Annotated in this window: 44 protein-coding genes (1 of these 44 running past the window's edge); 24 read left to right on the top strand and 20 right to left on the bottom strand. The window is 50.9% G+C overall.

The window, feature by feature from the left end; translation table 11 throughout:
- The 3 genes from A8O25_RS03325 to A8O25_RS03315 form a co-directional block, all read left to right on the top strand.
- On the top strand, positions 1–1213 hold the 3' portion of the coding sequence (locus A8O25_RS03325) for a RagB/SusD family nutrient uptake outer membrane protein (RefSeq protein WP_066830843.1). It extends 215 nt beyond the left edge of the window; the window shows 1213 of its 1428 coding nt (coding positions 216–1428); its start codon lies beyond the left edge, outside the window; the stop codon is at positions 1211–1213.
- Positions 1214–1771: 558 nt separating this feature from the next.
- On the top strand, positions 1772–4015 hold the full coding sequence (locus A8O25_RS03320) for a glycoside hydrolase family 3 C-terminal domain-containing protein (protein ID WP_241498920.1): 2244 nt from the start codon (positions 1772–1774) through the stop codon (positions 4013–4015).
- A 58-nt stretch (positions 4016–4073) separates the two neighbouring features.
- Entirely contained in the window at positions 4074–4361 is a 288-nt protein-coding gene (locus A8O25_RS03315; protein ID WP_066830841.1) for a hypothetical protein, read from the top strand.
- A 229-nt stretch (positions 4362–4590) separates the two neighbouring features.
- On the opposite strand, the gene ctlX is transcribed toward A8O25_RS03315, so the two are convergent.
- From ctlX to A8O25_RS03300, 3 genes are all read right to left on the bottom strand, one after another.
- Complete coding sequence (gene ctlX, locus A8O25_RS03310; protein ID WP_066830839.1) at positions 4591–5541, bottom strand: citrulline utilization hydrolase CtlX; 951 nt, start codon at positions 5539–5541, stop codon at positions 4591–4593.
- A 209-nt stretch (positions 5542–5750) separates the two neighbouring features.
- Positions 5751–6017, bottom strand: a complete 267-nt coding sequence (locus A8O25_RS03305; protein ID WP_066830837.1) for a hypothetical protein — start codon at positions 6015–6017, stop codon at positions 5751–5753.
- Positions 6018–6138: 121 nt separating this feature from the next.
- On the bottom strand, positions 6139–6423 hold the full coding sequence (locus tag A8O25_RS03300; RefSeq protein WP_066830835.1) for a hypothetical protein: 285 nt from the start codon (positions 6421–6423) through the stop codon (positions 6139–6141).
- Between the two features lie 220 nt (positions 6424–6643).
- On the opposite strand from A8O25_RS03300, the gene A8O25_RS03295 reads away from it, so the two are divergent.
- The 5 genes from A8O25_RS03295 to A8O25_RS03275 all read left to right on the top strand — a co-directional run bounded on the left by A8O25_RS03295 (position 6644) and on the right by A8O25_RS03275 (position 12513).
- Positions 6644–7417, top strand: a complete 774-nt coding sequence (locus A8O25_RS03295; protein ID WP_066830833.1) for a 5'-nucleotidase C-terminal domain-containing protein — start codon at positions 6644–6646, stop codon at positions 7415–7417.
- Positions 7418–7498: 81 nt separating this feature from the next.
- The gene (locus A8O25_RS03290; protein ID WP_066830831.1) at positions 7499–8434 is read left to right on the top strand and encodes a bifunctional metallophosphatase/5'-nucleotidase; all 936 of its coding nucleotides are present in this window, start codon (positions 7499–7501) and stop codon (positions 8432–8434) included.
- Positions 8435–8530: 96 nt separating this feature from the next.
- Entirely contained in the window at positions 8531–9955 is a 1425-nt protein-coding gene (gene dnaA, locus A8O25_RS03285) for a chromosomal replication initiator protein DnaA (protein WP_066830829.1), read from the top strand.
- A gap of 22 nt (positions 9956–9977) precedes the next feature.
- A complete protein-coding gene (locus tag A8O25_RS03280; RefSeq protein ID WP_066830827.1) occupies positions 9978–10427 on the top strand; it encodes an RrF2 family transcriptional regulator in 450 nt (149 codons plus the stop codon).
- A 1447-nt stretch (positions 10428–11874) separates the two neighbouring features.
- Entirely contained in the window at positions 11875–12513 is a 639-nt protein-coding gene (locus A8O25_RS03275; RefSeq protein ID WP_066830825.1) for a peroxiredoxin, read from the top strand.
- 95 nt (positions 12514–12608) lie between these two features.
- On the opposite strand, the gene A8O25_RS03270 is transcribed toward A8O25_RS03275, so the two are convergent.
- Both A8O25_RS03270 and A8O25_RS03265 read right to left on the bottom strand, forming a co-directional pair.
- Complete coding sequence (locus A8O25_RS03270) at positions 12609–13103, bottom strand: hypothetical protein (protein WP_066830823.1); 495 nt, start codon at positions 13101–13103, stop codon at positions 12609–12611.
- Between the two features lie 57 nt (positions 13104–13160).
- Positions 13161–13598, bottom strand: coding sequence for an OsmC family protein (locus A8O25_RS03265; RefSeq protein WP_066831033.1), 438 nt, complete (start codon positions 13596–13598; stop codon positions 13161–13163).
- 754 nt (positions 13599–14352) lie between these two features.
- Here A8O25_RS03265 and A8O25_RS03260 point away from each other — a divergent pair.
- The 6 genes from A8O25_RS03260 (at position 14353) to A8O25_RS03235 (ending at position 21611) form a co-directional block, all read left to right on the top strand.
- Positions 14353–15849: a GH3 auxin-responsive promoter family protein gene (locus tag A8O25_RS03260; protein WP_066830821.1), complete on the top strand. Its 1497-nt coding sequence runs from the start codon at positions 14353–14355 to the stop codon at positions 15847–15849.
- Positions 15850–15961: 112 nt separating this feature from the next.
- The gene (locus A8O25_RS03255; RefSeq protein WP_066830819.1) at positions 15962–17245 is read left to right on the top strand and encodes a hemolysin family protein; all 1284 of its coding nucleotides are present in this window, start codon (positions 15962–15964) and stop codon (positions 17243–17245) included.
- A gap of 310 nt (positions 17246–17555) precedes the next feature.
- Positions 17556–18710, top strand: a complete 1155-nt coding sequence (locus A8O25_RS03250; protein ID WP_066830817.1) for a 1-deoxy-D-xylulose-5-phosphate reductoisomerase — start codon at positions 17556–17558, stop codon at positions 18708–18710.
- Positions 18711–18801: 91 nt separating this feature from the next.
- A complete protein-coding gene (gene rseP / locus A8O25_RS03245) occupies positions 18802–20115 on the top strand; it encodes an RIP metalloprotease RseP (RefSeq protein WP_066830815.1) in 1314 nt (437 codons plus the stop codon).
- Between the two features lie 96 nt (positions 20116–20211).
- Positions 20212–20724, top strand: coding sequence for a DUF6702 family protein (locus A8O25_RS03240; RefSeq protein ID WP_066830813.1), 513 nt, complete (start codon positions 20212–20214; stop codon positions 20722–20724).
- Positions 20725–20861: 137 nt separating this feature from the next.
- On the top strand, positions 20862–21611 hold the full coding sequence (locus tag A8O25_RS03235; protein WP_082893411.1) for a hypothetical protein: 750 nt from the start codon (positions 20862–20864) through the stop codon (positions 21609–21611).
- A 313-nt stretch (positions 21612–21924) separates the two neighbouring features.
- Here A8O25_RS03235 and A8O25_RS03230 read toward each other — a convergent pair whose 3' ends face one another.
- Complete coding sequence (locus A8O25_RS03230; protein ID WP_241498919.1) at positions 21925–23925, bottom strand: OmpA family protein; 2001 nt, start codon at positions 23923–23925, stop codon at positions 21925–21927.
- A gap of 194 nt (positions 23926–24119) precedes the next feature.
- Between A8O25_RS03230 and lon the strand changes: the two genes are divergently transcribed.
- The 6 genes from lon to A8O25_RS03200 all read left to right on the top strand — a co-directional run bounded on the left by lon (position 24120) and on the right by A8O25_RS03200 (position 32472).
- Positions 24120–26621 carry an endopeptidase La gene (lon, locus tag A8O25_RS03225; RefSeq protein ID WP_066830991.1) on the top strand — a complete coding sequence of 834 codons (2502 nt, stop codon included), beginning with the start codon at positions 24120–24122 and terminating at the stop codon, positions 26619–26621.
- Between the two features lie 32 nt (positions 26622–26653).
- Complete coding sequence (gene porQ, locus A8O25_RS03220; protein WP_066830811.1) at positions 26654–27709, top strand: type IX secretion system protein PorQ; 1056 nt, start codon at positions 26654–26656, stop codon at positions 27707–27709.
- A gap of 261 nt (positions 27710–27970) precedes the next feature.
- Positions 27971–29371 (top strand): ATP-dependent protease ATPase subunit HslU, encoded by a 1401-nt coding sequence (gene hslU, locus A8O25_RS03215; protein WP_066830809.1) that lies wholly within the window; start codon positions 27971–27973, stop codon positions 29369–29371.
- 665 nt (positions 29372–30036) lie between these two features.
- On the top strand, positions 30037–30618 hold the full coding sequence (locus A8O25_RS03210) for an LURP-one-related family protein (protein WP_066830808.1): 582 nt from the start codon (positions 30037–30039) through the stop codon (positions 30616–30618).
- Between the two features lie 215 nt (positions 30619–30833).
- A complete protein-coding gene (locus tag A8O25_RS03205; RefSeq protein ID WP_066830805.1) occupies positions 30834–31562 on the top strand; it encodes an SDR family NAD(P)-dependent oxidoreductase in 729 nt (242 codons plus the stop codon).
- Between the two features lie 118 nt (positions 31563–31680).
- Positions 31681–32472, top strand: coding sequence for a S1/P1 nuclease (locus A8O25_RS03200; RefSeq protein WP_066830990.1), 792 nt, complete (start codon positions 31681–31683; stop codon positions 32470–32472).
- A gap of 97 nt (positions 32473–32569) precedes the next feature.
- Here the strand turns inward: A8O25_RS03200 and A8O25_RS03195 are convergent, their stop codons facing one another.
- The gene (locus A8O25_RS03195; RefSeq protein ID WP_082893410.1) at positions 32570–33745 is read right to left on the bottom strand and encodes a hypothetical protein; all 1176 of its coding nucleotides are present in this window, start codon (positions 33743–33745) and stop codon (positions 32570–32572) included.
- Positions 33746–34668: 923 nt separating this feature from the next.
- Between A8O25_RS03195 and A8O25_RS03190 the strand changes: the two genes are divergently transcribed.
- The 3 genes from A8O25_RS03190 to A8O25_RS03180 are packed head-to-tail and all read left to right on the top strand — an operon-like array spanning position 34669 to position 40293.
- Positions 34669–37779 carry a SusC/RagA family TonB-linked outer membrane protein gene (locus tag A8O25_RS03190; RefSeq protein ID WP_066830803.1) on the top strand — a complete coding sequence of 1037 codons (3111 nt, stop codon included), beginning with the start codon at positions 34669–34671 and terminating at the stop codon, positions 37777–37779.
- Positions 37780–37808: 29 nt separating this feature from the next.
- Entirely contained in the window at positions 37809–39332 is a 1524-nt protein-coding gene (locus A8O25_RS03185; protein WP_066830801.1) for a SusD/RagB family nutrient-binding outer membrane lipoprotein, read from the top strand.
- Positions 39333–39357: 25 nt separating this feature from the next.
- The gene (locus tag A8O25_RS03180; RefSeq protein ID WP_066830799.1) at positions 39358–40293 is read left to right on the top strand and encodes a DUF1735 domain-containing protein; all 936 of its coding nucleotides are present in this window, start codon (positions 39358–39360) and stop codon (positions 40291–40293) included.
- A gap of 273 nt (positions 40294–40566) precedes the next feature.
- On the opposite strand, the gene prfB is transcribed toward A8O25_RS03180, so the two are convergent.
- The 13 genes from prfB to A8O25_RS03115 all read right to left on the bottom strand — a co-directional run bounded on the left by prfB (position 40567) and on the right by A8O25_RS03115 (position 55367).
- A protein-coding gene (prfB, locus tag A8O25_RS03175; RefSeq protein ID WP_153042568.1) for a peptide chain release factor 2 occupies positions 40567–41644 on the bottom strand; the annotation gives its coding sequence in 2 pieces (ribosomal slippage) (positions 40567–41583 and positions 41585–41644; 1077 coding nt in all).
- A 225-nt stretch (positions 41645–41869) separates the two neighbouring features.
- Complete coding sequence (locus tag A8O25_RS03170; protein WP_182511561.1) at positions 41870–42925, bottom strand: branched-chain amino acid aminotransferase; 1056 nt, start codon at positions 42923–42925, stop codon at positions 41870–41872.
- A gap of 75 nt (positions 42926–43000) precedes the next feature.
- A complete protein-coding gene (locus A8O25_RS03165) occupies positions 43001–43552 on the bottom strand; it encodes a cob(I)yrinic acid a,c-diamide adenosyltransferase (RefSeq protein ID WP_066830793.1) in 552 nt (183 codons plus the stop codon).
- Entirely contained in the window at positions 43549–44283 is a 735-nt protein-coding gene (locus tag A8O25_RS03160; RefSeq protein WP_066830986.1) for an ABC transporter ATP-binding protein, read from the bottom strand. Before A8O25_RS03160 ends, A8O25_RS03165 begins: the two co-directional genes overlap by 4 nt.
- Positions 44284–44294: 11 nt before the next feature.
- Positions 44295–47333 carry a tetratricopeptide repeat protein gene (locus A8O25_RS03155; protein WP_161947686.1) on the bottom strand — a complete coding sequence of 1013 codons (3039 nt, stop codon included), beginning with the start codon at positions 47331–47333 and terminating at the stop codon, positions 44295–44297.
- A gap of 5 nt (positions 47334–47338) precedes the next feature.
- Positions 47339–47626: an Asp-tRNA(Asn)/Glu-tRNA(Gln) amidotransferase subunit GatC gene (gene gatC, locus A8O25_RS03150; protein WP_066830789.1), complete on the bottom strand. Its 288-nt coding sequence runs from the start codon at positions 47624–47626 to the stop codon at positions 47339–47341.
- Positions 47568–48371 carry a lysophospholipid acyltransferase family protein gene (locus A8O25_RS03145; protein ID WP_066830984.1) on the bottom strand — a complete coding sequence of 268 codons (804 nt, stop codon included), beginning with the start codon at positions 48369–48371 and terminating at the stop codon, positions 47568–47570. Before A8O25_RS03145 ends, gatC begins: the two co-directional genes overlap by 59 nt.
- A gap of 132 nt (positions 48372–48503) precedes the next feature.
- On the bottom strand, positions 48504–49073 hold the full coding sequence (locus A8O25_RS03140) for an NUDIX domain-containing protein (protein ID WP_066830788.1): 570 nt from the start codon (positions 49071–49073) through the stop codon (positions 48504–48506).
- A gap of 111 nt (positions 49074–49184) precedes the next feature.
- On the bottom strand, positions 49185–49556 hold the full coding sequence (locus A8O25_RS03135; RefSeq protein WP_066830786.1) for a hypothetical protein: 372 nt from the start codon (positions 49554–49556) through the stop codon (positions 49185–49187).
- Between the two features lie 326 nt (positions 49557–49882).
- Positions 49883–50185, bottom strand: a complete 303-nt coding sequence (locus tag A8O25_RS03130) for a type II toxin-antitoxin system RelE/ParE family toxin (protein ID WP_066830784.1) — start codon at positions 50183–50185, stop codon at positions 49883–49885.
- Positions 50169–50387: a hypothetical protein gene (locus A8O25_RS03125; RefSeq protein WP_153042567.1), complete on the bottom strand. Its 219-nt coding sequence runs from the start codon at positions 50385–50387 to the stop codon at positions 50169–50171. The genes A8O25_RS03130 and A8O25_RS03125 overlap by 17 nt, the downstream gene beginning before the upstream one ends.
- Before the next feature lie 101 nt (positions 50388–50488).
- A complete protein-coding gene (gene bshA, locus A8O25_RS03120; RefSeq protein ID WP_066830781.1) occupies positions 50489–51625 on the bottom strand; it encodes an N-acetyl-alpha-D-glucosaminyl L-malate synthase BshA in 1137 nt (378 codons plus the stop codon).
- A gap of 790 nt (positions 51626–52415) precedes the next feature.
- A complete protein-coding gene (locus A8O25_RS03115) occupies positions 52416–55367 on the bottom strand; it encodes a serine hydrolase domain-containing protein (RefSeq protein WP_066830779.1) in 2952 nt (983 codons plus the stop codon).
- Between the two features lie 375 nt (positions 55368–55742).
- Between A8O25_RS03115 and mutL the strand changes: the two genes are divergently transcribed.
- Positions 55743–57629 (top strand): DNA mismatch repair endonuclease MutL, encoded by a 1887-nt coding sequence (mutL, locus tag A8O25_RS03110; RefSeq protein WP_066830777.1) that lies wholly within the window; start codon positions 55743–55745, stop codon positions 57627–57629.
- Positions 57630–57671: the final 42 nt, after the last annotated feature.

Here is a 57671-nt window from a genome sequence, read left to right as displayed (position 1 = left end):
GATTTCCATCTCCTCTTCTTCCATTACAGAGGTTGAGTTTGATGAACTGAATGTGACCCCTGCCAACACCATTTTGCAATCCATCTGGAGTACTTCTCTGTACACGGTAGCCCGCTGCAACATCATCATAAACAGGCTGCCTGAGGCAGACATTGACGCCCAAGTAAAAGACCGGCTAATGGGTGAGGCGAAATTCATGCGGGCGTATAGTTATTTCATCCTGGTGCAAACCTTTGGGAACGTACCCATAACCGATGCTGAATTTAGAAGCCCGGACCAGGTGGCGTCTGCAGATTTAAGTTTGAAGCCCAAAGAGGCGGTGTATGCGAAAATCATAGAAGACCTGACCGCGGCAGAAACGCTATTGCCCGCTACCCTTAATCCTAATAAAGGATATGCATCCAGAGGAACCGTAAAAACACTGTTAGGAAAAGTGTACCTGACCCAAAGGCAGTTTCAACTAGCCGAAACAAAACTTTGGGAGGTAATAGAGTCAAACCAGTATTCTTTGGTTACAAATTATACCAGCCTGTTTACCAACGGAAATGAGAATTTGGCAGAATCTATCTTCGAGCTGAAATTTATATCTGGCGCCAACCTGGGTAATAGCTATTCTATCCAGTTTACCCCTGCCACTACAGGTCTGCTAGCCAACGGACAGCAGGGCTCTGGCAGAATAACCCCTACCCTTAGCTTAGTAGAAGCATATGAAGATGGTGACCTTAGAAAGGAAGTCTCTGTAGGCGAATACATTACATCAAATCTTACGGGCGAAAGATTCTATAGCCGGCATGGTCTCAAATTTGTTGATTTCACCGCCGTGAACCCCAGAGATGGCAGCATTAATTTTACGGTGTTACGCTACGCTGATGTTTTATTAATGTACGCTGAGGCGTTGAATGAACAAGGCCAAACAGATGATGCACTTCTGTACCTGAACAGGGTTCGTGCGCGCGCTAGCCTTGACGGTTTAGAAGATCTTACACAGGAAGAAGCCAGAGCTGCCATTCAGCATGAAAGAAGGGTGGAGTTGGCGTATGAAGCACACCGGTGGTTTGATCTGGTGCGAACTGGAAAAGCCAGGGAAGTGATCAATGCCTTCTATCAGGCCAAAGGCTTGAACTTTTCAGTGGCTGACCATGAGTTGATTCTGCCAATTCCCAGAAGGGAGATAGAGATCAATCCTAAGCTAATCCAAAACCCCGGCTACTAGAGGCTAAGAGCATTCTGAAAAGTTGAAATTGTAGTGAAACGTATCAGCCCTAGCGTTTTCTATGGCAGTTATTGAGCCTCATAGCAGCGCTGCAGAGTGATAAAAGCGGGATGGTTGGTTCTGGATACGGCCATTACAGTACAAAGACAAGTTTTAAATATGCTCATAATTGGGAACTTTTAAGTGCCGTGAGCCCTAAATCAGATCCTGTTTCTGCGTCGTTTGCTTGCACACAGCAGAAACAGGATCTGAAGAATTCTGGTTTTTCCTCTGTCAGTGGTGGTTTAGAAGGAAGGCTTTACCACATACAATTGCAATCAAAAGTAGCTAGCCAGGCAAATGGCCGGTAGCCGGTACTTTGCTGGCTAGTTAGTGAAGTGCATGGGGCCAAGCATTCATGTGCGGCATATTCTCCAACTCAAATTACTATTGGCATACTATCAGATGAAAATCAGAAGATCCTATATTCTATCTTGCCTAGCGCTTCAATTTATGGTTTTCGGTCTGGTACAGGCTCAGTCAGCGTCAGTGCCAGCTGGAGGTGCACCAGCCTCTCCCTTGCCTCCACAACTTGGGCGCGACCCTATAGCGGAGGTGCTCAAGGCCATGACCCTTGAAGAGAAATCACTGATGGTGACAGGCGCAAAGCGGCGGGAGGTGGTGCCGGTGGCCACCCTGGGCCGAAAGCAAAAGAACATTACCGCAGTAGGTGGCTATACGTATCCGTTTGTCCGGTTAGGGATACCGGCCATTTATCTTTCAGATGGCCCGGCGGGGTTGCGTATTGCACCCCGGAGAGAGAATGATCCCAATACCTACTACTGCACCGCTTTTCCTGTTGCTACCCTGGTGGCTTCCAGCTGGGATGTACAGCTTGCCGAACAGGTAGGCCGGGGAATGGGGCATGAGGCGCTGGAGTATGGTGTAGATATTCTGCTCGGCCCGGCCTTGAACCTTCACCGTGACCCGCTGGGCGGACGGAGTTTTGAATATTATTCTGAAGACCCGCTGGTTTCAGGCAAAATGGCCGCTGCCGCCGTGCAGGGAATACAGTCACAGGGAGTAGGCGCCTGTCTTAAACACTTCGCGGCCAACAACCAGGAAACCAGCAGGCGCTTTATCAATACCGTTGTAAGTGAGCGTGCTTTGCGGGAGATCTACCTGAAAGGCTTTGAGATAGCGGTGCGCGAGGCAAAGCCTTGGACCGTAATGTCCTCTTATAACAAGATAAACGGGGTGTACACTTCAGAGAGTAAAGAACTGCTGGAGACAATACTGCGGGAGGAGTGGGGCTTTGATGGCTTTGTGTTAAGTGACTGGTACGGGGGCGAAGATGCGGTAAAGCAAATGAAAGCAGGCAATGATTTGCTCATGCCGGGGTTGGCAGTATGGTCCAACAAGATTGACAGTGCTGTCAGGCACAGGAGCTTGGAGGTTAGTTTGGTTGACCAGAACATCAGCAGAATTCTACAGGTAGCCCTTAAGACTCCTACCTTTAAGAATTACCCATATTCAGAAAAACCCAACCTTGTTGCAAATGCCCGGTTAGCACGGGAGGCAGCCGCCCAGTCAATGGTGCTGCTGAAGAATGATAGCAAAGCCCTTCCTTTGTCAGAGACTGACAAAAAAATAGCGGCGTTTGGAAATTACTCTTACAAGTTGATAGTAGGTGGCACGGGCAGTGGCATGGTCAATAACAAATATGGTGTTTCACTGGTGCAGGGTTTGGAGAATGCTGGCTACCAGTTAGACAAAGGGCTGAAAGAGCGGTATCAAGCATACCTGACCAGAGGAAGGCCCCAAAATCTGAAAGCTGACAGCCTCATTACGGCTTTACCTAAGTTGGATAGCATCTTAGGTGAAATGGCCATTGATGAATCCCTGATTCACCTAAAAGCCAAAGAGGCAGATCTGGCCGTAATTACCATCATGCGGGTTTTTGGGGAAGGCGGTGACCGAAAGCTGGCCAACGATTATTATCTAACTGCAGAGGAGAGAAGCTTGTTGAAAACCGTGTCTGACTCGTTTCATGCGCAGGGAAAGAAGGTGGTAGTGATTTTGAACATAGGAGGCGTGATAGAAGTAGCGAGCTGGCGCGGCATGGCAGACGCTATCCTGTTGGCGTGGCAGCCAGGGCAGGAGGGAGGAAATGCACTTGCAGATTTAATCTCCGGAAAAGTCAATCCATCTGGTAAATTGGCCACCACCTTCCCAAAAGATTACCAAGATAGCCCTTCCTCTAAGAATTTTCCGGGTACCCCTGCGGGTGAGCCTAAGCAGGTGGTGTATGAAGAAGGTGTCTATGTGGGGTATAGGTACTTTGATTCTTTCAAGGTTGATCCTGCTTATGAGTTCGGGTATGGTCTGTCATATACAACCTTTGGTTACAAGAACTTGAAACTTGGCTCTGGTACTTTTAAAGATAAAGTTACTGTTACCTTAGAGGTGACAAACACTGGTAACGTGGCGGGGAGAGAGGTAGTGCAAGTATATATAAGTGCTCCTGCCAAGACCATGGAGAAGCCGCTGAAAGAATTAAAAGGCTTTGCTAAAACCAGGCTGCTACAGCCGGGGGAAACCCAATCCTTGATGTTTACCTTAGATGCCCACGCGTTGGCCTCTTTTGATGTAAATACCTCTGCCTGGGTAGCTGACGCAGGACTTTACCAGGTCAAGGTAGGAGCCTCGTCCCAGAACATTAAACAAACCGCCTCCTTCACGCTGCCTAAAAGTATTATTGTCCAGAAAGTAAATAAAGTACTGAGCCCTCACGTACGCATTAAAGAATTCAGTAAGAATTGATTCAGCTGTGCGGTCTTTTTTCTCTTGAAAAGTCTCCCATGGGCATGCCACAACAGAGGTGAATCTCTCGCGTGAGGTCATCATGTTGCCAAGAAATGAGGGTTGCTTGCCCGGTGTAATAAAAGAAATTGACTGCTTTTTTTGGGGAGGAAGCTGCCTGCAGTTCTACTTTCTTTGTTGGGCCAAGTTGAACAGCACCCTGCACCAGCTAGATGCCCAAGCTGCAGGACTTAAAAAAAGGCCAATGAATGGCTCAAGCAGTGCAGATTGGTTTGGTGAAAATGGCTGTGAAGCAGAAATGATAGCAAGGCTTGTATTTGCTTCGGAAGTAACAGGGGAAATCTGAAGACTCCCCGCCCATGAATCTAAGTCGTTTAGGTTCCCAGCAGAATGGTGAATCAACCTTTAACCAGAAGCTATTCTATGTGTGCCTGATCAGGGCGTAGGGCTCTGCACCAATAAGGATTTTCTCTGTTTTTGACCTGTTTTCCTGAAAGTAGGCCAAAAACAGAACTTCAACCATTATAGGTGGGAGCTAGCATTAATTAAATCATAATCAGCGAAGAACAACCCGCTTACCTGAAAATCTCCGCCAGCATGCAACGGGCGCTTCCGCCGCCGTGTAGTTCAATCGTCCTTAAATCGGCCCGTACCATTTTGGTGCGGCTGTTCAGTTCCTCAAACTGGTCTTTGCGCAGGGCTTTGTAGGCCTTCTCAGACATAACCAACACCGGTTCACCCGCTTTGTTGCGCACCTGCAGCATGTTGCCCGCCATTTTCTTCACCTGCGCCAGGCTTAAATCAATGATTTCCTTGCCAGTGTCTACCAAGGCTTCCAGCAACTGGCCCTGCTCCTCCTCGTCAGGGATTGCCTCCAGGCACACCAGCGCGAAGTCTACGCCTATGGTCAGGATGACATTGGTGTGGTAGATGGGCAGGCCGGTGCTGTCAAACGCATGGAATGGAACAGGGCGGTAATCCAGAGCTTCACAGAAAGCGTTGAGGGGTTCCAGGTGGGTACGGGCAGAGAGGCAGGCGTAGGCAATGCGGTGCTTGCGGTCTAAGACCAGGCTGCCGGTCCCTTCCAGAAATTTGCCTTCGGCCTCAAAAGAGGTAAGGTCTATGACTTCCTTGAATGCCAGGCCGTGTGCTTCCTGCAGCTGGGCCAGCAGGTCAGGGTGGCGCTCCAGCCTTCGGGTGGGGGAGAAGAGGGGGTAAAGCACTACTTTCCCGCCTGTGTGGAACGAGATCCAGTTGTTGGGGAACACGGCGTCTGGGGTGGCGGGTGTCTCTAGATCATCCAGCACCACGGCGTCAATGCGGGCGGCCCACAGCTTGAGCAGGAACTGGTTGAACTCGTCCAGTGCCTTCTGCTGCACCTTGGCCTCAGTGCCCGCCGGAACCTCCTGTTGAAAGGCGTTGGTGGCGGCCGTCTCTGGGTTAGACCCAAAGTGGGCGGGGCGCACCAGCAGGACCTGTTGGGCTAACGGATAAGTGGGGTGGGCGGGAAGTTGCGGAAGTTCCATACAAGGTGGCCGGTTTGGTGGCGCCGCAAGATACAGAATTCAACAGGCAGTCGCTAAGAAGAGGCAGCAGGATCTGCCAGAAAGTGCAGGGGTGGCAAATTCCGGAACCCCTGAGGCCTGCAACAGGAAAGCGTTTCTGACCTGTTTTCAGAAAAACAGGCTAAAAACGCTTCTGCTTTTATTAGAAATGTTCCCCAAAGGGTGCTATGCTACCGGCCAGGCTCTGAGGCGGCCGGCGCCGCAAGGGCCGCTGACTGGGGCTTGGCTGCCTTGTTTCTTCTGAAAAGCCGAAAGCAGCGGGTCATCATACGTCTGAAATTCTTGGGGAAGGTGGCGCGGCACCAGCGCTTCAACTCCCGTATCTCCTGGGTTAACAGTAGCCTCAGGCATTTGCGCAGCTCCTTCTCAAACAACTTTACATCAAAACTAACTTTCAGGAGAATGAACTTGCTGTACTGCAGGTAAGAAGTGCTCATAATGTAAAGAACGGTTACAATGGTTGCTCAGGTTGGAAGGAATGGGAATAGAAGAGAATCCTTATCCCCAGAAGGGAAACAGATTAACGGAGGGCGGGGGAAAAGGGCAAGGTTACAGTGGCTACGTCAGGATTCGCCGGAAGAGCAGGTACAGGGAAGGCAGCACGGCACGGGGAGAGGAGAGGGAGGTTCCGCTGGCCGCCCACGCTGTAACCTGCAGGCGAAAAAGAATGGACAGAGAACTGGAAAGGGTAAACCGGTGCAGCAGACGGTGCCACACGTGTCTTGCCCGTGCGCGCCAGTGGCGCGGCGCCGGGCGGGTGGCCCGCACCCAGGACAGGCACCGGGCAAACCCCGGTACCCCAAACCACAGCTGACGGAAGATATGCCAAAGAATCTGTAGCATAGCGGGTGCTGAAAGGGTGACTACCAGGTGGCGGGCCAGCTACCTGATGGAGACAAGTTTATAGAAAAAGTAATTAATTGTCAAGCTTTTATCTTATTCTTTAAAGAAAAGACAGGCACTGTTTTTGAGCTGTTTTCAGAAAAACAGCTCAAAAACAGCATAGCCCCGGCTTTGGGTTTTTAACGGGCAGGGGCGTACCTTTGAGAAACCGTTTTTTTTCATGACTTCTATTCTCCCTTTCAATACCCGCCGGTGGGCAGTCTTAGCGGTAGCACTTTTGATGACCCTGGGGGCTTGCCAGCGCGGGCTCACCCCCACGGCCCAGCTCACCCGGCCCACCAACCTTCCGGTGAATACCCAGATTGCCCCAGACCCCACCGCTGAAAAGACCATTGCCCCGTACCAGACCCGCGTGAACCAGACCATGAACGAGGTGATTGGCCAGGCGCCGGTGGCGCTGGAGAAGGGGGTGTATGAGTCAGCGCTTGGTAATTTTGTGTCTGACCTGAGCCGTACCCAGACCATGGCGGTGTATGGCAAGCCCATTGACCTGGGCGGCATGACCAACGGCGGCTTGCGCAACCCTATTGACCAAGGGCCTATCACGGTGGGCGATGTCTTTGAGCTCATGCCGTTTGAGAACGAGATGCTGGTGCTCACCCTATCAGGGCAGACCGTGAAAGAAATGTTTGACTTTGCCGCCCGCACCAGAATCCTGGTCCTTGCCAACGCCTCTTACACTGTGCGCAACGGGCAGGTGAAGAGCATCTTCATTGGCGGGAAGCCCTTTGACCAAAACAAGACCTACACCCTGGCCATCTCAGATTACCTCGCCAACGGCGGAGACAACATGTCTTTTCTGAAGGATGCTTTGAAACGGGAGCAGACCGGCCTGCTGGCCCGTGACGCCATTATGAAGGAAATCAAACAACGCACCGCCCAGGGCAAACCCGTGGTGGCTGAGAAAGACGGACGGGTGAAAGTTTTAAATTAGTATCAGGTAGCAGGTATCAAGTAGCAAGACTCCAATAGGCTCTTGTCTTGATATTGATACGCGATACATGATACCAAAACCATGAAACGCAGAGAGTTTATAAAGAATACCATAGCCGGAACGGCTGGGCTGGCGGTGCTGGGCTTGCCAGGTTTGGCCAGTGCGGCCAGGTCCTCCATCAAACTGACCATTCTGCACACCAATGACATGCACTCCCGCATTGAGCCGTTCCCCAATGACGGCCGCAAGCACGGCGGGTTGGGCGGTATGGCCAGGCGTGCCACGCTGGTGAAGCAGATCAGGGCGCAGGAACCCAACGTACTGCTGCTAGACGCCGGTGATATCTGGCAGGGCACGCCGTATTTCAACTTTTTTGGGGGCGAGCTGGAGTACAAGCTCATGACCCAGATGGGCTATGATGCCGCCACGCTGGGCAACCATGACTTTGACAATGGGCTGGAAGGGCTGCAGAAGCAGCTTCCGCACGCGGGCTTCCCGTTTATTGTAGCCAACTATGACTTCTCCAATACTATTCTGAAAGGCAGATTTCAGCCGTACAAGGTATTTGTGAAAGACGGGGTGCGCGTAGGCGTGTTCGGGTTGGGAATCCAGTTGCAGGGGCTGGTGGCCGATAACAACATTGGCGGCACCAGGTACTTAGACCCTGTGGCTACCGCCGAAAAAATGGTGAGGACGCTTAAGCAGGACGAAAAGGTGGACCTGGTGATCTGCCTGTCCCACCTGGGATATAGCTATGAGTATGACAAGATAGATGACCGCAAGCTGGCCAAGCAGGTGAGCGGCATTGACCTGATCATTGGCGGCCACACCCATACCTTCCTTGATGAGCCCGTGAAGATTGCCCATTCCAGCGGGCACGTGACGCTGGTGAACCAAGTGGGTTGGTCAGGCATCAACCTGGGCCGCATTGACTTTACCTTTGACAGAAAAAGCAAAACAAAAACGGCCACCACGGCCTCTGTTCTGCCATTGAATGACAGTGTCAGAATTTCGTGAAGTTCAAGTTTTTTTCTCAAGACTTTTTTTCCATTTTTGTAACCCCCTGAAAAAATCGACACTCAAATTAAAGCGGGATTGGAAGAAGCGATGTTAATGGTAAAAGACTGTACAACCGTCTGGCATAACTGTTTACAGGTTATCAAAGACAATATTGGCGAGCAGAGCTACAAGACGTGGTTCGAGCCCATTACGCCCTTGTCTTTGGCCGGCAACGTATTGACAATTCAAGTGCCCAGCCAGTTCTTCTATGAGTGGCTGGAGGAACACTATGTGGGCCTGCTGAAAAAAGTCGTGTTTCAGGAACTGGGCAGCGAAGGCCGCCTGGAATACTCCATCATTGTAGACCAGGGCAACGACCACAGCAAACCCCAGACCGTTAACATCCCCACCAAGAAAGTACCGGCGGCCGTCGCCAATTCATACAGCCCGGAGCGCTCATTCCTGAAGAACCCGTTTGAGTCAAAAGCCATTGACCGGCACTTCTTCAACTCGCAGCTGAACCAGAGCTATACCTTTGAGAACTATATTGAAGGTGACTGCAATCGTCTGGCGCGTTCTGCGGGTTACGCCGTGGCGAATAAGCCGGGCACCACGTCTTTCAACCCGTTAATGGTGTACGGTGGCGTGGGCTTAGGCAAAACGCACCTGGTGCAGGCCATTGGCAACCACATCAAGAGCAACAATCCAGACAAGTTTGTGCTGTACGTGTCTTCTGAGAAGTTCGTGAACCAGTTCATTGAATCTTTGAAGACCAACAGCGTACAGGACTTCGCCAATTTCTACCTGCTGGTTGATATTCTCATCATTGATGACGTGCAGTTCCTGAGCGGCAAAGAGAAGACGCAGGAAATGTTCTTCCATATCTTCAACCACCTGCACCAGAGCGGTAAGCAGATTGTGATGACCTCAGACTGTCCGCCCCGTGACCTGAAAGGCTTGGAGGAGCGTCTGTTGTCCCGCTTCAAGTGGGGCCTCACGGCCGATTTGCAGAGCCCGGACTTTGAAACCCGCATGGCCATCATCCAGAAAAAGATGCAGAGCGACGGGATCCATATTCCGGACAACGTGATTGAATACCTGGCTTACAGCGTAGATACCAACGTGCGGGAACTGGAAGGGGTGTTGATTTCGTTGATAGCGCAGTCCTCCTTGAACCGCAAAGAGATTGACCTGGAACTGGCCAAAGCCGCACTCAAACACATCATTGAAGATGTAGAGACTGAGGTAAACCTGGATTTTATCCAGAAAACCGTGGCTGAGTACTTTCAGGTAAGCCTGGATTCGCTCAAAGCCAAGACCCGTAAGAAAGAGATTGTGACGGCGCGCCAGGTGGCTATGTACTTCGCGAAGGAATACACCAGCCACTCGCTCAAGTCCATTGGGTACCATTTTGGCGGCCGCGACCACTCTACGGTAATCCACTCGGTGCAGACCGTCTCTGACCTGATTGATACCGACAAGAAATTCAAGGCTTCTATTCAGGAGCTGCAGAAGAAGTTCAAGGTGAAGGCGGTTTAACAACGCGTTTTCTCTAAACCCTATGATTTCAAAAAAGGCCAAGTACGCCCTCAAAGCACTTCTTTATTTGGCGAAGCAGCATGACCGCGGTCTGGTGCTCATCTCTGAGATTGCCGCCGCTGAGCGCATTCCGCGTAAGTTTCTGGAGGCCATTCTGGTAGACCTGAAGGTGCAGCAGGTGGTGCAGAGTACCCGCGGCAAGAACGGCGGCTACACGCTGGTGAAAGACCCGGCGCAGATCTCAGTAGGCAACGTGATCCGGATGATTGACGGGCCGCTGGCGCCGGTGCACTGCGTGAGTCACCTTTATTATAAGAAGTGTGATGAATGCATAGACGAGGCTACCTGTGAGATCAGGCTGCTCATGAAGCGCGTGCGCGATGCCACCTGTGAAATTCTGGATACCACGTATCTGGCAGATTTCTCTAAAGTCACGGCGTTGATGATAGAGGAAGAAGCCAACCAAATTTGATAGTTTCTGTTTTCGCTGTTTGATGAAAAAACAGGCCGAAAACGCTTTTATACAATTCCTGTCAAGTTTTTCTTAGCTTGTTGAAGAATCTGACGCAAGTGCTTTAAGGGAATGCTTCGGTTGTTTTTCCGTTGGCTTTGGCGACGGTGACTGAGGTAGGGTTGGAATGCGTAGTCTGCTGTTCCCTTTGCTGGGCAGTTGGATGCAGTGCCTCCATGGAGCAAATGTTTCATTTTTGCCGCTGCTGCAGATGCTGGAATGGTTAACCGCTGTTTCCTTGGCTAGCTGCTGCTGATGCAATGCGTAGTCTGCTGTTTCCCTGGGCTGGAGCGCTGTTGACAGTGCCTCACTCACTGAGTTGTTTCATCATTTCCGGTAAGCGCTCACGGCCGCGGGGCCCCGTCCTGGCGGTGAGCACTGCTGTTAAAACTAGGCCCTCCGGCCTTGCCGCAGGTGCGGCACCGTATTAACAGAGGCGCTCACCCCCAGGACTGGTTTTGGTTCCTCTCCTGATCAGCCTTTACTTGTTTGTCTGCCTCTGCACGTCACCGCTGCTGATCCGCTAGCCTGAGCCGGGCCCGTGCTGCGCACATCAACGTTTGGGAATGAGTTTTAAGGGTAGCTGCGTTTCGGGCAGCTCCGTTTCTGGCCTACTTTCCGGAAAACAGGCCAGTCACTCAGTTTGGTTTGCTTCCTCTACTTCAAGTTCCCCACGCTATTCCCCTTTTCTCATGCAATTCTACATTACTCACGCAATTCTGATGCTGGTTCAAGCTTGCAGCTTGGACCAATCCATGTTGGGAAGTTTCTAACTTCCCTGAGGCAAAGCCTCAAACTATTTTATCTGATACTCCCCCTTTGAAGGGGGCGAAGGGGGATGTTTACACCTGCAGGTCCACGCATTGCATATGTAGGGGTGTATGGCATACGCCCGCACGCATGGCTGTTTTCCCCACTCGTAGAGACCAGGCACCGCCTTGCCTCTCACGCATTCCCGGTATTCCCCTCCCCGGAGGGGTAGGTTCCACGCATGGCTGAACGGTCCTCTGTGAATCTGGAGACTCAGCACAAGTGGTTACGAGCTACAAGCTCGCGCCAGCGCTCTCTAATAACAATCACCAATTAACCAGCAGCAATTCTCAAAAGACCTCGTAGCGTGCGCAGCACCTGCGAGCGTCTGCGCCAGTTACGTTCCCAGCCTACTTTCCTCAAATCAACATCAAAACAGCCTTTCCCGGACCATCTGTCACCTTCACTAAAAATCCATTCTTTTCTTGCCATCTCGTCAAATATTTCAGCTTTCAGTTGGAATTACAATAATTGGTGTCTTTCTTTGTCTACTTCTTCTATAGAGATTCTAAAACTCTGTTGCTGGCTATAAGTATATGGAGCCAGGCAGAGGGCAGACAAAAGACAGTTAACCATTCACCGCATAAAGAACAAAACGATGGCTTTAAGATTAGGCGACATTGCCCCAGATTTCACCGCAGAAACCTCACAAGGCACTATCCATTTCCATGAGTGGATTGGCGATGGCTGGGCGGTCCTGTTCTCGCACCCGCGCGACTATACCCCGGTTTGTACCACTGAGCTGGGCGCCGTTTCTAAAATCAAAGACGAGTTTGACCGCAGAGGCGTGAAAGTAGCCGCCTTGAGCGTTGACCCCATTGACTCGCACCACGGCTGGATTCAGGACATCAACGAAACCCAGAACACCACCGTGAACTTCCCCATCATTGCAGACCCGGAGCGCAAAGTCTCTGACCTGTATGACATGATTCACCCCAACGCCAGTGACACCTTCACCGTGCGCAGCGTGTTCATTATTGGGCCAGACAAAAAAGTGAAACTCATCTTCACGTACCCAGCCTCTACCGGCCGTAACTTCGCTGAGATTCTGCGCGTGATTGATTCCTTGCAACTGACTGCCAACCACAGTGTGGCCACCCCGGCTAACTGGGAAAACGGCCAGGACTGCGTGATTCTGCCGTCTGTGAAACAGGAAGAAGTAGAATCTAAATTCCCGAAAGGCCACGTGGTGATCAAGCCCTACCTGCGCATGACGCCCCAGCCAAACCTGGACTAAGCTGCCAATTTTGGTAAAAACAGAAAGGCCCTTCTGCCAAGAAGGGCCTTTCTGTTTTTGGCCTGTTTTCAGGAAAATACCCCCAAAACAGGAATCTATCTTCTGGCCGTAGAGCTGTCGGTTACCGGAATGGCATGGCGCTCAGCCACCACCAGCAGCTTCTCCCGCACAACGCGCTGCCCTTTGCGGGTGCTCACCAGTTTGAGGTTAACGTGGCAGCGGGAGCCGTCACGCATGGCAAAGCGGGCCTGGGTGTTGTTCAGGGAGATGTCTGTGACATCTTGCAGCGGAATAGCCACTTTGCTCTTAAAATGGCCCCGTTTCTCCACCACGTAAGCGGGCGTGATCTCAATGTAAGACTGTTGCCCAAACAGAGACGTGTTCTGCGCCAGAATGAACAGCAGGTAACAAAAGGCCAGCACCAGAAAGATGTAGTGGATAAAGTGACGGTCGTTGGTAGAGGAGCCGGGCTCCGTCATAATCAAAAACGTACCGTACGCCAACCACAGCAGCACCAGCGCCAACTGCACCCCGAAGGAGATTTTATGGTCACGCGACGGGCGCAACCCAACTCTAGCCAATGATTTCATGCATTCAATCTATTGGGCAAAGATAATGAAATTTTGATATCGGCCTCAGGCCGAAGATCAGGCACCTTTCAGGGTTGCCTGCAGCGTGATCTCGGGCACTGAGGCCAACGCTCTGGAAATTGGGCAGCCCTCTTTGGCTTTCTGGGCCTGTTGCTGGAAATCATCGTTGGAGATGCCGGACACGTCAGCCTCGCACGTCAGCGCGATCTTGGAGATGAACGGGCCGGTATCATCTTTGCCCAACGTGATTTTGGCCACGGTTTTCACCGAAGTGGCGGGCGTGCCCGCGCCTTCCAGCAACGCGCTCAGGAACATGGAGAAGCAGCCGGCGTGGGCCGCGCCAATGAGTTCCTCGGGGTTGGTGCCGCTGGCGCCTTCCTCAAACCGTGACCCGAACGAGAAACGCGCGTCCAGGGTGCCGCTTTGGGTGGAGAGAGAGCCTTTGCCGTCTTTGAGGCCGCCTTCCCAGACCGCCGTACCTGTGTTATTTGCCATAGTTTTAAAATTTGTTAGGTTGGTTTTGATGAAAGATAACGAGAACTCCTGAATTTCCACGCATTCTGTCCCCCTTTGAAGGCCCGGGATGAATACTCGTGCAGAGTCTCGCATTCCCGAGATTCATTTCCTCTTTTTCATTTTATACAAATCAGACGGTTCTTCAACGGCCTTCGTCATCCCCCTACCCCCTTCAAAGGGGGACGCAATGCGTGCAGCAAAGACCATGGAACGATTAGAATGACATTGCTGAATTCTCTCTTTTATTCCCACACTGCTCTGCTGCCCCTCCTGTTCGGGATTTGTAATCCCGAACCTGGGTAACTGCGGATTTGCAATCCGCGGCTTTTCTGATGGATGGCGCAGAGACGGGGATTACAAATCTCCGGTTATTTCCTTCCAGATTTTAAATCCGGAAGAGCGGTTCAAGAACATTTACCTTTTCTCATACGCTGAAAGTGAGTACCCATGCCTACCAAAACGCCGCAGTTGCCCGGTAGGTTGAATTCCCAACCCCTGAGTTCCTGTAAGCTGTACTGAAATTTAAGAGGTTTGGTTATTGCCGCCCAGGCGGAAATTGGTGCAGAAGTTTCAAGAAAGCCAGTTATGTTTTCGGCCTGTTTTCGACAAAACAGGCCGAAAACAGCGAGAGTGCGGCGTCATCTACTTTAGGAGAAGATTAGTATCTTTACCCACTTGGCTGTGTTTCTAAGGTCAGGAATTTGTATTTTAAGAACTTGATTTTTTTGCGTCTATGGGAGTAAAGTCATTGTTGAGTAAACCGTTTGCCGCGTGGGTGCATGCCCGGCAGAAAGGCTGGATGGAGCGTCCGGCCCAGGCTCAGCAACAGATTTTTCACCAGATCATGAAGAAGGCGGCCAACACGGCCTTTGGCAAAGACCATTACTTCAAAGACATTCAGAGCCATAAGGATTTTGTGCAGGCGGTGCCGGTGCGGGACTATGAAGGGCTGCGGCCGTATTTTGACCGCCTGAAAAAGGGCGAGAAAGACGTGCTGTGGCCGGGGCTTCCGCTGTATTTCGCCAAAACGTCAGGCACCACCTCGGGCACCAAATACATTCCCATCACCAAAGACTCTATCCCCAACCACATCAACAGCGCCCGCAACGCGCTCCTGAACTACATTCACGAGACGGGCAAGGCGCAGTTTCTGGACGGCAAACTCATTTTTTTGAGCGGAAGCCCGGTGCTGGAACAGGTGGCGGGCATTAATACCGGCCGGTTGTCGGGCATTGTGAACCACCACGTGCCGGGGTACCTGCGCACCAACCAGATGCCCAGCTACCAGACCAACTGCCTGGAAGACTGGGAAACCAAGCTGGACGCGATTATTGACGAGACGCTGGGCCAGCAGATGACCTTGATCTCAGGTATACCGCCGTGGGTGCAGATGTACTTTGACAAAATCATGGCCCGTACCGGGCAGCACATCAAAGACGTGTTCCCAGACTTCAACCTGTTTGTGTACGGCGGCGTGAACTTTGCGCCCTACCGGGCGAAGCTGCTGGAGAGCATTGGGCGGAAAATTGATTCTATTGAGACATTTCCGGCCTCAGAAGGCTTTTTCGCCTACCAGAACCAGCAAGAAGACCCTGGTTTGCTCCTCATGGCCGACAGCGGCATCTTCTACGAATTCATTCCCGCCGAGGAATACCACCAGCCCAACCCGCGCCGCCTCACGCTGGCCGAGGTGAAAACCGGCGTAAACTATGCGCTCATCATCAACAGCAACGCCGGTCTCTGGGGCTACTCCATTGGCGACACGGTCAAGTTCACGTCTTTGTTTCCGCACAAATTGGTGGTGAGCGGCCGCCTCAAGCATTTTATTTCCGCCTTTGGCGAACACGTCATTGCCGAAGAAGTGGAGGGCGCCCTGCAAGACGCCATGGCCGAGTTCAAGGAAGTGGCCGTGACCGAGTTCACCGTGGCGCCCTACGTGAGCCAGAATGCCGGTGCGTCTTACCATGAGTGGCTCATTGCCTTTGATACCCCGCCGCACGACCCGGAGCGGTTCGCCAAAGCCCTGAACTGGCACCTGCGCCGCCGCAACAGCTACTATGACGATCTTATCTCCGGGAACATTCTGGACAATCTGAAGATCACGCCGCTGCCGCCAGACGCTTTTCAGCGGTACATGAAGGGCCAGGGCAAGCTGGGCGGCCAAAACAAGGTGCCCCGGCTGAGCAATGACCGTCATCTGGCGGAGGGGCTGCTGGAGGTGGCGCGGTAATAGACCGTTTCTGGCCTGTTTTTCTGAAAACATGCTGAAAACGCCAATTGCTCGTTATGCCCAAAGTAATCCAAGATTTTCTTTTACCTGATTCGCGTTCTCTTACTTCCCCATGGAAATTCTCATTCTTGTTGTCCTCACCTTGTTAAACGGCTTCTTCGCGCTGTCAGAAATCTCCATCATTTCCGTGCGCAAAGACCGCATGAAGCGCAAGGCGCAGGAAGGCAGCAAAAGCGCCCAGACCGTGCTGGATCTGCTGGCCGAACCCGAAGATTTCCTGTCGGCGGTGCAGGTGGGCATTACCTTGATTGGCGTGGTGCTGGGGGCGTACGGGGGCGCGGCCCTCTCTGATGACATGCGGGGCGTGCTGGTGCAGGTGGAGTTTCTGGCCCCGTACGCAGACACGCTCTCCATTATCATTGTGGTGGGCCTGATTACGTATTTCTCCATTGTGATTGGCGAACTCATTCCCAAAACCCTGGCCATGGGCAACAGCGAGCGCATTGCGTTGTTTGTGGCGCCCATCATCAAGGCGTTTACCAAGGGCACGCTGCCGCTGGTCAAACTGCTGTCGGTGTCCACTAACCTGGTCATGAAGTTGCTGCGCGTGAAGGCGCCGGAGGAAGAGAAAATGTCTGAGGAAGAACTTCGGCAGATTATTAAGACGGCGGGCAAACAGGGCGTATTGGCCAAAGACGAAACCGATTTGCACCAGAACATTTTCCAGTATTCGGGGCAGCGGGCGCGTAACCTGAGAACCCACCGCCGCGAGGTGGAGTGGGTGAACCTGCAGGAACCGCTGGAGGAAATACACCGCAAAATCAAGGCGAGCGCGCATTCCAAGTTTCCGGTTTATGACGGCCTGCAAGACAAAATCATGGGCATTCTCACCGCCAAAGACTTTTACGAGAACCTGTTGACCCAGCGCCTGCCCGTGGCTGCCATTGTGAAAGAGCCTATTTACGTGCCTGAGACCATGTACGCCAGCGCGGTGCTCACGCTGTTCAAGGAGAAAAAGCAGTACCTGGGCATTGTGGTAGACGAGTTTGGCGCGGTAGAGGGCATTATCACGCTGCATGACATTCTGGAGGCCATTGTGGGCAACATCCCAGACATTGATGAGCTGGAGGAAACGCTGCTGGTGAAACGTGAAGACGGCTCTTACCTGGTGAGCGGCGGCCTGGAAGTGAAAGACCTGAACAGACAGCTCAAGCGCGAACTCATCAAGAAAAACCCCACCGAGTTTGAGACCCTGGCCGGTTTTATCATCTATTACCTCAACCGCATTCCCGCCACCGGCGAGAAATTCACCTATAACGGCTTCGAGCTGGAGATTGTAGACCTGGACGGCAGCAAGATGGACAAAGTGCTGTTGAAGGAAATTCCGGTGAAATAGCTTTTCCGTTTTCGGCCTGTTTTCAGGAAATTAGGGTGGAAACGTAGGCATAATCGGACGCTTCACCCTTACGTATTTTGTCATCCTGAAAGGAACTTGTGGGCGAACAGCAGTGCCCTTTACTACAATGCTATAACCGTTCGCCACCTAGATTCTTCCAGAATGACAAGTTAGAAGAATGAAAAGTGTGTTGGTGGCAGGTCATGAAGCCACTACCAGAACCACCCATGCAAATCAGAAAATAGAAAGAAACTCCCGTTTTTCCCCTAATTTCGCGAAAACAGGCCAGAAACGGCGTTAACCAGAGTACATGAAGAAACGAGTAGCCGTTCTTGGCTCAACGGGCTCTATTGGCACCCAGGCGCTGGAGGTGATTCAGGCGCAGCCGCAGGCATTTGAGGTGGAAGTGCTCACTGCCCACAGCAACGCAGATTTACTTATTGCGCAGGCCATGGCCTTTCAGCCCAACGTGGTAGTCATCACCAAGGAAGAGTTGTATGACCAGGTGCGCGATGCACTGGCGGCGCACCCCATCAAAGTTTACGCGGGCATGAGCGCCGTGAACAGCGTGGTGCAGATGGACACCGTAGACATTGTGCTCACCGCCATGGTGGGCTACGCCGGGCTGCAACCCACTATCAAAGCCATTGAAGCCCAGAAAACCATCGCCCTGGCGAACAAAGAGACGCTGGTGGTAGCAGGGCAGCTCATCACAGAACTGGCGCGGGAGAAAGGCGTGAACATTTACCCCGTTGACTCTGAGCACAGCGCCATTTTCCAGTGTCTGGCCGGCGAATTCCACAATCCCATTGAGAAGATTATCCTGACCGCTTCGGGTGGGCCGTTCCGGGGCAAAGATCGGGCCTTTCTACAGACCGTGACCAAAGCCCAGGCGCTCAAGCACCCTAATTGGGAGATGGGCGCGAAGATTACCATAGATTCGGCCAGCCTCATGAACAAGGGGCTGGAGGTGATTGAGGCCAAATGGCTGTTTGGGCTGCGCAATGACCAGATAGAAGTGGTGGTGCACCCGCAATCTATTGTGCATTCGCTCGTTCAGTTTGAAGACGGTTCTTTAAAGGCGCAGATGGGCCTGCCTGACATGAAGCTGCCCATTCAGTATGCGCTCAACTACCCCAACCGCCTGAAAGCAGATTTTCCCCGGTTCAACTTCCTGAACTACCCGCAGCTCACGTTTGAGCAGCCAGACCTGGAGACGTTCCGGAATCTGGGGCTGGCGTTTGCGGCCATGGAGAAAGGCGGCAACGCGCCGTGCGTGCTCAATGCCGCCAATGAGGTGGCGGTGGCGGCGTTCCTGCGCGACGAGGTGGGCTTTCTGGAGATGAGCGACCTCATTTCTGACTGTCTCGCTAAAGTTGCGTATATTGCCAGCCCTTCGTTAGATGACTACGTGGAGTCAGACAAAGAAGCCCGTCGTTTGGCGTTAGAGCACTTGCAGGCGTAAGTTTCTGCCGCTGCCAACGACTTACAAGTAAATTGACAGCAAAGCCAAACAAACCCCCGGGTGTTTGGTTTCTACCTTATAACCGTAGTAAATGGATGCATTAGTAATGGCCGGCCAGTTAATTCTGGGGCTGACCATCTTAGTTGGAATACATGAGTTAGGGCACATGCTCACCGCCAAATGGTTTGGCATGCGCGTTGAGAAATACGCCATCGGGTTTCCGCCCAAGCTGGTGAGCAAACAGGTAGGGGAGACCGAGTACATGATTGGCATGATTCCGCTGGGCGGATTTGTGAAAATCTCAGGCATGGTAGACGAGTCACTGGACACCGCCATGCTCTCACAGGAGCCGCAGCCGTGGGAGTTCAGGGCCAAGCCGGCCTGGCAGCGCCTCATTGTCATGATGGGCGGCATCATCTTCAACGTGATTACGGGTATCCTTATATTTGCCGCCTTAACCTACGTGTACGGTGAGAGCTACCTGCTGGCCAAAGACGTGCAGTACGGCATAGTGACCAATGAGATTGGCCAGAAGATGGGCCTCCGGGACGGTGACAAGATTGTGGCCATTAACGGCAACCCGCTGGTGGAGTTCAATGACGTGTACAGCCCAGACGTGCTGCTGGGGCAGAACGCCTCTTACACGGTTGAGCGCAACGGCCAGCAAGTTCAAATTAAAGTACCGGTAGACCTGATGGACAAACTGGCCGACGGCGACAGGGTAGGTTTTATTCTGCCAAGGGAGCCGTTTGCCGTTGAGGCGGTGAAAGCCAAAAGCAACGCGGCCAAAGCCGGCCTGCAAGCCGGAGACCGAATTGTGAAGGTGAACGGACAGCCGGTGCAGTTTTTCCATGAGTTCCAGCTGGCGCTTCAGAACCTGAAAGGCAAGACGGTTCCCATGCAGGTTGAGCGCAACGGGCAGCAGCTTACCCTTAACACCACCATTGATGAAGATGGGGTGATTGGGTTTCAGCCGGAGCTGCTTTTGCCGCGGGCTACGCGGGAGTACGGGTTGCTGCAATCTATACCGGTGGGCGCTGAGAAGGCATTTGGCGTGATCACCACCAACATCAAGGGGTTTGCCAAGATTTTCAGACGGGAGGTGTCTGCCTCTAAAGCGTTGAGCGGGCCTATTGGTATTGCGCAGATCTTTGGCGGCAACTTCTCCTGGGTTAATTTCTGGGCCATCACGGCCATGCTTTCCATGGTACTGGCTTTCATGAACTTTCTGCCCATTCCGGCCCTGGACGGCGGGCACGTGATGTTCCTGACCTATGAGATGATCTCGGGCCGAAAACCGTCAGACAAGTTTCTGGAAAATGCCCAGAAAGTGGGCATGGTGCTGCTGCTGGGCCTGATGGGCTTTGCCATTTTCAATGACTTCTTCAAGCTGCTGTTCAACTAGCCGGGTCGGTAGTGCCTGTTCAAGATTTTTATTTTACCACCTGGAGACGCACTAACCAAGCGTCTCTAGCTGTTTATAGGGGAGAAGGAGAGAACGATGAAAAAGAAGAGACGTGGCCTCCGGCCGATTTTGGCGCTGCTGGTGGCTTTCTTTCTGACGGGGCCGGCATGGGCGCATGAGTTTCACACCAGCATCACAGATGCCCGCTATAACGCTAAAAACGCCACCTTTGAGCTGTCAGTGCGGGTGTTTGCAGATGACCTGGAAGAGGCCCTGACCAGAAGGCAGAAAACCCCCGTTCGGTTAGACAAATCTGAGCGGGTGAACAAACTCATTGCTGAGTACCTGCAGGCGCACCTGGCTATCGCCCATGCCAAGGGGGCGCGGCCCGCACTCCGTTTCTTAGGCCTGCAGGAAGAGGCAGACGCGGTGTGGCTGTATGTGGAGATTCCGGCGGGCAAGGCCCCGGGGGGGCAGGTCTGGGTGCAGAACGCGCTGCTAACCGAGCTGTTTACTGACCAGACCAACATTGTGAACGTAGAAGTGGCGGGCAAGAAACGCTCTGCCCTGCTCAAGACAGGTGATACCCAGCAGAACATCACTTTCTAAACCCAACCCAACTTTTTCCCGTCCCAGCCGTTTTTGACCTGTTTTTCAGAAAACAGCCCGAAAACAGAATTGCCTCCGGCTCACCTGGCACTTTGGGTAACCGCAGGACCACTGTTGTAGTACAAACCAATTCCCCCATGTTGAAACGCTTTTCCCTCCTGAGTTCTCTGGCCCTGGTTTTTTTTGCCAGCGGCTGCTCTTCCCTGTACATGCCCAACGTGCCCAACACGCCCATGCTCACGGCCAAAGGTGAGCTGAGCACTGGGGCGCACATCACTTTCAGGGGCAATGCCAATTTTAATTCGGCGTACGCCGTTTCTGACCACATTGGGGTGCTGCTGAACGGTTCCATGATGAACAACAGCCGCAAAAAGGAAGACTTCAGGCACATGCTGCTGGAGGGCGGCGGCGGGTATTTTACCACCTTTGGGCCTGAGAACAACCGCGTGCTGGAAATTTATGCCGGCCTGGGCTACGGCAGCAGTGACCGCACCCACAAGAAAGAATCCCCAGAGGGCGTGGTGAGCTATGACCGGCAGGAGACCAATTTTAAAAAGCTCTTTCTGCAGGTCAATTACTCCTCTAAGAAAAAACGGTATTTGCGGCTCTTTGGTGAGAAGTACCCGTTAAATTACGGCACCGCCCTGCGGGTAAGCCATGTGAACATGCTGGGGTTTGTGCGGGACAATGTGAGCCAGCCGGCCGAAGACAATATTTTTCTGGAGCCCATCTTCTTTACCCGCATGGTATTGAGCCCCCACGTGCAGCTGCAGTACACCAGCGGCAGCAACTTCGGGCTAAAGAACCGGGACTTTATGACGGCCGGCAACTCTGTGTTGAGCGTTGGCGTGGTGATCAATGTGGGCGGCCTGAATTTGCGGAAGTAAACGGAGTGGTAATCTGGCTGTGGTTTTTAGGCTTTAGGTCGAATTGAGGCACGCATTCCGTCCCCCTTTGAAGGGGGTAGGGGGATGACGAAGGCCTTTGAAAAACCGTCTGTTCTAGCCAAATGAAATGAAAAAGTGATTCTCGGGAATGCGAAACTCTGCACGAGTAGATTAGCACAAGTAATCATCCCCCTACCCCTTCAAAGAGGGACGGAATGCGTCATCAAAGTTTAGAAGTTCCGTCAAAGGTGAAACCCGTTTTCGGCCTGTTTTTCGGAAAACAGCGAAAACGGGATTTACGTTGTGCAAGTCTTTACCAGTTGCCGGTGCCGTTTTCAGAGCCCGGGGCGGTGCTGGGTTTGATGAGCTTGAACTCTACCCGCCGGTTCACGGCCCGGTCTTCAAGGGTGCGCTCCTCTTTAATGGGTTCTGTACTTCCCTTGCCTACGGCATGTATTCGGCCTATGTTCAGTTTCCCTTTTTCTTCAATGTACTTCTTGATGGCAATGGCCCGCCACTGGCTTAGCTCCTGGTTAGCCGTAGGGTCGCCGCTGCTGTCTGTGTGGCCTTCTATGCTGAGTTTCACCTGCGGGTGGTCTACCATGAACAGCACAATGCGGTCAAGCGTGGCCTGCATGGCGTCTTTGATATCGGCTTTGCCTTCATCAAATTCCAGGTTTTTAAAGATCAACGGAATGCTGTAGTCAATGAGTGTGCTCATGATTTTCAACACCGTGTCATTTTTCAGGTCAATTTCTTTTTCAATGGAGAAAAAGTCGGGGCTCTGGATCAGCATCATGTAGCGGCTGTTGTCTATGAGGTCAAAGTCAAAAGACCCGTCTTCCCGCACATATTTTGATGCCACCTCAATGCCGTTATCCAGGTCAATGATGGAGATGATGCCCTTCAGGGGCTGGTTGGTCACTGAATCTGTAAGCACCCCAGACAGTTTGGTCACGGCCAGCGGGTGCGCCTCCATGGGCAGCGGGAACGAGTACAGGTCCAGGTTCTTCGGGTCTGTGGGCTCAGAGCGGGCGTAATACAGGTTGGTAGAGGCGGCGTTGATGGTGAAGTAGTACTCACTGCCTTTGCCGTTCACCAGCGGGCCCACGTTGCGCGGTTCCTGCCAGTTTCCCTTGACCCGGTAGGTCTTGTAGATGTCAAAGTCCCCAAAGTTGAGCAGTTGCCCCCGCGAGCTGAAGTACAGCACCTGGTACAGCGGGTGAAAGTAAGGGCTTACCTCGCTTTCCCGGGTATTCACCACCGGGCCCAGGTTCTGGGCGTTTGACCACTGCCCGTTCTTCAGTTTCACGGTGTAGTAGATGTCAGACATGCCAAAGCCGCCCAGCCGGTCAGAGGCGAAATAAAGCGTGTCCTCTCCGGGCGAAAGGGTGGGCTGGGAATCCCAGGCTTTGGTGTTCACCGTGGGGCCCAGGTTCTTGATCTGGCCCCAGCTGCCGTCAGAGAGCTTGGAGGCGGTATAGAGGTCACAGTTGCCAAAGCCGTCTGGGCTGTCACAGCGGGCGAAGAAAATGGTTTTCCCGTCGCGGCTCAGGCAGGCAGAGCCTTCGTTGTAAATGCTGTTGATGGGCTTTCCAAAAGACTGGGCCTCGTGCCAAAAGCCGTTTTCGTTCTTAGAGAAGTAGATGTCCTCATCTGTGCCAGTGGCTTTTACCCCTTTGCGGCGCGAGGTGAAGATAAAAATATCATCATCTGAATGCACGGCGGGGCCATAGTCCTCTACTTTGCAGTTGATGGCATCACCCATGTTGGTGTACACCCCGCGCGGCGGTTTAAAGGTGGCCACTGACTTGCGGTACTCCACCAGCTCATAATAGTAGTTGAGGGGAACATAGAAGTCTTTTTTCTTCTGCTCCAGCGAGTCATAATACAGCTGCACCTGCTTGATGTCTGTGCGGTGGTGTTTAAGCACCAGCCGGTAATAGGCAATGGCCCGTTCGCGCTGCCCCGTCCTTTCATAAAGCTGGCCCAAACGCCACAAGAGTTTTGTATCTTTGTAGAAATTCTCAATCCCGAAATTGCCCACGTACACCTGCAACAGCGGAAGCACTTTGTTCCACTGCTGTTTCTTTTCCAGTTTCTGTATTTGGGCTAACTTGGACTTGTGGTAGTAGTACGGCAACTCGTTGATGTGCTTAAACTCCAGAACCAGCTCAGCGTCTGGCAACTTTTTGCGCAGGGAGTCTGTGACAGGCCTTTGCTTGAGGCGCAGCGGGTTCTTGGTTTGCCCGTGAACAGAGCAAGCCAGGGCCAGCAGCAGCAGAAGGGGGAGTATGGAACGAGTAGGCATCATAACAAAGCAGCACGAGCAGGCAATACCCAGAAAGGGGAGTCAAATGTACTCCTTTCTCCCCTGAAATATAAACGAAACGGCCAAGTTTTGCACGCAAACATTGGCATAGCTCTTGTAAAATATATACATTAAAGGAAATCTACTGTACGGAGGGGAGGAATACTGCCATTATGGCACTCCCAGAGGCCTGTTTTATGAATTATACCCGAGAGAACCTACTGCACCAACTCATGCTGTCTGATTTGTCTGACGATAATAATGGCGAACTCATCACCATCATTGCCTCAGATTTAGACAATGACGAAGGCGCTGAAAAAAATACTCCAGACACATTGCCGCTTCTGCCCATCAGGAACACCGTTCTGTTCCCCGGGGTGGTGCTGCCCATAACCGTGAGCCGGAAAAAATCTGTGCGTCTGGTGCGCAAAGCGTACCGCGGCGACAAAACCGTGGGGGTGGTGGCCCAGAAGAACATGAACGCGGAAGAACCTACCTCTGAGGACCTGTTTGAGGTGGGCACCATGGCCAAAATCCTGAAAATGCTGGTGCTGCCAGACGGCAATACCACCATCATCATTCAGGGGCAGAGCCGCTTTAAGATAGAGGAAGTGACCCAGGAGGAGCCGTACATGGTAGCCAGGGTGTCACACCAGCCAGAAACGTTCCCTAAGAAGAACAGCAAGGAGGTGAAGGCGCTGGTGCAGTCGCTGCAAGAGGCGGCGGCCAAGATCCTGAAGCTGAACCCGGAGATACCCCAGGAGGCGCAGGTGGCGCTGGACAATATTGACAGCCCCAGCTTTTTGACCCACTTCTTGTCCAGTAACATCAACGTAGAAGTGCCGCAGAAGCAGAAACTGTTGGAGATCAATGACGGGGTGGAGCGGGGAACCACGCTGTTGCAGCTCATGATGCGGGAGATCCAGATGCTGGAGATCAAGCAGGAGATTCACAGCAAGGTGCATTTAGATATTGACGAGCAGCAGCGGGATTATTTCCTGCGCCAGCAGATCAAGGTCTTGCAAGACGAGCTGGGCATGGACGGGCCTGAGCAGGAGGTGGAGCGCATGCGCGCAAAAGCCGCCAAGAAAAAATGGCCTGAGGCTGTGGCCAAGCATTTCAACAAAGAACTGGACAAGCTGAGCCGCTTAAATCCGCAGGCGGCAGAGTATCCTATTTCCCTGAACTACTGCGAGTTCCTGCTGGACCTGCCGTGGAGCGAGCATACCAAAGACAACTTCAACCTGAAGCGCACCAAGAAAGTACTGGACACAGACCATTACGGCCTGGAGAAGGTGAAAGAGCGCATTCTGGAGTACCTGGCCGTGCTCAAGCTGAAGAATGACATGAAAGCGCCTATCCTTTGCCTCTATGGGCCTCCGGGGGTGGGTAAAACCTCTCTGGGCCGGTCTGTGGCGAAGTCTCTGGGTAGAAAATATGTGCGCATAGCCCTGGGCGGCGTGCGGGATGAGGCCGAGATCAGAGGGCATAGGAAAACCTACGTGGGCGCCATGCCGGGCCGCATCATCAGCCAGATCAAGAAAGTAGAGTCTTCTAACCCCGTTATGATTCTGGACGAGGTAGACAAGCTGAACTCTGATTTCCGTGGCGACCCGTCTTCTGCGCTGCTGGAGGTGCTGGACCCTGAGCAGAACCACACCTTTGTAGACAACTACCTGGAGGTGGAGTATGACCTGTCAAAAGTGTTGTTCATTGCCACGGCCAACTCTTTAGACACCATTCACCCGGCCCTGCGGGACCGCATGGAGATCATTGAAGTGACCGGTTATACCATTGAGGAAAAGGTGGAGATAGCCAAGCGCCACCTGATCCCTAAGCTAAAGACAGACCACGGCCTGGAAGCCAAAGACGTGACGCTGTCTGGTGCGGCCATTCAGAAAGTAATTGAAGACTATACCCGCGAATCTGGCGTTAGAAATCTGGAGCGCAAGCTGGGGGCGGTCATCCGGAACATTGCCAAATCAAAGGCCATGGAAGAGGAGTGGCCGGCCAAGCTGGAACCCAAAGATGTGGTGCGTATTCTGGGGCCTGAGATCTTTGACAAAGAACTTTACCAGGACAATGAAACCGCAGGCGTAGTGACCGGCCTGGCCTGGACCAGCGTGGGCGGCGACATCCTGTTCATAGAATCTCTGCTGAGCCGCGGCAAAGGCAAGCTGACCCTGTCTGGTCAGCTGGGTGATGTGATGAAAGAGTCTGCCATTACGGCCGTATCTTACCTGCGCGCCCACGCAGAGGACCTGGGCATTGACTACCGCCTGTTTGACCAGTATGACCTGCACATCCACTTCCCTGAGGGGGCGGTGCCCAAAGACGGGCCCAGTGCCGGTATTGCCATCTTCACCTCCATTGCCTCAGTGTTCACCCAGCGCAAGGTGCGGTCCCATCTGGCCATGACCGGTGAGATTACGCTGCGCGGAAAAGTACTGCCGGTGGGTGGCATCAAGGAGAAGATTCTGGCGGCCAAGCGGGCGGGCATCAAAGACGTGATCCTGTGCCAGAAGAACCGGAAAGACGTCAATGAAATCTCAGCGCACTATATTGAGGGGCTGAACATCCATTACGTAGACCGCGTGGATGAAGTGCTGGACTTTGCGCTGCTGCCAGAGAAAGTGGCTCGGCCCCTGGACCTGCGGGTGCGCGAAGAGAATACTTCGGCCCAGGCCGATGCCTCTTAAGTTTCTGTTTCCGGGCTACTTTTAGAAAAACAATGCAAAAACGCCTTTTCCTGCTGGGAGTCTTAGTACTGGTTGCCGCCCAGGTGGCTACTGCCCAGATGGGAGGGCGTTTTGCGTTCCGGTTTCTGGAGGTGCCCACCCATGCGCGGGTGGCAGCGTTGGGCGGCGTGAATGTCTCATCTGGTCTGGAAGAGGTGAACGCTGTAACGGCCAACCCGGCCTTGCTGCAAGGAAAGACTAACCACCAGCTGGGCTTCTCCTACCTCAATTACCTCTCAGATATAAGCCAGAACAACCTCCAGTATGCCTTTGAGAGCAAGCGGTGGGGGAGAAACGCCATTGGCGTGCAGTACCTGGACTACGGTGACTTTGTGCAGCGTGACGCCGCCGGGCAGGAGGAAGGAAGCTTTACCGTACGTGATTACGCGGTGTCTTTTTCCCACGCGGCTACCATTGAGCATTTTACCTTGGGCGCCACGGCCAAAGTAGCGGTTTCCAGCATAGCTGGAGACCAGGCGGTGGCCACACTGGTAGACATTGGCGGTACCTTCAACCACCCGGAGCAGGACTTTGTGGTGGGGCTGGCCGTAAAGAACCTGGGCCTCATGCTAAACACCTATGGCACCGGTGAGCGCGACGCCATGCCCCTAGACATACAACTGGGTGCCAGCTACAAGCCAGAGCACGCCCCCTTCCGGCTTTCTGTGACGGCCCACCAGCTGAACCGCTGGGACGTGGTGTACCTGGACCCCAACAAGAAAGGCACCATCAACGAGAACGGAGAGGAAGTGAAAGAGGAGAAGTCTTTTGGAGACCAGCTGGCGCGGCATTTTGTGACCGGGGCCGAGTTTATCCTGGGGCCGGGCTTTCAGCTGCGGGCGGGCTACAACCATCTGCGGCGGCAGGAGCTGGGGGTAGAGAACGTGGGCGGCATGGCCGGGTTTTCCTTTGGGGCCTCCATTAAAATTTACGCCTTCCGGTTTGATTACACGTATGCCAAGATGCATGTAGCCGGTGCGGCCAATTACCTTACCCTCACCACAGACCTCAACCGCTTTCTCAAGAAGGCCACGTTGCAGGATCTATAAAGCTGGGGGTGAGAACGTTGTGGGGTAGATACCTTCCTATTCCTGTTTTTGGCCTGTTTTCTGAAAAATAGGCCAAAAACGCGAAAGCCATAAATAGCGTTAGCCGTTGTTGGTATTTACCCCTAACAAGGGTTGTTTTATAGCCTAACCGGCTGTACCTGTACTGTAAAAGAAAAGAGAATAGACAGTTTCACGTAAACGGGCAGTGGGAGATGTACTCACTCATTTGCACCGTCATGACACCACACATAGTAAAACCGCATGTTAGATTCAAGCAAGTATTTAACCCCCGCTCAGATTGTAGCCGAACTTGACAAATACATTATTGGCCAGCATGATGCCAAACGCAACGTGGCCATTGCCTTGCGTAACCGCTGGCGCCGCATGCACGCCGCCCCTGAGATGCAGAAAGAAATTGTACCCAACAATATTTTAATGATTGGGGCCACCGGCGTGGGAAAAACTGAGATTGCCCGCCGTCTGGCCAGCATTGCTGATGCACCCTTCACCAAAGTGGAAGCCTCCAAGTTTACCGAGGTGGGCTACGTGGGCCGGGATGTGGAGAGCATGGTGCGGGACCTAGTGGAGCAGGCCGTGAACATGGTCAAGACCAGGAAAAAGGAGGAGGTAAAGCAGCAGGCCGCCCTACTGGTGGAAGAAGTGATCCTGGATGCCCTCATTCCGCCCATTAACCAGCCCGGCAACCGCTCAGGCGACAGTTTTGGGCTTTCGTCTTCCTCTGAGATGCCAGAGAGTGATCTGGAGCTGAACGAGCGCACGCGCGAGCGGTTCCGGGAGAAAATCAGGAACGGTGAACTGGAAGACCGCAAGATAGACATCAAGGTGTCCCAAAGCCCTTCTTCGGGCGTGGGCGTAGTGGGCCCGGGCATGGATGAGATGTCTATGATGAACATTCAGGAGATGATTGGCAACATGCTGCCCAAGAAGACCAAGAAGCGCAAAGTGACCATTGCCGAGGCGCGTAAAATCCTGTTGGAAGAGGAAGCCGCCAAGCTCATTGACATGGACGAGGTGAAAGACGAAGCCATTGCCAAAGCCGAAAACGCCGGGGTCATCTTCATTGACGAGATTGACAAAGTGGCCAGCGCCAGCGGCAAAGGCAGCGGCGGCCCAGACGTGAGCCGCGAGGGCGTGCAGCGCGACCTGCTCCCCATTGTGGAAGGCAGCACCGTGAACACCAAGTACGGCGTCATCAAGACTGACCATATCCTGTTCATCGCCGCCGGCGCGTTTCACGTGGCCAAGCCGTCTGATCTGATTCCGGAGTTGCAGGGGCGTTTCCCCATCAGGGTGGAATTGCAGAGCCTGAGCAAAGACGATTTCTACCAGATTCTCAAGTACCCCAAAAACGCGCTCACCAAGCAGTATGAAGAGTTGCTTCGCGCCGAAGACGTGGAGCTGAGTTTTTCAGACGAAGCCCTGCACAAGCTGGCCGAGATTTCGTTTGAGGTCAACGCTGAAGTGGAGAACATTGGGGCCCGCCGCCTGCACACCGTCATGAGCCGCCTGCTCAATGATATTCTGTTTGAGGTGCCAGACACCATTCCGGTAAACGCCAAGCTCATGATAACCCCAGAAATGGTAGAAGAACGTCTTAGAGACATGGTGAAGAACCGCGACCTGAGCCAATACATTCTTTAATTGGGAATTGAGAATCAGGAATCAAGAATTAGACATTATGAATTCTTGATTCTCAATTCCCAATTGTCATTCTGGAAGAATCTTGTGGGCCAACCTCTTCCTTTCTGTCATCCTGAAAGGAACCTGTGGGCAAACTATACAAGCGAGTGCAATGACCCTTTGGTCTAACTTCTTTTTCTATAAAAGAGATAGAAGAGAAGCCGTTTCCTTTACTTTTAGGGAGCGGCTTCTTCCGTTTTGGGCCTGTTTTTGTGAAAACAGGTCAGAAACGGTCTTGGTGAAGAGGATTGAAACTGAATGCGAAGCAAGTTACATATCACAGATGCTGCGCATCTCATAGGTACTAGTAACCCACCCCTGCCCCTCCAAGGAGGGGAACACCTTTATGTGTATCTTTCAGCTTTGCTGTTCAAAATTTTAACTATTCAGGATTTGTAATCCCGAATTTCAGTAACTGCGGATTTGCAATCCGCGGCGCGTGGAAGTCAAATAATTCGGGACGGGGATTGCAAATACCCGGAGTACTTGCTTCCGGATTGCAAATCTGGAAGAGCCGGCTTGAGAGAAGTTGGGGGGGAAGATATTTCCGCCGCAGGCGAAGAAGCTTTTCTGTTTTCGGGCTGTTTTCAGGAAATTAGCGTAGAAACAGCCAATAAGCCGCCTCCATGGTCATAGACATCAACCAGCAAAAACTGTCGGTACGGGACAAGTACAGGATCTACCTGAACGGGCAGGAAGCGTACTACGCCACCAGCAGCCTGTTTAAGTGGATGGCCGAGCTGCAGGTGTTCAAGGTGGGCTGTGATTTTCCGGCGGTGACCATACGGCAGCAGTGGGCGTGGGGCAAGGCCAGCTACGGCCTTAAATTTGAGGGCGGCACCGAGGCCGCATTTACCACCGTCTCGTTCTGGAAGAACCATTACCAGTGCTACGTGGGGGGCAGCCGGTATGAGGTTTTCGGGCACCGTGGCCGCAAATATTCGGTGTACAAAGACGGGCGGCAGCTAGCGTGGTGGGACAAGGCGGCGGTTTCCTGGTTCAACGGTGACAATTACCATCTGGTGGCAGATGACCGCGCAGACCATGAGTTGCTCCTGGCGTTCTGTCTCATTCTGGACCACCACACCAGCAACCGGAAAGGAGACAGCGGCATCACCCTTGACTTGGGGAATTTAGGCCCGCAGGCCAAAGCGTTTGACCCGGCCTGGCGGCCGAAGGAAGATTGGAAAGGAGAGGGGCAAGGCTAAGGGCGTGAAGCCATAGAGACAGTTTTCCGTAGATGTTATTGGTCAGCAGACCGTGATACTGCTGGCTACGTGAGGTGATATTTGCGTTTCCGGCCTATTTTGGCCAAAACAGCCCGAAAACAGAAACAGTGTATTTGACAGGAGGTTTTCAAGAAAGGTCATAAGAACCACCGGGCTGAGGTAAATTCTTAATTCTCAATTCCTAATAGATTGAAATGAACTACTACATTATTACCGGTACCAGCCGGGGCGTGGGTAAAGCCCTGGCAGAGTCTCTGCTGGAGCAGGAGACCAACTTTGTGATAGGGGTTTCCCGCAACTGCACCCTCACGCACCCGCGTTACCGGCACCAGCCCCTTGATTTTTCAGACATTGCCGGGGTGGAGCATAATCTGCACAAGGTGTTTCTTCCGTTTGAAGACGCCCAGCGGCTGGTGCTGGTGAACAACGCCGGGGTGGTAGGGGAGATTGGGTACATGGGGCAAAGCCAGAACGAGCACTTTGAATTCGTCTTTGACGTGAACGTGATTGTACCGGCCATGTTCATGAACCTGTTCCTGCAGAGTTACCAACACAAGACCAACTGCGAAAAGATGATCCTGAACATCAGCTCCGGAGCCGGTAAAAGCCCCAAAGACGGTTGGGCGGCCTACTGCGCCTCAAAGGCGGCGCTGGACATGCTCTCCCAAACCGCGCAGGTAGAGCAGGAGAAGCTAGGCACCGGCGTACGCATTTACTCGGTGGCGCCGGGCGTAATAGACACAGACATGCAGGAGCAGATCAGAGGGGCGCACCCAGGCCAGTTCAGCAGCCTGCAGTACTTTAAAGACCTGAAGGCAAACGGGCAGCTGGCCTCCCCAGAGGCGGCGGCGGCCAAGCTGGTGCAGTTAATGGAGAACCCGGCGTTGGCGAAGGGGGTGGTCTGTTCGGTTCGGGATTTCTAATTCTGTTTTGGCCTGTTTTCCTAAAAACAGGCCGAAAACAGAATTCGGCGTGTAAAGTTTAGGGGTTTTGCTACTTTTGTGCATCGGCGGCCGCCGAAATACTTCTACCAACGCATTCATGAAAGTTCTTCAGCGAGTTCTCCTGCTTTGTTTGTTTGTCTACCTCCCGCTGCAGTCTATGGCGTGGGGAATGCTGGGCCACCGTATTGTGGGCGAAATAGCTGAGAGGCACCTGTCTAACAGGGCGAAGAAGAACATACGCAAGGTCTTAGGCCCTGAATCTGTGGCCATGGTCAGCAACTGGCCTGATTTTGTGAAGTCTGACCCCGCCTTTGACTACCTGGACACGTGGCATTACATCAACCTGAAGGAAGGCCTCACCCAGGCCGAGGTGGAGACAATTTTAAAGCAGGACACCGCCGTTGATGCCTACACCAGAATCAATTTCCTGATAGCTGAACTGAAGAAGAAGGAGCTGGAGCCGGTTAAGAAAGCACAATACCTCAAGATATTGATCCACTTGGTGGGGGATGTGCACCAACCCATGCACGTGGGCCGGCCAGAAGACCTGGGCGGAAACCGTATTAGGGTGGAGTGGTTCAACCAACCCACCAACCTGCACCGTCTCTGGGACAGCCAATTGATAGAATACCAGCAGCTGAGCTATACAGAATACGCCACCGCGCTCAACTGTGTCTCTAAAGAACAGAGCAAGATCTGGAAGAACCAGCCCATGACCCAGTGGTTCTTTGAGTCTTACCAGATTGCTGACCAGCTCTACAAAGGCGTGAAGCCGCAGGAAAAGCTCAGCTATACGTACAACTTTCATTACATAGCCACCCTGAATGCGCAACTGCTGAAAGGCGGGGTGCGGCTGGCGGGGGTGCTGGAGGAAATATTTGGCAGCTAGTTCTCCATAGCTCTTCCTGTTTTTAGGCTACTTTTTGTAAAACAGGCATAAACAGCGGGGCACTCCTATATAATATAGGAGTGCCCCGCTGGTGTTTTTAAAGGGAAGGTTTCCTGAGTCCTAAACTTGCAAGTTCCTCCTCAATTTTCTGGTTCCATCTGGTTTGCGCCGTTGCGTTGAGGCCATGGTTGGTTTCTGTGTCGTATTTTTTTTGCAAGGCGTCTAATTCCCAGAGTTCCTCCAGGTATTGGTATTTGATCATGCTGTCATAGTCGGCCAGGGTCAGCTTGGCTTTTCTGATGCGCTGCTTGTAATGCTCTGTCACCAGTTTTACCAGATCAAAATGCCGCTGCTCGTGGTTCAGGCCATAGGCGTTTCTGGCGTCTGCCCTTGACCGGGACAGGCTTTTGATCATGTACGTCTTGATCTGGATGTTTACGTAAATGGTGCCATTCTTGACCACTGCGTGGATATCATTAGAAATGAAGGGGAAAATGGAAGCGGCAAAACCTCCCCTTGGCGACCCGCCCTTGAAGTCGCTCCACTGCAACGGGCGGTTCACATCATAAAAGAGAGTGTCTTCTTCTGTGTTGCGGGTATAGTCTGAAAAAGTGACTTTTAAATTTCTGGCTAACTTCTCGTTGTACGGCGCCTCCTGGTTGACCCACAAATCCAGATACCGCAGAGATTCTGATAGAACTTTCCGGAGGGTGGGCTCCACTACCCCCAGCTGAGCTGCGGGTCTGCTGTAGCGGGCGCCGCTTTTATACTCAAACAGGTGGAGCATCTGCCCCTCGCGCTGTACCTCAAATGATGCGGAAATACTCACCCTGCCGTCAATTTTCCCGTTTGCGCCGGGTGTTTCTGTTACCTGGTACTCTTTCAGCCGCATCTGGATTGGGCGCAGACTGGGGTTGCGGGGCAAACTTTCTGCTATATACGCTTTCACCGCCGCCAGGCCCCCTCCCTGCAGGTCTATCCCCTGGGGCGTAGTTGACTTAGAGTTGCCTGTAATCAAAAATGCCACCGCTTTTGTTGTTGATCGTTCGTCCAGCACTTCTGCCAGGTAAAATTCTTTAGGCGTGAAAGGCAAGGGCTCTGCTTTTAACTGGATGGGGTCAATAGGACTGACTGGTTGGAACCCTGTTGTCAGCAGGAAGAGAAAGGGCAGGACAGCTGCCAACAAAACCTGCTGAAGAAGAGAAGTAGCTTTCTTCCGCTTCGTCTTCTTGTTGAAGGCAAGTGTGTTCTGCCGTTGTACGTATGGGGGCATTGTGGTACTGAACTTGATGTCTGGAGTCTGGGGAGAATAGCTTCCTTCCTGGTGACATTAACACTATTTGCCTGCAGCTTGTTCCGATATTTAAATCTGGGGCAAGATTATTGGAAAATAGAACTGAGAAATTTATTTAATAGAATCATGGAGTACTTTATTGATCCTTGTAAGTGTTTGATAATTTGGTTCTTGTGTTTGGAATTAATTGAAAGATAATTAGTGAATTATAATAAAATATACCCTTGCGTAATTATTAATTAAATGAGTAAATTAATTCTATATCAATTGAGTGTATGATATTATGTAAACTACTGATTCTATAAAGTAGGATAAGGTTATATTAAGTATAATTCTTAAGCAAGAATTTTCATCCCCTAAATGCATTGAATACTGGTGATATGAAAGTGTTTTTATTTTAGTAAAGCTTGTATGCCTAGAGGTGGAAAATAAGCGTCTCCGTTATTAGATGTGAGGTTTTTCAAGTAGAAGATAGAGCATAAAGAATGTATGCTTTCATGAATTTGATTTGCAAAACAATTGCCTGGGTGGCCGCACAGGCTCCTCCTTAGGCTCTCAAGTCAACTATTTGAGCAATTGTAACCGTCACAATTGTTGAATAATCCTACCCACTACCATAAAGAAAGTAATTCTTAAAACATGATCCGTCTCTTTGAAAGCTACCTGTTGAGTAGGGTGCTATTTTAAATATACAGTTTTTTATATGTTTTTATCATAGACAGGTAGAGGTAATCTTTAAAACCTTTTCAGAATTTGAATATGGTGGTATATTCAAATAATTGCCAAAACGAGGCTATAGGCGTGCTTGAATTATATTGTATGATGTTTTATTTTTATTTCTTGTTAAAGTTCCCTATCATTGGAATCATTTTCATCCAAACAAACCATTAAACAAAATCAACATGAAGAAAATCTTACTCTTAAGTCTTTTCTTGTTGTCTGTGCTTCTGAATGAAGCCATGGCACAAGGCAAGACGATCACGGGGCGAGTGACTGATGCGTCTACTGGCGAAGGAATGCCTGGCGTGACAGTACAATTAAAAGGAACTAGTACAGCGTCTCCTACAGATGTGAACGGTGGGTATTCCATCACTGTTCCTTCTGCTGGCGGTACTTTGGTGTTCTCCTTTATTGGGTATAATGCGCAAGAAATTGCCATTGGCAACCAAACTACTGTCAATGTTCGTCTGGCTGTAGATGCCCGTCAATTAGGTGAGGTGGTTGTTACTGCCTTGGGTATTGAGAGACAGAAAAAGGAAGTAGGGTATGCTGCCACTACTGTGACGGAAGAGGTAATTACCCGGGCTACACCCGTGAACGTTGCCCACGGTTTACAAGGAAAAGTATCTGGTTTGAACATCAACTCAGTAAATAACGGGGTGTTCGAGAATGTGAAAATCAACTTGAGAGGTATTCGTTCTTTGACTGGAAACAACAACCCGCTTCTTTTGTTAGATGGGGTTCCTACAAGCATTAGCTACCTTTCTTCTATCAACCCTAATGATATAGAGAGTGTAACTGTATTGAAAGGTGCTTCCGGTGCTGCCCTTTATGGTCCAGATGCTCGTAACGGGGTAATTGTTTTGAATACTAAAAAGGGTTCTCTTGATGAAAAACCTGTTGTTACTGTAAGCCATTCTACTCAACTTCAGAGAATTTCTTTCTTCCCTAAATTTCAGGAGTCTTTTGGTAGCGGCGGTTCAGGAGAGTATATTCCTTATGAAAACTGGTCTTGGGGGCCTGCCTTTGATGGCTCTACAGTTGAGTTAGGTCATGAGTTTGATGACCCTGCAACTGGTCAGCCAACAGTGCAAACAACCACTTATAGCCCTAAAAACGATAGAAAGAAATTCTTTAACACAGGAGTGACCATGCAAAATGATGTCTCTTTTGCTTTAAAAGATTTTTACTTGAGTTTACAAGATGCCAAAATAAATGGTATTGTGCCTGATGATGAGAACCGTAGAACTGGTGTTCGTTTAAATACTGCAAGAGAATACGGTAAATTTAGAGCAGGTTTTAATGTAAACTATATCCAGCAAAACTATAACGTATTTGATGATGCGTCTATGGCTGCCTGGAATACGGCAAACAACGTAGGTTTGAATTCAGGTTTGATGAACCTAATTTTCAATACACCTGCCCATGTACCTTTAACCTCTTACAAAGACTTTAATAACAATCCTTACGCACAGTACAATACTTATTTCAATGACTACGGCTTAAACCCTTATTTTGCAATTGATAACTGGCGTTTGGACGGTAGAAGGGAAGACTTGATTTCAAATTTAGATTTTGGTTTTAAAGCAACTGACTGGTTAAGCTTCACTTACCGCGCTGGTCTAACTAATCAAACAATAACCGAAAGAAGTACTTCTAAAGGAGAAGTTCCTTCTGTCTATGCTATTCAGAGAGGTCTGAAAAATGTGCCTGGCGCTGTTGGTGAGAGATCTTATAAATACATCAGATTATCATCTGAGTTTTTTGCTAATTTCAATAAGCAGATCAATGATGATTTTAAAGTGAATGCTATTGTGGGTACCTATGTGCGCCAGACAGATGCCCGGGATACTAGAGTAAGTGCTAATAGCTTGGTAGTTCCTGAGTTATTTAATGTTGGTAACCGTATTGGCCAATTGGGTGGTTCTTCTCCTTCTAGCAAAGTTCGGATGTTCTCATACTATGCCAGCGCCGGCTTAAGCTATAAAGGATGGGCAAACGTTGAATTTACTGGACGTAATGATCAGGTGTCAGTACTTGACCCAAGCAATAATTCTTTCTTCTACCCAGGAGTAAGCGGTTCATTGGTGTTGAGTGATGTGATTCCAGTTTTACAGGATAACAAATTCCTTTCTTACTTAAAATTGAGAGCTTCCTGGAATGAAACTGCAAATGCTGATATTGATGCCTATAGCTTACAGGCTACCTTTGGCCAGGCGAGTGGTTTCCCCTACGGAACTCTTCCCGGTTATACTGCTGCCAACACTATCCCTGACAGATACTTAAAACCTGAATCTATTAAAAGTACTGAGGTTGGATTTGAAAGTGGTTTCTTAGATGGTAGAGTAAATATTGAGGCTACCTACTATACGCAACAAAACTCAGATCAAATCATTGATATCCAGATTTCTCCAGCAACTGGGTATACAGGTGCTACTGTGAATGCAGCATCTTTCAAAAACCAGGGGGTTGAATTTGATTTAAGATTAACCCCATTGGTGAAGTTAGGTGACTTTGATGTAGAGTTTAGAGGGAATGCCTCTTACAACACAAATGAGGTAAATGAAGTGTATGGAGAGCTTAATGAACTTTCTATTGGCAACCTGAACAATATTGTAAACGGCATGCCAGCCTATGTATTGAAAGCAGCTGATTATGCCAGAGACCCACAAGGAAGAGTAATTGTGGATGCTACTTCAGGCTTGCCTTCACTTGACCCTGTTAATAAAATATATGGACGTACATTACCTAAATGGACTGTAGGCTTGAACCCATCAGTAACCTGGAAAGGGTTGAATCTGTCTGTGCTAGCTGAATACAAAACTGGACACTACTCCTACCATGACATTGGCAATGCAATGGCTTGGACAGGGGTTTCTGCTGCAACCGCAAGAAATAACCGTGAGAGATTTGTATTCCCTAACTCTGTAATTCTAGGGTCTGATGGGAACTATGTGCCAAATACCAATGTTACCATCAACAGCCCAGAGACTTTTTATACAACCGTTTACAGATCAGTAACTTCAAACTTTATTACAAGTGCTGCCTCTTGGAGGCTTCGTGAGGTTGCACTAAGCTATTCGCTTCCTGCCAGCCTTCTTGCCAGACAGAATGTAGTGAAGGGTGTAACAGTTGCCTTAACAGGTAGAAACCTTTTCTTATGGTTACCTGATACAAATGAGTTCACTGACCCTGATTTCAACAATACTACAGGAAACTCTGCCGGTGTGACTACCTCTCAAATTAACCCCCCTACCCGGGTGTTTGGTGGTAATATCACCTTGACGTTTTAATTAATATTATTTAAACACAAAAAAGTAAAATGAAAAAAGTTATATATACGGTCTTTGCACTGCTGATGCTTGGCGCGTCTGGCTGTGGTGATGACTTCTTTGATATCAACCAAAACCCAAACTCGGCAACTGAAGAGTCTATTACCCCTCAGTTAATTTTGCCAAGGGCTTTGCATGCTACTGCTGCCAGGGTGGCTACGTCATTTAACTATGCGGCACACTGGACTGGTTACTGGGCTCGTTCAGGAACGTATGGTCCTAACAATGAGCAGGAATCTTATAACATCTCTACTGGATACCAGGCAGGACAATGGTCTGGTTGGTATGATATCTTAACAGATGCAGATATCATGGAGAAGAAATCTGTTGTATTAAACCAGCCATTTTATACTGCTGCTGCTAAAGTGATCAAGTCTATTGGCTTTATGTATTTAGTGGATCAATACAACAACGTACCTTACTCCAAAGCATTTGACTTTCAAGGGAACATCTTGCCTGCCTATGATAAAGGGGAAGATATCTATAAAGACCTGCTGGTACAGTTAGAAACAGCCGCCAAATTAATGGCTGACGCTGAGATAACCCCAGAAATGCGTAACGTAGATATTCTATTTGGTGCAGGGAGAACTACAGATGCCGCCGCTGAAAAATTGATGTGGAGAAAATTAATCAACACTCAGCGTCTCAAGCTAATCGTTCGTCAGTCTGAGGTAACTGGGTTCAATGCAACTGCTGAACTTGCTAAAGTTACAGCAGAGGGAAGTGGGTTTTTAATGAGCGGGGAGACTGCCGCCGTACAACCTGGATATGCTGTTATCACTGGGCAGCAAAACCCTTTCTGGGATGCGTACAAAGCGAATGCTACTGCCCCTACAGCCGCAGTAGATCAGTACAACAGAGCCAACAACTATGTATTGAATAAGTATAGAAATAATAATGATATACGCTATCAGTACTTTTTTAGCAAAGTTGCTACTAAAACTACTGCTCAGCCAAATGATTATTATGGTTATAACTTTGGTGAAGCCATAGGTAACGACGAACCAAAGGCCGCTAACTCTTCAGATGTTGCTGGCCCAGGCTTAGCAAGAAGTGCTACACAACCCCAATGGCTGTTGACTTCAGTAGAAAGTATGTTTTTACAGGCAGAAGCTGTTCAGAGAGGATGGATGGCCGGTGATGCCAAAACAGCCTATGAAAATGCGGTTAGAGAGTCATTTATGTGGCTAGGTGTAACAAATGCAACAGCTACTGCTAATACTTATTTGACTGAAAGCATTGCTAATTATGATGCAGCTGCTAACAAAATTAACTTGATAGTAATGCAGAAATACCTGGCTTTAACTGGTATTGCTAACTTTGAAGCATACGTTGATTACAGAAGAGTAGGTGTTCCAAATGACCTGCCGCTATCACTGGCTAGTGGAAGAGGTAATAATATCATTCCACTTCGTTTGCAGTATCCTACTATTGAATATACTACAAATGCTGGTAATGTGTCTGCTGAGGGTAATGTGAATCCTCAGACTTCTAAAGTGTTTTGGGATAAATAGTTTCTGATTTAAGTCTTATAAGAAAATGATAAAATATTCTAAACTGTTTACCTTGGCTTTATTTGTAGCCGGGTTGACTTCTTGCCTAAATGATCCTTTTATTGAGGAAGAGCAAAAGTATGGTATGATCAATGAGGATGCCTTCAAAGTGGTAGAGTTTCCTACTACTACGAAGGCTATAGCTACTGAGATTTCAGCCCAGCCAACTGCCATTGATCTGATTACAATCAATTTGGCCGCAAGTGAAGTAGCTAATGAAGATATCAAGGTGACATTGAAAATTGATCCTACTAAACTCCCTGCTACAAGAACGTTATTACCAACAAATTTTTACACTTTACCCAATGGGTTGGAGGTAGTAATTCCTGCTGGAAGCAGAAAAGGTGTCTTGAAAGCTACTTTAAATACTAGCTTATTAAATCCAGCGGTAGTATATGGCTTACCTCTATCAATTGCTAATGTTGACAAAGCAGGATATACTATTAGTGGTAATTATGGCACCAATGTTATTTCTGTTTCTGTAAAGAACAAATATGATGGTGTTTACAGAGTTGAAAACATTGTTTTTAGACATTCTAATGCAGCGTTTACTGCTAATACACCAAGAACTAGACAGCTTCGTACATTAGATGAAGATTCAAATGAATCTTTTGACCCAGTTTTGAACGGTGGTTTGCAAGGTATTAGCTTCTTGAATGCTGGCGCAGGGAGCTATTTTGGTAACTTTAGCCCAGTTTTTAATTTTGATTTGGCTACTAATAATGTAGTTTCTGTGGATAATTACTATCCAGCTGGAAATGCTAGTAATAGAAGCGCTAAAATTGATCCAACAGGAGTTAATAAAATGACAATTACTCCAACTGGTGATAAAACATTAGAAGTAAGTTATATTATGGTTCAAGCAGGTGTTGAAACTCTCTTCTTGAAGGAGAAGTGGATTTATACGGGCCCTAGGCCCTAATATTAACTTTTAATAATAAAAAAGGGCTGCATTTGCAGCCCTTTTTTATTATTAAACAAGAGAAATACAACTTGTAATTGAATATAGTTAGTAATATAGATTCTTCAGAATATGTAATCTTTTTATTTTCTAGCTGTTTTAGAAAAAAGCCAGAAAATAAAACTAGGTAGGAGGTAAAATAAAATTATTTAATGGATATCCGAGTTAGTTTCAGAATCTAACTTCTGCCATTGTAAACCATCTAATAGTTAATGGATTTAGATACTTTTAAACCTAACTCTGCATCAAATAAGCCTTAATATACTCATCCAAATCCCCATCTAACACATTCTGCACATCACTGCGCTCCACACTGGTTCTAATATCTTTCACCAGTTTGTACGGGTGCAGTACATAGTTCCTGATCTGGGAACCAAAGTCGATGCGCTTTTTGGTGCTTTCCAGCTTATCCCGTTCCTCATTCCGCTTGTTGATTTCAATCTGGTAGAGCTGGGATTTCAGCATTCTGATGGCGTGCTCTTTGTTCATGAGCTGGGACCGCTCAATTTGGCAGGCAATGACAATGCCAGAGGGCTTATGTTTCAGGCGTACCGCTGTTTCCACCTTGTTCACATTCTGCCCACCGGCACCTCCTGACCGGAACGTGTCCCATTCAATATCTGCCGGGTTTACCTGAATATCAATGGTATCATCTACAATAGGGTAGGCGAAGACAGAGGCAAAAGAAGTGTGGCGGCGGCCGCCGGAATCAAACGGGGAAATACGTACCAGGCGGTGAACCCCAATCTCTGCTTTTAAGTAGCCGTAGGCAAAGTCCCCTTCAAACTGGAGCGTGGCAGACTTGATTCCAGCACCATCACCGGGCTGAAAATCTACCTGTTTAACCGTGTAGCCTTTGCGTTCTCCCCACATGAGGTACATGCGGTAGAGCATTTCTGCCCAATCCTGGCTCTCAGTACCGCCGGCTCCGGAGTTTACTTCCAACATGGCGCCTAACTGGTCTTCCTCATTGCTGAGCATCCGTTTGAACTCAAGCCCTTCCACTACCTTCTCGGTTTGTTTGAATTCAGAATTCATGTCTTCTTCAGACACGTCACCCTCTTTGTAGAAATCAAACAACACCTCCAGGTCTTCTACGGCTTTGGCCGTAGCTTCAAAATCATCTGTCCAGGTTTTCAGGCTTTTTGTTTCCTTCAGGAGTGACTCTGCTTTTTTAGGATCATCCCAAAAATCAGGGGCAAGAGATTTTTCTTCTAACGCGGTTACCTGTTCTTTCTTGGCATCATAGTCAAAGATACCTCCTCAAAGCCTCAACGCGGCCTTTCAACTCTTTAATCTGTTCTTGAGTCATGGTTTATAATCTAGTAATTTTTAACTGGGTGCAAGTATGTACAGGAGCACAAATAATAACCGTTCAGTTCATGAACCGGGTTTCTGTTTTTGACTGTTTTTTGAAAAACAGGCCAAAAACAGAAATCACCTGGCTACGCTTTTTTATGATGTCTCCCCTGAAACAAAAATAGGAAGTAGGAGCCAGATCAGCCCGCTACTTCCTAAGGATATAGTGAAAGAATACTTATTGAACGGGAACTACCCAGCCATGAGGGTCTGGGGCCATTCCATACCTAATGGCATCCAGCTCCTGGGCAACACGGTTGGAGAATTTTCTATCTGCTACCGGTGGCAACATCATTTCCTGGTCTTGGTAGGTGATAGACTTGATATGCGCAATGGTGGCGGCAGTACCGGTACCAAACGCATCTTCCAGTTTGCCGGCGGCGTAGGCATCTACAATTTCCTGAATAGGAATTCTGCGCTCCTCTACCTTCATGCCCCAGTCGCGGGCCAACTGTAGTACGCTATCACGGGTTACCCCTGCCAGAATAGAAGTACTCAAGGCGGGGGTAACCAAGGTGCCATCTATCACAAACATAACGTTCATGGTGCCTGACTCCTCAATGAAATTGTGTTCGCGGCCATCTGTCCAGATGATTTGATGGTACCCTTCCTGGTGGGCCAGCTTTGCCGGGAGCAGAGAGCCGCCGTAGTTCCCGGCTGCTTTGGCAAAACCAAATCCGCCTTCAACGGCTCTGGTGTAATGTTCCTCAATTTTAACCCGTACCGGCTCTGCATAATAGCTGCTGGCGGGGCTGCAGAAAATGATGAATTTGTATTCCTCAGCAGGACGAACGCCCAACAATCCCTCTGACCCGAACATCACTGGCCGGATGTACAGAGAGTAACCCGGGCGCTGGGGAACCCAGTCCGCATCTAAAGCAACCAACTGCTTTAAACCCTCCATGAAAAGGTCTTCTGGGATCTCAGGCATGCACAGGCGTTTGGCCGATTCATTCAACCGGGCCCAGTTAGCTTGCGGGCGGAAAAGCACGACTTCACCTTCTTTGGTTTTATAGGCTTTCATGCCTTCAAAAAGCGCTTGGCCGTAGTGAATGGCCGCCATGGCCGGACTTACTTCAATAGGGCCATAAGGCAAGATGTGAGGCTCTTGCCAGGCACCGTTTTTATAATCAATGACCAGCATGTGGTCTGCAAAAACTTTTCCGAACTGGAGGTTCTCTAAATCTAAGTTAGCCAGTTGGCTGGCGGTGGTAACAGTAGTATGAATTGGCATCGCTTCTGTTTGCATAGGTATGGTGTAAATGGTAATAGTGTACGTAAAATATGGCTGGAAAGAATAAAAAAAGCCTCACATACGAGGCTTCCAAGTTATTTCTTTTACTCCTAATTCAAAACTTATTGCCCTACTTAAGACAAATAAGAAATCTGAAAGACGGTTTAAATACTTCACCACCAGGTCATCTACATGAGATTCCTCCTGAAGGGCAATAGCCAGGCGCTCTGCCCGGCGGCAGACGCTGCGGGCCACGTGACAGAAAGAGACAGCCTGGTGACCACCCGGTAAGATGAAGTTGCGTAATGCCGGAAGGTGCTGGTCCAGCAGATCCATTTGCTCTTCCAGTAGCTGTATATCCGTTTCATGGAGGTCTGGGGTCTGCATCTTCACGTTTTTGTCAGGATCTGTGGCCAAGGTAGCGCCAATAGTAAAGAGCCTGTCTTGAATTTCTGAAAACAGCTCCTGCCGTTTCTGGTTTACCTCCTGGTCGCGCACCACGCCAATAAAAGAGTTGAGCTCATCTACAGTACCGTAGGCCTCAATGCGCAGGTGCGATTTCTTTACGCGGGTACCACCAATGAGCGATGTTTCTCCTTTGTCTCCGGTCTTGGTATAAATCTTCATGAGGGGGAAGTATGCGCGGCCGCCTGCTGGGCAGGAACCGTCACGTTCTGGTTCATTTCATCGGTTTCTACTAGCCCGTCCCGCAGGCGCACAATACGGTGGGCATAATGGGCAATGTCGTCTTCGTGCGTAACCATGATAATGGTATTGCCTTTGGCGTGCAGGTTCTCAAACAGCTCCATGATTTCATAAGAAGTCTTGGTGTCCAGGTTCCCGGTAGGCTCATCTGCCAGAATAATGCTGGGATCATTGACAAGGGCGCGGGCAATGGCTACCCGTTGGCGCTGACCACCAGACAACTCATTGGGTTTATGATGGGCTCTGCTGCCAAGGCCAACGCTGGTCAGCGCAGCCATGGCGCGTTCTTCCCTTTCGGCTTTGCCGTAACCGGCATAGATCAGGGGGAGGGCCACATTGTCTAGGGAAGAGGAGCGGGGAAGCAGGTTGAACGTCTGAAACACAAACCCAATCTCTTTGTTGCGCACGGTGGCCAGCTCGTTGTCTACCATATTGCTGACATCATTCCCGTTCAGGATATACCGGCCGGAGGTGGGCGTGTCCAGGCAGCCTACAATATTCATAAGCGTAGACTTTCCAGAACCGGACGGGCCCATGAAGGCCACGTATTCCCCTTTTTTAATTTCAATGGAAATAGAACGGAGCGCGTGGATCTGTTCTGTTCCCATCTGGTACATCTTAGAGATTTCCTCGGTTTTAATGATGGTGCTCATAAGGCCGTTGTTTATTGCCATTCCTGCTGCAGTGAATCACTGGCCTGCAGTTTGGCATCTATTTCTTTTCTAAAGCGAAAGTAATCAGCGGGCAGTAACAAAGGCTCCAGTTGCTCCAGTCCCTGCAGGCCATACTCCCGTAACCCCTGGTCAAATGCCAACCGCACATAGGCTTTTCTCAAAGCGATGGAGGACGGGTTAAAGGTAATACCTTCCAGCAGTAAGTCATAGGCTTTCAGAGGCTGCTTTTGGCGGACCAGGAAATCGGCGGCAGCCAAATAACCTGCTTCATACCATGGTGCCTGCCGTACCAGCTGTTCAAAGAGATTAGTCGCTTCTTTGGTCTGTTTATTACGCTGAGCCAGCTTTGCCTGATAATAAAGCTTGACACCTATGTCTTGGGGGGTAAAATAAAGGGAAGGCAGCTGGGTTTTCAGCTCCTGCCACTGCTCTGCCTGCCACCATAGTGCCGCCTGCAAGGCGTTGGCTTTTGACTTTAGATAATTTTTGGGAAAAGAAGCCGGAAAATGGGCCTGTAACAGGTTTTGGGCAGTGGTGAGGTTTTTTTCCTGCAGATACCTTTCAATCAAGGGCAAGGCAGCTGCCGGGGCCAGCGCTGGAGTGGTAATGGTAGTGGCCACCTGCTCCACCTGGTCCAGGGGCAACTTCTGGGCTTTAAGCTGCAGAAACTGGACTTTCAGGGAATCTGGGGCTGTGGCTGCCTGGCTAGGCGTCAACTGCGTGGCAATGGCCAGTTGGGTGGCGGCGCGCTGTTGCCACGCCTCCGGCAGGGTAGTGGTTTGCAGCGCCAGTTGAGCGGCCTCACTTTCTTGCCCAGCCAAGGCCAAGGCCACCGCTTCATGTAACTGCGCATCACGGTACCCAGCCTGCCGGGCCTTCCCAAAATAGGCAGCAGCAGAAGGATACAGCTGTACCTGCAGCATCCATTGCCCCAAAATGTCATTGTAGTGGCCAGCCGTTGCTGTATTGTTAGCGGCCAATTGCTCCAGGGTCGCTTTTGCCTGAGCGGGGTAACCGGCCCGTTGCTGTAGAACAGCCTTCAGGAGGGTAAGGTCATCAGTAAACCCAAGGTTTGCCTCTTGTCTCAGGAGCCGGTCTACTTGGGCAATGCCCGCCTTGCGCTCGCCTTTAGATGTAGGAAGCAGGTGTTGGAGGTAGAAATACGCAAAAGATGCGGAAGACAGGATGCTGTCCTGTAATGGAGCCGTTGTCTGTACAGGTGTTTTTCCACCAATAAGAAAACCGATGGCTAATTTGTTTGTCAGTAGGGGCAGGTGGCGGTCATGGTCATACGTCTGGGAGAATTCTACCGCCTGCTGCTTAAAGCCATGCTTGAAGAGAAATGCCAGCTGATTTGCCTGTACCACTTCCGGCTCATGGCTGTGAGCCAGCGCCTTGTCTAAATAAAAAGCCGCAGAGTCTGTGAAGGTAGTGGTGCCATACAGCAAGCCCAGGTTGTTCAGAAGCGGCGCGTATTCAGGAAACTGGCGTACACCCGTCTGGAGGACCTTGAGATGGTCAAACAAATCTGACGGGTCTGTATAGAGATTGGCTAATTGTAAGAATCCCTGCGGGGAGGGTTTTCTGGAGAGAAGATCCTCAAGCCGGTTCCTCTCTAAGGTGCGCATGCCGCCAGCATGGTACATGTCTGCCAGAGAGGCTAGAGCTCGGGTATTGCTCCTGGAGCGGTGACTGGCCTCGCTGTAAAACTGCTCTGCCAGCAGCGGACTTTCTTCAGTCTGTTGGTACATATCCCCCAGATAGGTGTAGTACGCTGACTGGGTCTGGTAAAAAACAGCATAGTTGTTTCTGATGACCATGATCACCAGCAACACCGCCCCCATGAGGTAGACTACAAAGAAGGACAACCGCTTTGGGTCATACACCACCCGGTACACCCGCAGCTTTTCTTTTAGCAGCGGCCAGAAATTAGCCAGAACGTACAGCAAAAATGAAATGCCAAAAGCCAAGTGTGTAAGAATGATAGCACCGCGGTAGGCTTGTACCATGGTATCATTGGCCATTAAGCAAGCGTACCCCAGGTTTAGGAAAGACAGCAGGGCTAATACCAGGTACAGAGGCGCTGCCTCGGTTTTAAACTGGAGAAAACGGGCATATTGCACCTCCCGTTGTCGCAGGCCCCAGAACCCTACTGCAGTAGAAAAAAGGAAGAGCAGCAAGGCATCAAACCCCAAGTAATCTATCTCCAGGATTCCGGCCTGCCGGAGGTACAACAGGAGCAGGTTGCCCAGGTAAAGTACACTGATCAGGAGAAACTGTGGGAGCCCGAAGCGCCTTTGCGGCTGTTGGGCATGGGTATTGAACCAGAGAAGGCCGTGCAGGTTCTCATACGCCACTAACAGCATCAGCAGCACCGCGGCCACAAAACTGCCCAACGTGCTGTAATTGACAATATGCAGGGCTGTCAGGGCACCAGAAAGGGGGGAGGCAAAGAAAACGGCTCCGCCGAAGAGGAGGGTAAGCGCTGTGAACACCACAAAACGTAACAGAAAAGAGCCTGAGCGCCAGAAAGCATGAAAAAGATAGCTGGTCACCCCAAACAGGCCTAACCCAATAAGTAAAAGCGTTCGGCTGGTGCCCGGGAAAATCCCCAACAGGTCCAGGTTGAACGTGGAGAGCCAGAGCATGCCCAGCGTAGCCGCCACGTAATATGCCATACGGGTTAAGGTGCTGGTCTCTGTCCAGAAGAAGACCAGTGCTACCGCCAGACCCGCCAAATGCACCCAAACCGCCCACTGGGGGAGATGCATGGCACCAATGGCATATTGTTCCGAGACCAAATAGGCATTGACCTCTACCCGCATAGGAGTGAGCAAAGGGGCCGACGGAAAAAGGTGCGCCTCAGCCGGGAACAGCTCCGTTTCCTTTTCTAACGGATAAACAAGTTGTTCGCCTTTGAAATAACCGTACACCCCTAAACCAATCACGGCCACTACAAGGGCCGTGAGGAAAAGGTAGAGAAAACGCCGGCTTGGCTCCAGGGCCTGCCAATATGGGAAAGGCTTCATCAAGGCTACTCCAGAACCTTAGGAACCCTGAAATAATCTGAATCTTTGCGCGGCGCCAGGCGCAGGGCATCTTCATGCTTCACGGTGTTCTGGGCCACGTCTTCGCGCATCACATTCAGTTCTTCTGAAATATGAATGAGCGGAGCCACGTGCTGGGTGTCCAGTTCGCGCAGCTTGTCTACCCAATTCAAGATGTTGTTCAGGTCCTGAAGCATTTCCTGCTCTTTGGTCTGGTCAAACTCTAGCCGGGCTAAGTGCGCCAACTGGCGCAGGGTTTCTATGTTGGTACTCATGTGGTTGGTGGGCGTCTAATTCAGCTTGTATAATGTCAAAGGTCTTCTGTTTGAGAGCTTCTAAATCCACTAACGTCATGCCTTGGGTAGAAATTGGCGGGTGAATGGTCATTTCCAGCGGGTGGTACCTAATGACCAGTTTGCCTTTCACGTCTGGCAGGAACAGGTGGTTGTAGGGCATGGTGATGGGCACCAGCGGCACCTGCTTCTCAATGGCCAGCTTGAACGGACCGTCTTTGAACGGCAGCATGGTACGGCCCGCCTCCGGCGAAATCTTGCCCTCGGGGAAAATCACCACGCTGCGCCCCGCCTCAATGCTCTGCTTGCTGGAAACGTAGGCTTTGGCGCGGCTCACGGGGCTGTCCCGGTCAACGGCAATGTAGAGCGCCTGGTAAATCTTGCCCCACAGCGGCACCTTGGTCAAAGACTTTTTCCCCACAAAATTCAGGAAACCGGGCATGACCGCAATGATCAACGGAATGTCAATGTACGAGCTGTGGTTAGGCGCGAACACGTACAGCTGCTTGGGGTCAATGTGCTCGCGGCCACGTATGGTGATGGGCATGAGGTACATGCGCAGCTGCAGCTTAGACCAGATGCGGTTAATGGTGTGCGCGTGCTTAAGACGGCTGGGTTTGGCAATAAACAGCCTAAACAGCGGGTACGTCACAATGAACGGAAGTACAAACCAGGTGGTACACCACACTGAATACACCTTTCTACCGATGGCCTTGAGCGCTTTCATCTTTCCAAAATTACGAATTAAAAGGAAATGCACCACGTTTCTGGCCGGTGCCACCCGTTTTTGGCCTGTTTTCACCAAAACAGGCTCAAAACGGCAACGCCAGCCACTAAAAGTTAGTGCAATAAAAAGCGCTTATTTTGGGCGGCGGGTCAATAAAATCTTTTCGGCTTTGAGCAGACCGGCCACGCTGATGGCATCGGTAATCTCATCGTTCATGGCCATTCTCACGGCCTCAGGGAACGGAAGCTTCCAGATTTTGATGTCCTCGGTTTCCTCCATCTCGGTCTCGCCGTGGGTCAGTTCCTCGGCCAGAAAAATAAACCCTTCTTCGTCTGTGACGGAATTGGAGGTGTGAATGCGGGCAATTTTGGTCCATTCAGCGGCGGTGAGGCCGGTTTCCTCCTTCAGTTCCCGCTTCGCGGATTCCAGCACGTCCAGCTCCACGGGGCCGCCGCCCATGGGAATCTCCCACGAGTACTCGTTTAATGGATAACGGTACTGGCCCACCAACCACGTGTTGCCTTCGTCATCAATGGGAATAATACCGATGGCCTTGTTCTTCATGGAGACCACGCCGTAAATGCCGTTGCCGCCGCCGGGGTTAATCACCTGGTCTTCGCGCACGCTAATCCAGGGGTTGCTGTACACGGGCTTGGTTTCAAGGGTGGTCCACGGGTTATCTAGAGAATGTTCTGGTTTCACGAGGTTACTATGCTAATTTTTGAAGGTGCTGATGTGCTAATTTAAAAGGAGAATTCCGTTTTTGCTGTTTTTCTGAAAACAGCCCAAAAACGGAAGGTGCAAGTGCCGTAATCACGCGACAGTTGCCTGGTTCTTTTTCAGCACGCGGTAGAAGTAGAAGGCACACAAAAAGAAGGAAACCATGATTACAAACCGGTACAGCACGTAGCCATTGGTTTGGAGAAACTCATTTCCCACCAGAAAGGCCGCCAGCAGGAACAGCAGCAGAAAGGTGAGCCGGTCCAGCCGGTTTTTGAGGTTGATGAGAATCAGAAAGAAACCAAACACGAAGTTGATGAGCACCGCCGTCAGGTAAAATACCACCAGGTACATGGCCGCCGTTTTCAGGTCCCCACTTTCCTTGTACCACCCGAAGCCCAGCACTACCAATAGCTGTACCACGCAGATAAGGCCCACAAACGTGCTGATTTTGAAGTTGCGCATAGGAAGAAGTAAAGTGGGCGTTGTTTTTAGTGATTTGGTACGAAGAAGGAGAGGATTGGGTAGAGAGCGGGTTTTCTAATTCATTAACTCTCTACCATTCATTACTATTCTTCCTTGACCGGCTCTTTTCTCTCAAGTTCTTCTACCTCCTCCACTCTTTGTCATTTTGGAAGAATCTTAGGGAACAGGTGGCAATAGCGGGGAGAAGTGCTTTTCTAGTTCGCCCATTGTTCCCTAAGTTCCTTTCAGGATGACAAAGGGGAGAAGTGGAATTTGCGTTTTTGGCCTATTTTCGCCACAACAGGCTAAAAACGGAAATATTTTGATTACCCTTTCAAAGAGGCCGGATTCTGCCGGTTGTCAAAGATAGTGTAGACTCTGATAAGCCGATGTTGAAAATCTATCCTATAAATAACTGAATGATGTTTGCCTAAAACTGCGCGCCGAAGTCCGCCCCTAGTGGGGGCATAGAGTTCTGGGAAAAGCACCACTATTTGCTCAAATTCCTTTAACCGTTTTACAAATTTTTTGACTTCTTTTTCTGTCCACTCCGCGCGCAGATAGGCGATAATCTTTTGAAACTTCGCTTTCGACTCTTGTGACCAGCGAATGTCAAACGTTGTCTTCATAATCCGCCCAAAACTCTCTGCTTGTTAACACTTTTCCTTGTGCCTGGTCATTTATACCGCGGTTTAAAGATTCCTGCTCGGCAGGCGTTAATTTTTCTAGCCAATCGCTGGAGGCAATATTAGAGTCTTTAATAGACTTGAGGGTTTGTAGAAGGGCGCTATCATTGGTTTTAGTGACCCATTCTATGAGTTCGTACTTCAATGTCTGTATATTCATAACTCCCATTGCAAAAATTCTAACTAAAGATACGAATTTCTTCCGTTTCCGGCTTATTTTCCAAAAAACAGGCCGAAAACAGAAAACTACACCGCCGCCTTTACCGCATCAATGGCTTGCTGGTACACCGCCTCATACATAGGCACAATGTTGTTTATCTCAAACTCCTTGGCGCGGGCCAGGGCGGCGGCTTTGAATTTTGGCAGTTGGTCGTCTTGCAGGAGGAAAAGCGTGTTCTTGACCATGTCTTTCACATCACCCACGTTGCTCACGAAGCCGGTCACGCCGTGAATATTCAATTCTGGCAAACCTCCGGCGTTAGACGAAATCACGGGCACCTCGCAGGCCATGGCTTCCAGCGCGGCCAACCCGAAGCTTTCTTTTTCAGAGGGCATCAAAAAGACATCGGCCACTGAGAGGAGTTCCTCCACGGCTTCCAGCTTGCCCAGGAAGCGCACGTCCTGGCAGATGTTGAGCTTGCGGCAGAGGTTTTCCATCTTGGGGCGCTCAGGTCCGTCACCCACCAGCAACAGTTTAGACGGCATCTGCTCGCGCACTTTGTAGAAAATTTTAATCACGTCGCCAATGCGTTTCACGCCCCTGAAATTGGAGGTATGCACCAGCAGTTTTTCGCCAAACGGCGCAATGGCGGCCTTGAAATGCTCTTTCTTCTGCTTCTGGAACCGCTCCAGATTGATGAAGTTGGGAATCACCACAATGTCTTTCTCAATAGGGAAGTACTCATACGTCTCCTTGCGCAGGTCTTCAGACACCGAGGTCACCGCGTCTGACTGGTTAATACTGAACGTGACCACTGGCTCATACGACGCATCTTTGCCCACCAGCGTGATATCTGTGCCGTGCAACGTAGTGATCACCGGAATCTGAATGCCTTTGGTCAAGAGAATCTGCTTGGCCATGAACGCTGCCGAGGCATGCGGAATGGCATAATGCACGTGCAGCACGTCTAGCTTCTCAAACTGCACAATGTCTACCATCTTGCTGGCCAGTGCCAACTCATAAGGCGCGTACTGGAACAGCGGGTAATTGGGGATATTGACCTCGTGGTAAAACAGGTTCTCGTTGAAATAGTCCAGCCGGGCGGGCTGGCTGTAGGTAATGAAATGCACTTTATGACCCTTCTGGGCCAGCGCTTTCCCTAGTTCAGTGGCCACTACGCCGCTACCGCCAAAGGTGGGGTAACACACAATTCCTATCTTCATGATACTTTCAGTATATCAAAATCAATAAACAATCAAGCAAAACCGGCCTGTTCAATAGCAATTCAAACGGGTTGTAAAGGTAAGAAACGTTATGAGAAACAGGGGGCTGAACGGTATGCTTGGGTATACTAAGTTCTGGGTGCCATTAATCTTACACATTTCCCTTTCTGTCATTCTGTAAGAATCTCGGTGACGAACGGCAGTAGCGGTAGGCAAATGCTTATCTAGTTCGCTGCCTAGATTCTTTCAGAATGACAAAGTGGAAGATGCAAATTGTCTTTATACCTATATACTAATGCAGAAGCCTGAATTAAGTTTAAAATAAACTGTAAATATTTCTTTGGATGAACCAACCCGCCACTTGAAAATAAATTCGGTGCTAGGCCTTATAAGATTAGGAATTTCCTGTTTTGGTGCTGTTTTTCGAAAAGTAGCCCCAAAACAGCGGCACAAGCGGACGCTTGCGCCATGGGAAGGGGAGTACACCTGCCGGTCATGGCGTCCCCCACTATGGCTCGGAAGATGCTAATAGCGCGCACACAGAGAATCACCACGTTCACTTTAAGACAAGAAGCCAGTATATGGGTTTCCTTTATGTGTCAATCGCAAGTGTTTGATTTGACTTTCAGAATTCTGTTTTCGGGCTGTTTTCCAAGAACTAGCTCCAAAACGTAAAAACATCTTTACCGCAAAGCGGAAAGTTTGGGACTACTACTTAATAAGAAAGAGGGAGAATTAGACCGTTTCTAACCTTCCCTCTTCTTATTGCTATTGCTTAGCTTTTTTGTAACTACTGGCTCTGCTCTAACGACTGATACACCACGTCATGAATACGCGTGCGGATATTGTATTGGAGCAACTTGTTGTTCTCTGACTCAGGGTGCACGCGATTAGACAAGAAGATGTAAATGAGGTTGTTGTCCGGGTCAATCCAGGCGCCGGTGCCGGTAAAGCCGGTGTGCCCATACGTGCTCAACGGGGCCAGTTCAGAGGTGGGACCGTCTCCCTGGGGCTCGGGTTTGTCCCAGCCCAGACCGCGGCGGTTATCCAGGCTGGCGCTCTGCGCGAAGTTGGTGACTACCGGCGTTCTGAAATACTGCTGACCGCCGTAGTTGCCGTGCTGCAAATCCATCTGCAGGAGAATGGCCAGGTCGTTAGCGTTGGAGAACAAGCCCGCGTGACCGGCTTTCCCGCCCAGCATGGCGGCGTTTTCATCATGCACCGTTCCCTGCAATTGCGTTCTTCTGAACACGGTATCCTTCGCCGTGGGCGCGATCTGTTCTTTCAGGAATTTGTTCAGCGGGTTATAGGTCAGACTACTTGCGCCCAGGGGCGAATAGAAATTCTGCTCCAGGAAGTCAGGCAGGGATTGGTTCAGGAGCCGCTCGGCCACACGCTTCATGAGGTGCATGCCAATGTCTGAATAACGGTACTCAAACTTCCCGCTGGCCAGGCGCTTACCCACCAGGTTAGATTTCACAATCCAGGTCCAGACAGAATCCTCCACGCGGCGGCTGGCGAATAGATTAGGCGTTACTTCCAACGGATATGCCTCTGACCGCAGGGTGTCATAGTAAATGGGGTTCGGCTTGCCGTCTAACAGGGTTCTCTGCCAGAACGGGAGGTTGGCGCTCAGACCGGCCTGGTGCAAGAGCACGTCCCGTACCAACAGGTTGGCTTTGTTGGAGCCCTTCAATTCAGGTAGATAGGTAACCAGCTTGGCATCTAAGTTCAATCGGCCCTGGTCGTTCAGGAACATAACGGCCTGCAGCGTGGCGGCTACTTTGGTGATAGAGGCCAGGTCATAGATGGTTTTCTCGGTAACGGGCTGGGTGCGGTCATAGGTGTAGTAGCCGTAGGCTTTGTCCAGCACCACGGTTCCGTCTTTCACCACCAGCACCTGGCAACCCGGCGTGGCCGCGTAGGCAATGGCTTCCAGGGCGATGTTGTCAATCTGCTTAAGCGTAGCCGAGTTCATGCCCACACTTTCGGGCACCGAATATTTAAGGCGGCTCAACGAAGGCGTGGAGAGCCCAACCCCTTCCCTGAACTTCGGCGAAGCCGTGACCGGCAGCCGCCCGTTGGCCGGAAGCGCCCCGAACAACACTTGCGGCACTACTTTCTGCACCACCTCATTGTCTTCATAGCCGCACACCAGCCAGTTGCTGTCTTCAAAATTCTTGAGGCTGTAGGCGTTGCCCATCACCACCACCACTACTTTCTTGGTTGGGTCGCGCTGCAGGTCTTTGATAAAGTTTAGGGCGGTGCCCGAAATTCCAAAGTTCCTTCCCGGCGTGCTGTTCAAGTTATGCAGGGAAATAACCACCACATCAGACCCAGCCAAATCTTTCTTGATAGTAGCATACACGCTGTCGGGGGCAATGCGGCTACTTACCGAGAATTTCTTGAACGAGGCGTATTTGTCCAGGGTCTTGGTGAAGGCGTTGTTGTAGCCGGTGCCAATGGACACCGACGCAAACTCGGTGGTGTCCAGTACCCGGAACGGCAGCAAATTGTCTTTGTTCACCACCACCGTCACGGCCTGCTCATACAATTGCTGCTGCAGCACCTGGCTCATGGGCAAACTCAATTCATGCGACAAATCCTGCAAATCTACCGGCTTGTACTGATTCAGGCCTGACCAATATTTGGCGTGCAGAATCTTGCGCACCCGCGTCTCAATCTCAGTTTCCTGAATGGTGCTGTCCTGCACGGCCTGCCGGATGCTGGCGATGGCTTTGGGTACATCTTCAGAGAAAAGCAACACGTCATTGCCCGCCATAAAGGCCAGCGCGTCTACCTCGCCGGGTTTGTGGTAGCGGGTCACGCCTTTCATGTTGAGCGCATCGGTGAAAACCAGCCCCTCGTACTCCATCTTCCCTTTGAGCAAGTCGCGAACTAAGTACGGCGACAGCGTGGCAGCGCGGTTGGCAATAGAATCCAGCTTAGGTACGTGCAGATGCGCCACCATTACGCCCATCACGCCCGCGTCAAATGAGCGCCGGAACGGGTACAGTTCCACGTCAGAAAGCCGCGCCAGGTCATGGTGCAGCACCGGCAAAGTTTTGTGCGAATCTGTGTTAGTGTCACCGTGGCCGGGAAAATGTTTGGCCACCGCAATAATGCCGTGGTCCTGCAGGCCTTTGATGTAGGCAATGCTGCGCTGGGTGACCTGTTCCTTGTTTTCGCCGAAGGAGCGGTTGCCAATGACCGGGTTGTTGGGGTTGCTGTTCACGTCTACCACCGGCGAGAAATTCACGTGCACGCCCAGCCGTTTGAGCTTGAGCGCAATCTCGCGGCCCATGAGGTACACGTACCGGTCATCGGGCAGGGCCCCCAGGGTCATCTGTTTGGCGAAGTGCATGCTGCTGTCCAGACGCATGTCCAGGCCCCACTCAGCGTCAATGGCCACCAGCAACGGAGTTTTAGCCAAGGCTTGGTAGCGGTTAGTCAGTTTGGCTTGGCGCACGGGGCCGCCCTGCATGAACATGATGCCGCCAATGCCGTACTGGGTCACCAGATTTTCTATCTCGCGCACGTGGCTCTGCGGTTTATTTGAGTATGCTGCCACCATGAACAGCTGCCCCAGCCGCTGGTCGGGCGTAAGGCTCTGGTACACACTGTCTACCCAACGCTGTTCCTGCAGGCTGGGCTTGGCCCGCCCCGCCGGTGTAAACCCCGACAAAGCCCACCAGGCGCCCATCACCACCGCCAACAGCCCCAGGCTATATCGTCTTAGCATTTCACAACGCGTAATAAAATTTGAATAACTGTTTCATAGGCCTAATTTCGCAGAAGGAAACCAAGCCGCGACCTTTGTTCCGCCGAAAGGCGTTTATCGCCTCTTTTTCCCAAAACAAGCCCAAAACGGAATTGTTGGGTGCCTCACCGTTACAAGAACGCCCTTCAACTTACCCAACGGTGACGGCAGTTTGCCTTGGTTTCACCGTAAGAAGCAGAAGAGCGAGCGGGTGAGCAGGAGGGGCCTCAGGTCGCTGTTTAAGCTGGTAATATTACTGAAAATTTTGCTTTTATGCCGAAGAAAATGCTGCCAAAGCGGTTTTGAGCCGCGGCAGCAACGGCTAAAAGCTCACGAAATCTACGCAGGGAAGTTTGTATGGCAGATATTATAAGATTACTACCCGAGCATTTGGCCAACCAGATTGCCGCCGGCGAGGTGGTGCAGCGGCCGGCCAGCGTGGTGAAGGAGTTGTTGGAGAACAGCGTAGACGCGCGCAGCACTAGTATTCAGCTCATTGTGAAAGACGCGGGCAAGCAGCTCATACAAGTGGTAGATGACGGCCTGGGCATGACCGAGACCGACGCCCGCATGTGCTTTGAGCGCCACGCCACCTCCAAAATCCAGACCACCGAGGACCTGTTCCGCATCAGGACCATGGGGTTCAGGGGCGAGGCCATGGCCTCCATTGCCGCCGTGGCGCAGGTGGAACTGAAATCGCGCGCGCGCGGCACCGAGCTGGGCACGTGTCTCACCATTGAAGCCAACGAGGTCATTAAACAGGAACCCACGGCCATGGCCGAAGGCACGGTGGTGAGCGTCAAAAATCTCTTCTACAACGTACCCGCGCGGCGGAATTTCCTGAAAAGTAACCCCGTGGAGATGCGCCATATCCTGGACGAGTTCCAGCGCGTGGCCCTGGCCAACCCCGAGATTGCGTTCTCTTTGTACCAGAACGAGGTGGAGGTGATGAATCTGCCCGCCGGGAAGTTGAGCCAGCGCATTGTGAGTGTTTTTGGCAAGGAGTACAAGGAGCAGTTGGCCAGCTGTGAGGAAAACACCCCGTTTCTGAACATACGCGGCTACATTGGCAAACCCGAATTCGCGAAGAAGAGCCGTGGTGAGCAGTTTTTCTTTGTGAACAATCGTTTCATCAAGAGCCAGTACCTGAACCACGCCGTGCTCACGGCCTATGAAGGGTTGCTGCCCAAAGACAGCTTTCCGTTTTACGTCCTGTTTCTGGAAATTGCGCCGGAAACGATTGACATTAACGTGCACCCTACCAAGACCGAAATCAAGTTTGAGGACGAGAAAACGGTCTACGCCATTGTGCGGGCGGCAGTAAAACAGAGCCTGGGGCTGCACAACATTGCCCCTTCGCTGGACTTTGGGGCCGATGTGAACTATATTCCGCTGCAGCCCATGAAGTTTCCCGCGTCTACTGATTTTGAGGCCGCCCCGGCCCGGGCACCCAGAGCTTCGGCGGAGCCGCCGGTGTCACAGCCGGTCACCACTACCTTTGCCAGCAAAGCGTTCAGCGGCGGGGGCAGCAGTGGGTCTGGCGAGCGGGATGAGAGTTTTTTCACGCCTTCCGCGCTGCGGGAAGCGGCACGGCAAAGCAGCCCAGAAAACAACGTGGAGAGCAAGCTGTTCTCTGACGAAGAGGCGTTTCCGGCGGCTTCTGCGGGCATGACGGGCGGTTCTAAAACTTTGCAGGTGCATCAGAAGTACATACTGGTGCAGGTGAAGTCTGGGTTGATGATGGTAGACCAGCAGGCGGCGCAGGAGCGTATCCTGTACGAGAAATACAGCCAGGCGCTGGGCAAACGGTCGGGGGCGTCACAGCAGCTGTTGTTCCCGCAGACGCTGCAGTTATCGCCTTCAGATTTCTCGCTGGTGATGGAGCTGGCCGAGGAGTTCAGCGCGCTGGGGTTTGTGCTGCATGAGTTCGGGGCCAACACCATTGCCGTGAACGGAATCCCGGCAGAGATTCCGCTCCGTGATGAGCGCGAACTGATTGAAGGCTTATTGGAACAATATAAGAACAACCTGTCCAGTTTAAAAGTAGACCGGCAGGAGAACCTGGCGCGGGCCATGGCCAAACGTGTTTCGTCCCGGCTGACTGGCCGCCTCAACGACCAGGAGATGAACGCGCTGGTAGACCAGCTGTTTGCCTGCCAGGTGCCCAATTACACGCCCAGCGGTCAGAAAACGCTGGTGATTCTGCAGCTCAGCCAGTTGCAGGAGCTGTTTTTGAAGAGTTAGGTATATTCCTGTTTTCGGGCTGTTTTCAGAAAAACTAGCCCG

It is taken from the genome of Rufibacter ruber (assembly GCF_001647275.1).
In the GTDB taxonomy this organism is placed as follows: Bacteria; Bacteroidota; Bacteroidia; order Cytophagales; family Hymenobacteraceae; genus Nibribacter; species Nibribacter ruber_C.
This window is presented reverse-complemented; position numbering and strand designations above follow the sequence as displayed.

Excerpts from the sequence above, each read along its gene's own strand:
- dnaA (WP_066830829.1), top strand. The coding sequence starts at position 8,531 with ATGGTAAAAGACTGTACAACCGTCTGGCATAACTGTTTACAGGTTATC.
- A8O25_RS03205 (WP_066830805.1), top strand. The coding sequence starts at position 30,834 with ATGAACTACTACATTATTACCGGTACCAGCCGGGGCGTGGGTAAAGCC.
- A8O25_RS03250 (WP_066830817.1), top strand. The coding sequence starts at position 17,556 with ATGAAGAAACGAGTAGCCGTTCTTGGCTCAACGGGCTCTATTGGCACC.
- A8O25_RS03200 (WP_066830990.1), top strand. The coding sequence starts at position 31,681 with ATGAAAGTTCTTCAGCGAGTTCTCCTGCTTTGTTTGTTTGTCTACCTC.
- A8O25_RS03290 (WP_066830831.1), top strand. The coding sequence starts at position 7,499 with ATGAAACGCAGAGAGTTTATAAAGAATACCATAGCCGGAACGGCTGGG.
- A8O25_RS03145 (WP_066830984.1), bottom strand. The coding sequence starts at position 48,371 with ATGAAAGCGCTCAAGGCCATCGGTAGAAAGGTGTATTCAGTGTGGTGT.
- ctlX (WP_066830839.1), bottom strand. The coding sequence starts at position 5,541 with ATGGAACTTCCGCAACTTCCCGCCCACCCCACTTATCCGTTAGCCCAA.
- A8O25_RS03135 (WP_066830786.1), bottom strand. The coding sequence starts at position 49,556 with ATGCGCAACTTCAAAATCAGCACGTTTGTGGGCCTTATCTGCGTGGTA.
- A8O25_RS03165 (WP_066830793.1), bottom strand. The coding sequence starts at position 43,552 with ATGAAGATTTATACCAAGACCGGAGACAAAGGAGAAACATCGCTCATT.
- porQ (WP_066830811.1), top strand. The coding sequence starts at position 26,654 with ATGCAAAAACGCCTTTTCCTGCTGGGAGTCTTAGTACTGGTTGCCGCC.
- A8O25_RS03180 (WP_066830799.1), top strand. The coding sequence starts at position 39,358 with ATGATAAAATATTCTAAACTGTTTACCTTGGCTTTATTTGTAGCCGGG.
- mutL (WP_066830777.1), top strand. The coding sequence starts at position 55,743 with ATGGCAGATATTATAAGATTACTACCCGAGCATTTGGCCAACCAGATT.
- A8O25_RS03240 (WP_066830813.1), top strand. The coding sequence starts at position 20,212 with ATGAAAAAGAAGAGACGTGGCCTCCGGCCGATTTTGGCGCTGCTGGTG.
- A8O25_RS03275 (WP_066830825.1), top strand. The coding sequence starts at position 11,875 with ATGGCTTTAAGATTAGGCGACATTGCCCCAGATTTCACCGCAGAAACC.
- A8O25_RS03305 (WP_066830837.1), bottom strand. The coding sequence starts at position 6,017 with ATGAGCACTTCTTACCTGCAGTACAGCAAGTTCATTCTCCTGAAAGTT.
- A8O25_RS03160 (WP_066830986.1), bottom strand. The coding sequence starts at position 44,283 with ATGAGCACCATCATTAAAACCGAGGAAATCTCTAAGATGTACCAGATG.
- A8O25_RS03170 (WP_182511561.1), bottom strand. The coding sequence starts at position 42,925 with ATGCCAATTCATACTACTGTTACCACCGCCAGCCAACTGGCTAACTTA.
- A8O25_RS03210 (WP_066830808.1), top strand. The coding sequence starts at position 30,037 with ATGGTCATAGACATCAACCAGCAAAAACTGTCGGTACGGGACAAGTAC.
- A8O25_RS03260 (WP_066830821.1), top strand. The coding sequence starts at position 14,353 with ATGGGAGTAAAGTCATTGTTGAGTAAACCGTTTGCCGCGTGGGTGCAT.
- rseP (WP_066830815.1), top strand. The coding sequence starts at position 18,802 with ATGGATGCATTAGTAATGGCCGGCCAGTTAATTCTGGGGCTGACCATC.
- bshA (WP_066830781.1), bottom strand. The coding sequence starts at position 51,625 with ATGAAGATAGGAATTGTGTGTTACCCCACCTTTGGCGGTAGCGGCGTA.
- A8O25_RS03155 (WP_161947686.1), bottom strand. The coding sequence starts at position 47,333 with ATGAAGCCTTTCCCATATTGGCAGGCCCTGGAGCCAAGCCGGCGTTTT.
- A8O25_RS03190 (WP_066830803.1), top strand. The coding sequence starts at position 34,669 with ATGAAGAAAATCTTACTCTTAAGTCTTTTCTTGTTGTCTGTGCTTCTG.
- A8O25_RS03300 (WP_066830835.1), bottom strand. The coding sequence starts at position 6,423 with ATGCTACAGATTCTTTGGCATATCTTCCGTCAGCTGTGGTTTGGGGTA.
- A8O25_RS03295 (WP_066830833.1), top strand. The coding sequence starts at position 6,644 with ATGACTTCTATTCTCCCTTTCAATACCCGCCGGTGGGCAGTCTTAGCG.
- A8O25_RS03280 (WP_066830827.1), top strand. The coding sequence starts at position 9,978 with ATGATTTCAAAAAAGGCCAAGTACGCCCTCAAAGCACTTCTTTATTTG.
- A8O25_RS03115 (WP_066830779.1), bottom strand. The coding sequence starts at position 55,367 with ATGCTAAGACGATATAGCCTGGGGCTGTTGGCGGTGGTGATGGGCGCC.
- lon (WP_066830991.1), top strand. The coding sequence starts at position 24,120 with ATGAATTATACCCGAGAGAACCTACTGCACCAACTCATGCTGTCTGAT.
- A8O25_RS03230 (WP_241498919.1), bottom strand. The coding sequence starts at position 23,925 with ATGATGCCTACTCGTTCCATACTCCCCCTTCTGCTGCTGCTGGCCCTG.
- A8O25_RS03265 (WP_066831033.1), bottom strand. The coding sequence starts at position 13,598 with ATGGCAAATAACACAGGTACGGCGGTCTGGGAAGGCGGCCTCAAAGAC.
- A8O25_RS03270 (WP_066830823.1), bottom strand. The coding sequence starts at position 13,103 with ATGAAATCATTGGCTAGAGTTGGGTTGCGCCCGTCGCGTGACCATAAA.
- A8O25_RS03195 (WP_082893410.1), bottom strand. The coding sequence starts at position 33,745 with ATGCCCCCATACGTACAACGGCAGAACACACTTGCCTTCAACAAGAAG.
- gatC (WP_066830789.1), bottom strand. The coding sequence starts at position 47,626 with ATGAGTACCAACATAGAAACCCTGCGCCAGTTGGCGCACTTAGCCCGG.
- A8O25_RS03130 (WP_066830784.1), bottom strand. The coding sequence starts at position 50,185 with ATGAAGACAACGTTTGACATTCGCTGGTCACAAGAGTCGAAAGCGAAG.
- A8O25_RS03185 (WP_066830801.1), top strand. The coding sequence starts at position 37,809 with ATGAAAAAAGTTATATATACGGTCTTTGCACTGCTGATGCTTGGCGCG.
- hslU (WP_066830809.1), top strand. The coding sequence starts at position 27,971 with ATGTTAGATTCAAGCAAGTATTTAACCCCCGCTCAGATTGTAGCCGAA.
- A8O25_RS03235 (WP_082893411.1), top strand. The coding sequence starts at position 20,862 with ATGTTGAAACGCTTTTCCCTCCTGAGTTCTCTGGCCCTGGTTTTTTTT.
- A8O25_RS03255 (WP_066830819.1), top strand. The coding sequence starts at position 15,962 with ATGGAAATTCTCATTCTTGTTGTCCTCACCTTGTTAAACGGCTTCTTC.